This is a genomic window from Actinotalea caeni (assembly GCF_009733795.1).
GTDB classification, from domain to species: domain Bacteria; phylum Actinomycetota; class Actinomycetes; order Actinomycetales; family Beutenbergiaceae; genus Pseudactinotalea; species Pseudactinotalea caeni.
Genome location: NZ_WNXX01000007.1, coordinates 57,134 through 113,718 on the forward strand (window position 1 = coordinate 57,134; position 56,585 = coordinate 113,718).

52 protein-coding genes (2 of these 52 running past the window's edge) are annotated in these 56,585 nt (G+C 73.8%); 27 read left to right on the plus strand and 25 right to left on the minus strand.

All coding sequences use genetic code 11. The features are described from left to right. The 4 genes from ppdK to GPA02_RS08145 form a co-directional block, all read right to left on the minus strand. Positions 1–638 carry the 5' portion of a pyruvate, phosphate dikinase gene (ppdK, locus tag GPA02_RS08130; RefSeq protein WP_156199420.1) on the minus strand. The gene continues 2,014 nt to the left of window position 1, outside the view, so 638 of the gene's 2,652 nt are visible here — the first part of the coding sequence; the start codon lies at positions 636–638; the stop codon falls past the left edge of the window. A gap of 134 nt (positions 639–772) precedes the next feature. Further along, positions 773–1,600 (minus strand): pyruvate, water dikinase regulatory protein, encoded by an 828-nt coding sequence (locus GPA02_RS08135; RefSeq protein WP_156199421.1) that lies wholly within the window; start codon positions 1,598–1,600, stop codon positions 773–775. Then, complete coding sequence (locus GPA02_RS08140; RefSeq protein ID WP_156199422.1) at positions 1,588–2,694, minus strand: LacI family DNA-binding transcriptional regulator; 1,107 nt, start codon at positions 2,692–2,694, stop codon at positions 1,588–1,590. Before GPA02_RS08140 ends, GPA02_RS08135 begins: the two co-directional genes overlap by 13 nt. Positions 2,695–2,823: 129 nt before the next feature. Next, positions 2,824–3,882 carry a LacI family DNA-binding transcriptional regulator gene (locus GPA02_RS08145; RefSeq protein ID WP_156199423.1) on the minus strand — a complete coding sequence of 353 codons (1,059 nt, stop codon included), beginning with the start codon at positions 3,880–3,882 and terminating at the stop codon, positions 2,824–2,826. Between the two features lie 195 nt (positions 3,883–4,077). Between GPA02_RS08145 and rhaI the strand changes: the two genes are divergently transcribed. The 8 genes from rhaI (at position 4,078) to GPA02_RS08185 (ending at position 14,637) form a co-directional block, all read left to right on the plus strand. Beyond that, on the plus strand, positions 4,078–5,247 hold the full coding sequence (gene rhaI / locus GPA02_RS08150) for an L-rhamnose isomerase (RefSeq protein ID WP_156199424.1): 1,170 nt from the start codon (positions 4,078–4,080) through the stop codon (positions 5,245–5,247). 58 nt (positions 5,248–5,305) lie between these two features. Next, positions 5,306–7,342, plus strand: coding sequence for a bifunctional aldolase/short-chain dehydrogenase (locus GPA02_RS08155; RefSeq protein ID WP_156199425.1), 2,037 nt, complete (start codon positions 5,306–5,308; stop codon positions 7,340–7,342). Positions 7,343–7,344: 2 nt separating this feature from the next. After that, on the plus strand, positions 7,345–8,868 hold the full coding sequence (locus GPA02_RS08160) for a rhamnulokinase (RefSeq protein ID WP_156199426.1): 1,524 nt from the start codon (positions 7,345–7,347) through the stop codon (positions 8,866–8,868). Between the two features lie 491 nt (positions 8,869–9,359). Next, a complete protein-coding gene (locus tag GPA02_RS08165) occupies positions 9,360–10,667 on the plus strand; it encodes an extracellular solute-binding protein (RefSeq protein WP_156199427.1) in 1,308 nt (435 codons plus the stop codon). Positions 10,668–10,810: 143 nt separating this feature from the next. Further along, the gene (locus GPA02_RS08170; protein WP_156199512.1) at positions 10,811–11,686 is read left to right on the plus strand and encodes a carbohydrate ABC transporter permease; all 876 of its coding nucleotides are present in this window, start codon (positions 10,811–10,813) and stop codon (positions 11,684–11,686) included. Beyond that, a complete protein-coding gene (locus GPA02_RS08175; RefSeq protein ID WP_156199428.1) occupies positions 11,683–12,606 on the plus strand; it encodes a carbohydrate ABC transporter permease in 924 nt (307 codons plus the stop codon). The genes GPA02_RS08170 and GPA02_RS08175 overlap by 4 nt, the downstream gene beginning before the upstream one ends. Before the next feature lie 2 nt (positions 12,607–12,608). Next, a complete protein-coding gene (locus GPA02_RS08180) occupies positions 12,609–13,226 on the plus strand; it encodes a hypothetical protein (RefSeq protein ID WP_156199429.1) in 618 nt (205 codons plus the stop codon). Between the two features lie 94 nt (positions 13,227–13,320). Continuing rightward, complete coding sequence (locus GPA02_RS08185; protein ID WP_156199430.1) at positions 13,321–14,637, plus strand: Gfo/Idh/MocA family protein; 1,317 nt, start codon at positions 13,321–13,323, stop codon at positions 14,635–14,637. Here GPA02_RS08185 and GPA02_RS08190 read toward each other — a convergent pair. After that, positions 14,634–15,416 (minus strand): sugar phosphate isomerase/epimerase family protein, encoded by a 783-nt coding sequence (locus tag GPA02_RS08190; protein ID WP_156199431.1) that lies wholly within the window; start codon positions 15,414–15,416, stop codon positions 14,634–14,636. The genes GPA02_RS08185 and GPA02_RS08190 overlap by 4 nt on opposite strands. A gap of 74 nt (positions 15,417–15,490) precedes the next feature. On the opposite strand from GPA02_RS08190, the gene GPA02_RS08195 reads away from it, so the two are divergent. Next, complete coding sequence (locus tag GPA02_RS08195; protein WP_240133950.1) at positions 15,491–15,844, plus strand: L-rhamnose mutarotase; 354 nt, start codon at positions 15,491–15,493, stop codon at positions 15,842–15,844. Between the two features lie 74 nt (positions 15,845–15,918). On the opposite strand, the gene GPA02_RS08200 is transcribed toward GPA02_RS08195, so the two are convergent. After that, on the minus strand, positions 15,919–16,344 hold the full coding sequence (locus GPA02_RS08200) for a hypothetical protein (protein WP_156199433.1): 426 nt from the start codon (positions 16,342–16,344) through the stop codon (positions 15,919–15,921). A 253-nt stretch (positions 16,345–16,597) separates the two neighbouring features. Between GPA02_RS08200 and GPA02_RS08205 the strand changes: the two genes are divergently transcribed. The 5 genes from GPA02_RS08205 to GPA02_RS08225 all read left to right on the plus strand — a co-directional run bounded on the left by GPA02_RS08205 (position 16,598) and on the right by GPA02_RS08225 (position 22,479). Next, positions 16,598–17,887: an ABC transporter substrate-binding protein gene (locus tag GPA02_RS08205; protein ID WP_156199434.1), complete on the plus strand. Its 1,290-nt coding sequence runs from the start codon at positions 16,598–16,600 to the stop codon at positions 17,885–17,887. Between the two features lie 65 nt (positions 17,888–17,952). Beyond that, on the plus strand, positions 17,953–18,876 hold the full coding sequence (locus tag GPA02_RS08210; protein WP_156199435.1) for a carbohydrate ABC transporter permease: 924 nt from the start codon (positions 17,953–17,955) through the stop codon (positions 18,874–18,876). After that, entirely contained in the window at positions 18,873–19,694 is an 822-nt protein-coding gene (locus GPA02_RS08215; RefSeq protein ID WP_156199436.1) for a carbohydrate ABC transporter permease, read from the plus strand. Before GPA02_RS08210 ends, GPA02_RS08215 begins: the two co-directional genes overlap by 4 nt. Then, on the plus strand, positions 19,694–21,349 hold the full coding sequence (locus tag GPA02_RS08220) for a hypothetical protein (protein WP_156199437.1): 1,656 nt from the start codon (positions 19,694–19,696) through the stop codon (positions 21,347–21,349). The genes GPA02_RS08215 and GPA02_RS08220 overlap by 1 nt, the downstream gene beginning before the upstream one ends. A gap of 260 nt (positions 21,350–21,609) precedes the next feature. Beyond that, positions 21,610–22,479: a TrmH family RNA methyltransferase gene (locus GPA02_RS08225; RefSeq protein ID WP_156199438.1), complete on the plus strand. Its 870-nt coding sequence runs from the start codon at positions 21,610–21,612 to the stop codon at positions 22,477–22,479. On the opposite strand, the gene GPA02_RS08230 is transcribed toward GPA02_RS08225, so the two are convergent. Next, positions 22,467–23,063 (minus strand): TetR/AcrR family transcriptional regulator, encoded by a 597-nt coding sequence (locus tag GPA02_RS08230; protein WP_156199439.1) that lies wholly within the window; start codon positions 23,061–23,063, stop codon positions 22,467–22,469. The two genes, GPA02_RS08225 and GPA02_RS08230, sit on opposite strands and share 13 nt — an antisense overlap. A 74-nt stretch (positions 23,064–23,137) precedes the next feature. Between GPA02_RS08230 and GPA02_RS08235 the strand changes: the two genes are divergently transcribed. The 3 genes from GPA02_RS08235 to GPA02_RS08245 all read left to right on the plus strand — a co-directional run bounded on the left by GPA02_RS08235 (position 23,138) and on the right by GPA02_RS08245 (position 26,094). Beyond that, positions 23,138–24,526: a DHA2 family efflux MFS transporter permease subunit gene (locus tag GPA02_RS08235; protein ID WP_156199440.1), complete on the plus strand. Its 1,389-nt coding sequence runs from the start codon at positions 23,138–23,140 to the stop codon at positions 24,524–24,526. A gap of 102 nt (positions 24,527–24,628) precedes the next feature. Then, positions 24,629–25,471 carry an alpha/beta fold hydrolase gene (locus GPA02_RS08240; RefSeq protein ID WP_156199441.1) on the plus strand — a complete coding sequence of 281 codons (843 nt, stop codon included), beginning with the start codon at positions 24,629–24,631 and terminating at the stop codon, positions 25,469–25,471. 68 nt (positions 25,472–25,539) lie between these two features. After that, the gene (locus GPA02_RS08245) at positions 25,540–26,094 is read left to right on the plus strand and encodes a TetR/AcrR family transcriptional regulator (protein ID WP_156199513.1); all 555 of its coding nucleotides are present in this window, start codon (positions 25,540–25,542) and stop codon (positions 26,092–26,094) included. Positions 26,095–26,155: 61 nt separating this feature from the next. On the opposite strand, the gene GPA02_RS08250 is transcribed toward GPA02_RS08245, so the two are convergent. The 7 genes from GPA02_RS08250 to iolC are packed head-to-tail and all read right to left on the minus strand — an operon-like array spanning position 26,156 to position 34,254. Then, the gene (locus GPA02_RS08250) at positions 26,156–27,016 is read right to left on the minus strand and encodes a TIM barrel protein (RefSeq protein ID WP_156199442.1); all 861 of its coding nucleotides are present in this window, start codon (positions 27,014–27,016) and stop codon (positions 26,156–26,158) included. Positions 27,017–27,074: 58 nt separating this feature from the next. After that, positions 27,075–28,082 carry an inositol 2-dehydrogenase gene (gene iolG / locus GPA02_RS08255; protein WP_156199443.1) on the minus strand — a complete coding sequence of 336 codons (1,008 nt, stop codon included), beginning with the start codon at positions 28,080–28,082 and terminating at the stop codon, positions 27,075–27,077. Positions 28,083–28,087: 5 nt separating this feature from the next. Further along, positions 28,088–29,617 carry a CoA-acylating methylmalonate-semialdehyde dehydrogenase gene (locus GPA02_RS08260; protein WP_156199444.1) on the minus strand — a complete coding sequence of 510 codons (1,530 nt, stop codon included), beginning with the start codon at positions 29,615–29,617 and terminating at the stop codon, positions 28,088–28,090. Further along, the gene (gene iolD, locus GPA02_RS08265) at positions 29,614–31,530 is read right to left on the minus strand and encodes a 3D-(3,5/4)-trihydroxycyclohexane-1,2-dione acylhydrolase (decyclizing) (RefSeq protein WP_156199445.1); all 1,917 of its coding nucleotides are present in this window, start codon (positions 31,528–31,530) and stop codon (positions 29,614–29,616) included. The genes GPA02_RS08260 and iolD overlap by 4 nt, the downstream gene beginning before the upstream one ends. Further along, the gene (gene iolB / locus GPA02_RS08270) at positions 31,527–32,426 is read right to left on the minus strand and encodes a 5-deoxy-glucuronate isomerase (protein WP_156199446.1); all 900 of its coding nucleotides are present in this window, start codon (positions 32,424–32,426) and stop codon (positions 31,527–31,529) included. Before iolB ends, iolD begins: the two co-directional genes overlap by 4 nt. Next, on the minus strand, positions 32,423–33,292 hold the full coding sequence (locus GPA02_RS08275; protein WP_156199447.1) for a Cgl0159 family (beta/alpha)8-fold protein: 870 nt from the start codon (positions 33,290–33,292) through the stop codon (positions 32,423–32,425). Before GPA02_RS08275 ends, iolB begins: the two co-directional genes overlap by 4 nt. After that, a complete protein-coding gene (gene iolC, locus GPA02_RS08280; RefSeq protein WP_156199448.1) occupies positions 33,289–34,254 on the minus strand; it encodes a 5-dehydro-2-deoxygluconokinase in 966 nt (321 codons plus the stop codon). Before iolC ends, GPA02_RS08275 begins: the two co-directional genes overlap by 4 nt. A 158-nt stretch (positions 34,255–34,412) precedes the next feature. Here iolC and GPA02_RS08285 point away from each other — a divergent pair, with 158 nt between their 5' ends. Then, positions 34,413–35,156: a GntR family transcriptional regulator gene (locus GPA02_RS08285; RefSeq protein WP_156199449.1), complete on the plus strand. Its 744-nt coding sequence runs from the start codon at positions 34,413–34,415 to the stop codon at positions 35,154–35,156. Between the two features lie 31 nt (positions 35,157–35,187). Here the strand turns inward: GPA02_RS08285 and GPA02_RS08290 are convergent, their stop codons facing one another. Continuing rightward, on the minus strand, positions 35,188–35,637 hold the full coding sequence (locus tag GPA02_RS08290; RefSeq protein WP_156199450.1) for an anthrone oxygenase family protein: 450 nt from the start codon (positions 35,635–35,637) through the stop codon (positions 35,188–35,190). An 80-nt stretch (positions 35,638–35,717) separates the two neighbouring features. On the opposite strand from GPA02_RS08290, the gene GPA02_RS08295 reads away from it, so the two are divergent. Further along, the gene (locus GPA02_RS08295) at positions 35,718–36,269 is read left to right on the plus strand and encodes a TetR/AcrR family transcriptional regulator (protein ID WP_156199451.1); all 552 of its coding nucleotides are present in this window, start codon (positions 35,718–35,720) and stop codon (positions 36,267–36,269) included. 18 nt (positions 36,270–36,287) lie between these two features. On the opposite strand, the gene GPA02_RS08300 is transcribed toward GPA02_RS08295, so the two are convergent. Genes GPA02_RS08300 through GPA02_RS08310 form a run of 3 tightly spaced genes read right to left on the minus strand, consistent with a single transcriptional unit; the run spans position 36,288 to position 39,371 of the window. Further along, complete coding sequence (locus tag GPA02_RS08300) at positions 36,288–37,217, minus strand: ABC transporter permease (protein ID WP_156199452.1); 930 nt, start codon at positions 37,215–37,217, stop codon at positions 36,288–36,290. Further along, the gene (locus GPA02_RS08305) at positions 37,204–38,193 is read right to left on the minus strand and encodes an ABC transporter ATP-binding protein (protein WP_156199453.1); all 990 of its coding nucleotides are present in this window, start codon (positions 38,191–38,193) and stop codon (positions 37,204–37,206) included. Before GPA02_RS08305 ends, GPA02_RS08300 begins: the two co-directional genes overlap by 14 nt. Continuing rightward, complete coding sequence (locus GPA02_RS08310) at positions 38,190–39,371, minus strand: LolA family protein (RefSeq protein ID WP_156199454.1); 1,182 nt, start codon at positions 39,369–39,371, stop codon at positions 38,190–38,192. Before GPA02_RS08310 ends, GPA02_RS08305 begins: the two co-directional genes overlap by 4 nt. An 82-nt stretch (positions 39,372–39,453) precedes the next feature. On the opposite strand from GPA02_RS08310, the gene GPA02_RS08315 reads away from it, so the two are divergent. From GPA02_RS08315 to GPA02_RS08340, 6 genes are all read left to right on the plus strand, one after another. Further along, on the plus strand, positions 39,454–40,110 hold the full coding sequence (locus GPA02_RS08315; RefSeq protein WP_156199455.1) for a response regulator transcription factor: 657 nt from the start codon (positions 39,454–39,456) through the stop codon (positions 40,108–40,110). Continuing rightward, entirely contained in the window at positions 40,107–41,528 is a 1,422-nt protein-coding gene (locus GPA02_RS08320) for a HAMP domain-containing sensor histidine kinase (protein WP_156199456.1), read from the plus strand. The genes GPA02_RS08315 and GPA02_RS08320 overlap by 4 nt, the downstream gene beginning before the upstream one ends. A gap of 37 nt (positions 41,529–41,565) precedes the next feature. Then, entirely contained in the window at positions 41,566–42,549 is a 984-nt protein-coding gene (locus GPA02_RS08325) for an ABC transporter ATP-binding protein (protein WP_162457729.1), read from the plus strand. Next, positions 42,546–43,358, plus strand: coding sequence for an ABC transporter permease subunit (locus tag GPA02_RS08330; RefSeq protein WP_156199458.1), 813 nt, complete (start codon positions 42,546–42,548; stop codon positions 43,356–43,358). The genes GPA02_RS08325 and GPA02_RS08330 overlap by 4 nt, the downstream gene beginning before the upstream one ends. A gap of 107 nt (positions 43,359–43,465) precedes the next feature. Further along, positions 43,466–44,248 carry a 3-ketoacyl-ACP reductase gene (locus GPA02_RS08335; protein ID WP_156199459.1) on the plus strand — a complete coding sequence of 261 codons (783 nt, stop codon included), beginning with the start codon at positions 43,466–43,468 and terminating at the stop codon, positions 44,246–44,248. Between the two features lie 49 nt (positions 44,249–44,297). Continuing rightward, entirely contained in the window at positions 44,298–46,472 is a 2,175-nt protein-coding gene (locus tag GPA02_RS08340) for an FAD-binding protein (RefSeq protein ID WP_240133951.1), read from the plus strand. A gap of 6 nt (positions 46,473–46,478) precedes the next feature. On the opposite strand, the gene GPA02_RS08345 is transcribed toward GPA02_RS08340, so the two are convergent. From GPA02_RS08345 to GPA02_RS08370, 6 genes are all read right to left on the minus strand, one after another. Then, on the minus strand, positions 46,479–47,738 hold the full coding sequence (locus GPA02_RS08345; protein ID WP_156199460.1) for an outer membrane protein assembly factor BamB family protein: 1,260 nt from the start codon (positions 47,736–47,738) through the stop codon (positions 46,479–46,481). Positions 47,739–47,812: 74 nt separating this feature from the next. After that, on the minus strand, positions 47,813–49,072 hold the full coding sequence (locus GPA02_RS08350) for an outer membrane protein assembly factor BamB family protein (protein WP_156199461.1): 1,260 nt from the start codon (positions 49,070–49,072) through the stop codon (positions 47,813–47,815). Between the two features lie 89 nt (positions 49,073–49,161). Continuing rightward, on the minus strand, positions 49,162–50,451 hold the full coding sequence (locus tag GPA02_RS08355; RefSeq protein ID WP_162457730.1) for a PQQ-binding-like beta-propeller repeat protein: 1,290 nt from the start codon (positions 50,449–50,451) through the stop codon (positions 49,162–49,164). Beyond that, the gene (locus GPA02_RS08360) at positions 50,448–51,548 is read right to left on the minus strand and encodes a PQQ-binding-like beta-propeller repeat protein (RefSeq protein ID WP_156199463.1); all 1,101 of its coding nucleotides are present in this window, start codon (positions 51,546–51,548) and stop codon (positions 50,448–50,450) included. Before GPA02_RS08360 ends, GPA02_RS08355 begins: the two co-directional genes overlap by 4 nt. 58 nt (positions 51,549–51,606) lie before the next feature. Beyond that, positions 51,607–52,872, minus strand: coding sequence for an alanine racemase (locus GPA02_RS08365; RefSeq protein WP_156199464.1), 1,266 nt, complete (start codon positions 52,870–52,872; stop codon positions 51,607–51,609). Further along, a complete protein-coding gene (locus GPA02_RS08370) occupies positions 52,869–53,678 on the minus strand; it encodes an IclR family transcriptional regulator (RefSeq protein ID WP_162457731.1) in 810 nt (269 codons plus the stop codon). Before GPA02_RS08370 ends, GPA02_RS08365 begins: the two co-directional genes overlap by 4 nt. Positions 53,679–53,869: 191 nt before the next feature. Between GPA02_RS08370 and GPA02_RS08375 the strand changes: the two genes are divergently transcribed. Together GPA02_RS08375 and GPA02_RS08380 are read left to right on the plus strand one after the other, a co-directional pair. Further along, positions 53,870–54,646: an SDR family NAD(P)-dependent oxidoreductase gene (locus tag GPA02_RS08375; protein WP_204986538.1), complete on the plus strand. Its 777-nt coding sequence runs from the start codon at positions 53,870–53,872 to the stop codon at positions 54,644–54,646. Further along, a complete protein-coding gene (locus GPA02_RS08380) occupies positions 54,643–55,614 on the plus strand; it encodes a lactonase family protein (RefSeq protein WP_156199466.1) in 972 nt (323 codons plus the stop codon). Before GPA02_RS08375 ends, GPA02_RS08380 begins: the two co-directional genes overlap by 4 nt. 10 nt (positions 55,615–55,624) lie before the next feature. Here GPA02_RS08380 and GPA02_RS08385 read toward each other — a convergent pair whose 3' ends face one another. Beyond that, positions 55,625–56,585, minus strand: the 3' portion of a protein-coding gene (locus tag GPA02_RS08385; protein WP_156199467.1) for an outer membrane protein assembly factor BamB family protein. 302 nt of this gene lie beyond the right edge of the window; only the last 961 of its 1,263 coding nucleotides appear in the window; the start codon falls outside the window, past its right edge; the stop codon is at positions 55,625–55,627.

Genomic DNA, 56,585 nt, shown 5'->3' on the forward strand with positions numbered 1-56,585 from the left:
AACACCGCGTCGATCGCGCGCCGCAGCGCCTCGCGGGGGTCGCTCGGCAGGTCGTCGCCGATGTGCTGCCGGCTCACCTGCTTGAAGGTGTCGACGAGCTCGCGCAGGTCGTCGGTGCTCAGGTCGGTGTCCTGCGCGGCGCCGCGGGCCTTCTTGAGCGCGGTGAGCGCGTCCTCGTAGACGTGCGCGGGCACGCCCTCGACGACCTCGCCGTACATCTGCACGAAGCGGCGGTAGGAGTCCCACGCGAACCGCGGGTCGCCCGCCTCGCGGCCGAGCGCGTCGACCGTGTCGTCGCCGATGCCGAGGTTGAGGATCGTGTCCATCATGCCGGGCATCGACACGACCGCGCCCGAGCGCACCGAGACCAGCAGCGGCCGCTCGGGGTCGCCCAGGCCACGCCCCGTGCGCTCCTCGAGCCGCGCGAGCGCGGCGAGCGTCTCCTCCCACAGCCCGTCGGGCCACGTGCCGCCCGCCGCCATCGTGTCGACGCAGGCCGCGGTGGTGACGGTGAAGCCGTCCGGCACCGGGACCCCGAGGCGCATCATCTCCGCGACGCCGGCGCCCTTGCCTCCGAGCAGGGCCTTCATCGAGGCGTCGCCCTCGGCCAGGTCGTACAGGTAGTGCTGATCCGTCATCGGGTCTCACTCCATCGGGACAACCGACGGCTGGCCCGTGCGCCAGCGTCAAGCGCACCCTAGCGGCGCCGTGCGGCGGGTGTCCGACGGCGTGGGCGTGCGCGAGACGTCGAATCGATCCAGTGTGAGCGAGGTCACGCGAGCTGGTCGCGGCGGTGCTCGACCAGCTCGATGACGCGCACCGCGGCCTCCTCCATCGCGAGGGCCGTCGTGTCGAGGACGGGGCAGCCGAGCCGCCGCTGCACCGCGCCCACCTCCTCGAGCTCGTCGTAGATCTTGGCGAGCTCGGCGTAGCCGTCGCGGCCTGCCGTCGCGCCCAGGTGCCGGACCCGCCGGTGCCGGATCTCCTGCAGCCGCTCGGGGTCGATCGTCAGGCCGACGATCTTCCAGCGGTCGACCTCGAACAGCGCACGCGGCGCCGGGATCCCGGGGACCAGCGGGATGTTGGTGGTCTTGTAGCCGAGGTAGCCGAGGTACATCGACAGCGGCGTCTTGCCGGTGCGGGAGGCGCCGACGAGCACGATGTCGGCGGCGGAGAGCGGGCTGGTGAGCTTGCCGTCGTCGTTGGCGATCGCGAACTCCATCGCCTGGATCCGCCGGAAGTAGTCCTCGCCCACCCCGATCGGGTGCACCGTCCGCGAGGGGGCCTCGCCGATCGCGCGCTGCAGCGCGTCGACCGCGGGCTCCAGCAGGTCGACGTGCACGAGCCCGGCCTCGGCGCACAGCTGCGCGAGCAGCGCCTTGAGCTCCTCGTCGGCGAGCGTCGAGAACACCACGACCGTGCGTGTGAGCCCGGTGAGCGGGTCGACGACGGCGCGCAGCGCCTCGGGGGAGCCGACCCGAGGGTGCCGGATGATCCGGATCTCCCGGTCGGCGTACTGCGCGCGAGCCGCGCGCGCGACGCGCGCTGCCGTGTCGCCCGTGGAGTCCGCGACGACGTGGATGTGGATCACCTCGGCCACCCGGCGATCCTGCCACCGCGGCGCGTGGCCGCGAGGCCGAACCGCGGCCGGGCCTCAGGCGCGGGGTCGCTGCTGGCGCGCACGACGAGCTCGGGCGTGAACACGACCTGCTCCGGCTCGCCCGCGCCGGAGCGCAGCAGGATGTCGGCGGCGGTCCAGCCGAGGGTGTGCATCGGCTGCCGGACCGAGGTCAGCGGCGTCGTGAGCATCGACGCGAACGACACGTCGTCGTAGCCGACGACGGCCATCTCCTCGGGGACGGGCACACCGTGCTCCCGCAGCGCGCGCAGCACGCCGAGCGCGGTGAGGTCGTTGACGCAGAACACCGCCGTCGGGCGCGGCCCGGGCCGGTCGAGCAGGTCGTCCAGCGCCGCGGCGCCCGCGTCGGCGTTGAGGTTGTCGACGCCGAGCTCGACCAGCGCCTCGGCGGGGTCGAGCCCGTGCTCGGTCAGCGTCTGCACGACGCCGTCGCGGCGGTCGACGCACTGCCGCAACGTCATCGGGCCGTTGACGAACGCGATACGGCGGTGGCCCTGCTCGAGCAGGTGCGTGATCGCCAGGCCCGCGCCCGTGACGTCGTCGACCGCGACCGAGCCGAGCTCCGGCACGGGGGAGACGTGGTCGAGCAGGACGACGGGGATGCCCTTGTCCTGCACCGCCAGCAGCGCGTCGATGCTGCCGTGCGACGGTGTCGCGAGCAGGCCGCGGACGCCGTGCTCGGCGAACAGCCGCAGGTAGCGCGCCTCGCGGTCGGGGTTCTCGTCGGAGCTCGCGAGCATGAGCGTGAGGTCGTCGACCGCGAGCCGGTCCTCGATGCCGCGGGCGATCTCGGTGAAGAACGGGTTGGCGATGTCGAGCAGCACCGCCCCGATCGTCGTGATCTCGCCGCTGCGCAGCTGCCGGGCCGAGGCGTTGCGGACGAAGCCGAGCTCCTCGATCGCGGCGAGCACGCGCTCGCGGGTCGCGCCCGCCACCCGGTCGGGGCGGTTGAGCACGTTCGAGACCGTGCCGACCGACACCCCGGCGAGCCGCGCGACGTCGGTGACGCTCGGTCGCCGCACCCGGCCCGCGCCGGCGTCCGTCTGCGTCGGCATGCTGGCCCCCTCGTTCCTCACGGGCCGTGCGCCCGCCGGGAGTTTATCGATTCAACGCCGCGCCGTCACGCATGCTCGCCGATGCTGCCTCGCCTTCGGCGGGGCCCAGGGGCGCGTCGCGACAGCGGCTCAGCCCGCGTCGCCGGCCGCGCCGCTCGAGGCGCGCACCACGAGCTCGGGGACGAACTCGACGTGCCGCTCTGCGCCCTCGTCGTCGCCGCGCAGGAGGATGTCGGCCGCGGTCCAGCCGAGCTGGCGCTTCGGCTGCCGCACCGAGGTCAGCGGCGTCGTCAGCATCGAGGCGAACATGACGTCGTCGTAGCCGACCACCGCGACGTCGTCCGGCACGGACATGCCGCGCTCGCGCAGCGCGCGCAGCACGCCCAGCGCGACGATGTCGTTGATGCAGAAGATGCCGTCCGGGTGCGGCCCGGGACGGTCGAGCAGCTCGTGCGTGGCGCTCTCGGCGAGCTCGGCGGTCATCGGGGCGGGCAGCGTCACCTCGGTGACCGCCGCCGGGTCGAGCTCACGGGTGAGGAAGGCGCGCTCGACGCCGGCGTGCCGCTCGGCGCACTGCCGCACCGTGTGCGGGCCGTTGAAGAACGCGAGCCGGCTGCGGCCGCCGTCGAGCAGGTGCGCCGCCGCGAGCGCGCCGCCCGCGACGTCGTCGACACCCACGGAGGGGAACTCGCGCGAGTAGGCGTCCAGCAGCACGACGTCGGTGCCGCGGTCGCGGATCTCGCGCAGGTGGTCGAGGTCGGCGCCGGCGGGCGTCACCAGCACGCCACGCACGCCCTGCTGCAGCAGCAGGTCGAGGTAGCGGCGCTCGCGGTCGAGGTTCTCGTCGGAGCTGGCGAGCATGAGGACGTAGCCGTCCTGCGCGAGCCGGTCCTCGATGCCGCGGGCGATCTCGGTGAAGAAGGGGTTCGCGAGGTCGAGCACGACCGCGCCGATCGTCGTGACCTCGCCCGAGCGCAGCCGGCGGGCCGTCGCGTTCGGCACGTACCCGATCCGGCGGATCACCTCCAGCACCCGCTCACGCGTCTCCGGGCTCACCGTCGGGCGGTCGTTGAGGACGTTCGAGACCGTGCCGACGGCGACGCCCGCCAGGCGTGCGACGTCCTTGATCGCCGGCTTCTTGCCCGGCGGGATCCCGAGGTCGTCTGCGGGCTCCTCGCCCGTGGCCATGTCGCTCCCTCACGTCGGCGGTCGTGGGCGACATGGTAGGCGCCTCGCTCCGTGACCCCGACCACACGTCCGCCGTGCAGACGTACCGTCGTCTTGACACCGCGCCGGTGCGGTCACTACCGTTCGAGCAAGCATGAAACGTTTCAACGTCTCGCCGATCCACGCCGTCGTCGATCACCCCCGCAAGGAGCCCCGATGAGCACGCCGTCCGCCGACGTCCGGTCTGCCCTGGAGGCCCAGACCATCGAGCTGCCCTCCTGGGCGTTCGGGAACTCGGGCACCCGGTTCAAGGTGTTCAGCACGCCAGGCGTGCCGCGCGACCCCTACGAGAAGATCGCCGACGCCGCGCAGGTGCACCGCTACACCGGCGCCGCCCCCCGCGTCTCGCTGCACATCCCCTGGGACCTCGTCGACGACTTCGACGACCTCGCCCGCCACGCGCGCGAGCTCGGCGTCAGCATCGGCGCGATCAACTCCAACGTCTTCCAGGACGACGACTACAAGCTCGGCTCGCTCACCAACCCCGACCCGCGGGTACGCGCCAAGGCGGTCAAGCACCACCTCGACTGCATCGATGTCATGCGCGCCACCGGCTCGACCGATCTCAAGATCTGGCTCGCCGACGGTCTCAACTACCCCGGTCAGGACGACCTGCGGTCGCGGCAGGAGCGGCTCGCCGAGGGCCTCGCCGAGATCTACGCCGCCCTCGACCCGCACATGCGGATCCTGCTCGAGTACAAGTTCTTCGAGCCCGCGTTCTACGCCACCGACGTGCCGGACTGGGGCACCTCGCTCGTGCACTGCCTCGCGCTGGGCGAGCAGGCGACCGTCGTGCTCGACACCGGCCACCACGCGCCCGGCACCAACATCGAGTTCATCGTGGCCCAGCTGCTGCGGCTCGGCCGCCTCGGGGCGTTCGACTTCAACTCGCGCTTCTACGCCGACGACGACCTCATGGTCGGCGCCGCCGACCCGTTCCAGCTGTTCCGGATCATGAACGAGATCGTCGCCGCCGACGCGCTCGACCCCTCCTCCGGCGTCAACTTCATGCTCGACCAGTGCCACAACATCGAGCCGAAGATCCAGGCCCAGATCCGCTCGGTCATGAACGTCCAGGAGGCGACCGCCAAGGCGCTCCTGGTCGACCGGGAGGCGCTGGCCACCGCGCAGCGCGAGGGCGACGTGCTCGGCGCCAACGCCGCGCTCATGGACGCCTACAACACCGACGTGCGCCCGCTGCTCGCCGAGATCCGCGAGAGCAAGGGGCTCGACGGCGACCCGGTCGCCGCCTTCGTCGCCTCCGGCTACGCCGAGAAGGTCGCGCAGGAGCGGGTCGGCGGGACCCAGGCGGGCTGGGGCGCCTGAGGCGACCCGCCGCCGTCGGGCGGACGCACACCATCACCACGACAGCACAGGAAGACCGATGACGAACCAGGCAGCAGCCGAGCTGATCGCGCGTTCCAACGCGCTCGGCGCCGACCCGCGCAACACCAACTACGCCGGCGGCAACACCTCCGCCAAGGGCGCCGACACCGACCCGGTCACCGGCGAGCCCGTCGAGCTGCTGTGGGTCAAGGGCTCGGGCGGCGACCTCGGCACGCTGACCGAGGCGGGGCTGGCGGTGCTGCGGCTGGACCGGATGCGCTCGCTCGTCGACGTCTACCCGGGCGTCGAGCGCGAGGACGAGATGGTGGCCGCGTTCGACTACTGCCTGCACGGCAAGGGCGGTGCGGCGCCGTCGATCGACACCGCGATGCACGGCCTGGTCGACGCCGCGCACGTCGACCACCTGCACCCCGACTCCGGCATCGCGATCGCGACCGCCGTCGACGGCGAGGAGCTCACCCGCACGATCTTCGGCGACAAGGTCGTGTGGGTGCCGTGGCGCCGCCCGGGCTTCCAGCTCGGCCTCGACATCGCCGCGATCAAGGAGGCCAACCCGCACGCGATCGGCTGCATCCTCGGCGGGCACGGCATCACCGCGTGGGGCGACACCTCGGCCCAGTGCCAGAAGAACTCGCTGTGGATCATCCGGACCGCGGAGAAGTACATCAAGGCCCACAGCAAGAAGAACCCGTTCGGCGCCCGTGTCAAGAAGTACGAGCCGCTGCCGAGGGCCAGGCGCCGCGCCCGCGCCGCGGAGCTCGCGCCGCTGCTGCGCGGCGTGGCCTCCCACGACCGGCCGATGGTGGGGCACTTCACCGACGACAAGGTCGTGCTCGACTTCCTCGCGTCCCGCAACCACCCGCGGCTGGCCGAGCTCGGCACCAGCTGCCCCGACCACTTCCTGCGCACCAAGGTCAAGCCGATGGTGCTCGACCTCGCGCCGGACGCGCCGTGGGAGAAGGTCGTGGCCCGCGTCGAGGAGCTGCACGAGGCCTACCGCGCCGACTACGCCGCCTACTACGAGCGGCACGCCACCCCGGACAGCCCGCCCATGCGCGGCGCCGATCCGCTGATCATCCTCGTGCCGGGCGTCGGGATGTTCTCCTACGGCAAGGACAAGCAGACCGCGCGCGTGGCGGGCGAGTTCTACATCAACGCGATCAACGTGATGCGCGGCGCCGAGGGCCTGAGCACCTACGCGCCGATCGAGGAGAGCGAGAAGTTCCGCATCGAGTACTGGGCGCTGGAGGAGGCGAAGCTGCAGCGCATGCCGAAGCCGAAGCCGCTCGCCACCCGCGTCGCGCTCGTCACCGGCGCCGGCTCCGGGATCGGCAAGGCGATCGCCGAGCGGTTCGTCGCCGAGGGCGCGTGCGTCGTCGTCGCCGACCTCGACGAGGAGAAGGCGCAGGCCGTGGCGACCGAGCTCGGCGGCCCGGACAAGGCCGTCGCGGTGCGCGCCGACGTCACGAGCGAGGACGACGTCAAGGCGATGATCGCGGCCGCGAACCTCGCGTTCGGCGGCGTCGACCTCGTCGTCAACAACGCCGGGCTGTCGATCAGCAAGCCCCTGCTGGAGACCGAGGTCGCCGACTGGGACCTGCAGCACGACGTGATGGCGCGCGGCTCCTTCCTCGTCTCCCGCGAGGCGGCGCGCGCGATGATCGCCCAGAAGCTCGGCGGCGACATCATCTACATCAGCTCGAAGAACTCGATCTTCGCGGGTCCGAACAACATCGCCTACTCCGCGACCAAGGCCGACCAGGCGCACCAGGTGCGGCTGCTGGCCGCCGAGCTCGGCGGCCACGGCATCCGGGTCAACGGCATCAACCCCGACGGCGTCGTCCGCGGCTCCGGCATCTTCGCCGGCGGCTGGGGTGCCCAGCGGGCGGCCGTCTACGGCGTGCCGGAGTCCGAGCTCGGCGCGTACTACGCGCAGCGCACCCTCCTCAAGAAGGAGGTGCTGCCCGAGCACGTGGCCGCCGCCGCGTTCGCGCTCGCGGCCGGTGACCTGTCGCAGACGACCGGCCTGCACATCCCGGTGGACTCCGGGGTGGCGGCCGCGTTCCTGCGCTGACGATGGCGACCGAGCCCGCAGCGGTCGCGGCGTTCGCGGCCGTCGACCTCGGTGCGTCCAGCGGCCGGGTGATCCGGGGCGAGGTGCGCCGCGCCGACGGCGACGACGGCCCGGTCGTGACGCTCGCCGAGGTCGCCCGGTTCCCGAACGGGGCCGTGCCCGACGCCGACGGCACCCTGCGCTGGGACCTCACCGCGCTGCTCGACGCGATCCTCGACGGCCTCCGGGCCGCGGGCGAGGCGGGGCCGCTGACGGCGATCGGCGTCGACACGTGGGCGGTCGACTACGGCCTGCTCGACGCGGACGGCGCGCTGCTCGCCGAGCCGGTCGCGTACCGCGACGGGCGCACCGAGGCGGCGGTGCCGCGCGTGCACGCCCGGGTCCCGGCGGCGGAGCTCTACCGGGTCACCGGCATGCAGCACCTGCCGTTCAACACCGTGTTCCAGCTCGAGGCCGAGCGCTCCGGGCCGCTGTGGGGCCGCGCGCAGACCCTGCTGCTCATGCCCGACCTCGTCGCCCACCGGCTCACCGGTGCGCGCGTCGCGGAGCTCACCAACGCCTCGACGACCGCCCTGCTCGACGTCGGTACCGGGGAGTGGTCCGACGAGCTCCTCGAGCGGCTGGGGATCCCACGGTCGCTGCTGCCCGACGTCGTGCCGCCCGGCACCGTGATCGGGACGCTCACGCCCGAGGTCGCGGGGCGCACCGGGCTGGGGGAGGTGCCGGTGGTCGCGGTCGGCTCGCACGACACGGCCTCCGCCGTCGTCGGGGTGCCCGCGCGCCGACCCGACTTCGCCTACGTCTCCTGCGGGACGTGGTCGCTCGTGGGTGTCGAGCTCGACGAGCCGATCCGCACCGAGGCGAGCCGCGCGAAGAACTTCACCAACGAGCTGGGCGTCGACGGCACGGTCCGTTACCTGCGCAACGTCATGGGGCTGTGGCTGCTGCAGGAGTCCCAGCGGGTGTGGCAGGAGCGCGGCGAGACCCACGACCTGGCGACGCTGCTCGCCGAGGCCGCGCGGGTACCGGCGTGGCGCACGGTCGTCGACGTCGACCACGCGGACTTCCTGCCGCCCGGGGACATGCCGGCGCGGCTCGCCGCGCACGCGCGGGCCAGCGGGCAGCCGGTGCCGGGCACGCCCGCCGAGGTGACGCGCTGCATCCTCGACTCCCTCGCCGTGGCCTACCGGCGGGCGGTGCGCGACGCCGTCGAGCTCTCCGGCCGCGAGGTGGGGGTCGTGCACGTCGTCGGCGGCGGCGCGCGCAACGCGCTGCTCATGCAGCAGACCGCCGACGCGACCGGGCTGCCGGTGGTCGCCGGCCCCGAGGAGTCGACGGCGCTGGGCAACGTGCTCGTGCAGGCGCGCGCGCTCGGCGTGCTCGACGGCGGTCTCGCCGAGCTGCGCGAGGTCGCCGCCCGTGGGGTGCGGCTGCGCACGTACGAGCCGGCCACCGACGAGGCGGCGCTGCAGGGCTGGCGCGAGGCCGAGCAGCGGGTGCTGCGGAGCCTGCCGACGCACGCCTGACCGACCCGCCCGCCGCCACTTTCACCGCACTTTGGAACACGGCCCACTTTCACCGCACTGTGCAACACCGCGCGGATTGACCGCACTGTGCAACACGCCCCCTCACCGCACTGCGGGACAGGGCCCACCGTCGGCTCACCTGGAACGGCCCACCGTCACCAGCACTGTGGATCGGCCACCCGCACGGCGCTGCGGAGCACGGCGCGGCGCAGGGCCTCGGGTCACCGCATCGGTGTCGCCGCGCAGCTGCTCGTCACGCCGCTCGCCGAGCTGCCGCCGGCACCGGCGAGGCCGCGGTGGGGTCCGGTCGGGGCGGCGACCGACCCGTGAGGCAATGAGTCGATTCATAACGATCTGGCAACGCTGCGCGCCGCACGGTCCGCGGCGGGTATTGTATCGATTCATCCACGAGGCCGGCGCTGACAGCCGCTCGTCGGTACCGAGTCCTGGACCGCCGTCCCCGACGTCCCGAGCAGAGAGGCTCCCAGCCCATGAAGCGCACGACCCTTGCCCTGGCCGCCGCGGGCGCCGCCGCGGCCCTGACCCTGTCCGCGTGCGGTGGCGGTGGTGACACCCCCGGCTCCGACAGCACCGGCGGCACCGTCGACCCCGACGAGGAGATCACCCTCACGATGACGTGGTGGGGCAACGACGACCGCGCCGCCCGCTACACCGAGGCCCTCGAGCTCTTCAACGAGGAGTACCCGAACATCACCGTCCAGCCCACGTTCTCGACGTGGGACGACTACTGGACCGCGCGGGCGACCGAGGCCGCGGGCAACTCGCTCCCCGACGTCATGCAGACCGACCTCGCCTACCTGAGCCAGTTCGGCAACCGCAACCAGTTCCTCGACCTCACCCCGTTCGTCGACAACGGCATCGACGTCTCCGGGATGTCGGACTCGCTGCTCGCCTCCGGACAGGTCGGGGACGCGCTCGTCGGGATCCCGCAGTCGACCAACACGCTCGCGCTCTTCTACAACCCGGCCACGCTGGAGTCCCTCGGCGTCGACGCCCCGGACGCCGAGCAGACCTGGGCCGACTTCGTCGACTGGAGCGTCGCCGCCGCCGAGGCCGGCGCCTCGCTCGACCCGCAGCTGTACGGCACCGGCGACTTCACCGGCGTGTTCTGGCTGTTCGTCCAGCACCTGGTGCAGGAGGGCATCGAGGTCTTCGACGCCGACGGCCAGGTCGCCTTCAGCGAGCAGGACGTCGTCGACTGGCTGCAGCTCGTGGCGCCGCTGCGCGACAACGACCTGTTCATGGCGCCCGAGGCCGTCGCCCAGCTCGAGCCGCTCGGGGGGTTCACCGCGAACCTGTTCGCGACCGAGTTCTCCTGGGACAACTTCCTCGCCGGCTACCTCGCCGACTCCGGCGCCGAGAGCCTCGAGATGCTCCCGCTCCCGGTGGGCTCCACCGGTGAGCACGCGCAGTTCTTCAAGCCCTCGATGCTGCTGTCCGCCTCGGCGAACACCCAGCACCCGGAGGCCGCGGCCGCGCTGATCGACTTCCTCACCAACGACCCGGAGGTCGGCGCGATCTTCGGCACCTCCCGGGGCGTCCCGTCGTCGGAGTCCGCACGCTCGCAGCTGTCGGCCGAGGGGGCCGACGCTCAGGTGATCGCGTTCGAGGAGGAGTGGGCCGACGTCATCACCGAGTCGACCCCGGTGCTGCCCGAGGGCTACGGCTCGATCGAGGCCGAGTGGCTGCGGCTGGCGAGCGAGCTCGCCTACGGCAACATCACGGTCGAGGAGTTCGCCTCGCAGTGGATGTCCGCCGCTCAGTCGACGCTCTCCTGAGCCGATCTCATCCGCGACCCCTGCCCGGCGACCCCGCCGGGCAGGGGCGCTCTGCCCCCGATGACCGACCGGAGCACCCCGTGACCACCACGCACCCTCCGGCGACGCTCACCGCGCCGCGCCCGTCCCAGCGACGGGCGCGGATGCGGGAGACGATCGCCGGCTACGCCTTCCTGCTGCCGTGGCTGCTCGGCTTCTTCCTGCTCACCTTCGGGCCGATGGTGGCCTCGCTGTACCTGTCGTTCACCGACTACGACCTCTTCGAGGCGAACTGGGTGGGGCTGGACAACTACACCGGGCTGTTCTCCGACCCGCGGTACCTGAAGTCGGTCCAGGTCACCGTCACGTACGTGCTCATCAGCACGCCCGTCAAGCTCGTGGCGGCGCTGCTGGTCGCGATGCTGCTCAACGCCAGGCGCCGCGGGCTCGGCTTCTACCGCTCGGCCTTCTACGCGCCGTCGCTGGTCGCCGCGAGCATCTCGATCGCCATCGTCTGGAAGGCGATGTTCGTCGACGACGCCGCCGTCGACAGCTTCCTGCAGATCTTCGGCATCGACACCGGCGGCTGGGTCGGCAACCAGGACCTCACGATGCCGATGTTCGTGCTGCTGGCGCTGTGGAGCTTCGGCGGTCCCATGGTCATCTTCCTCGCCGGCCTCAAGCAGGTGCCGACCGAGCTCTACGAGGCGGCGGAGATGGACGGCGCGGGCGCGTTCCGCCGGTTCCTCACGATCACGGTGCCGATGATGAGCCCGGTCATCTTCTTCAACCTGCTGATGGAGACGATCGGCGCCTTCCAGGTGTTCGGCTCGGCGTTCATCATCTCCGGCGGCACCGGCGCCCCGGCCGACTCCGCGCTGTTCTACACGCTGTACCTCTACATCCGCGGCTTCACCGACTTCCGGATGGGCTACGCCTCGGCGATGGCCTGGGTGCTCGTGGTCGTGGTCGGCGTCATCACCGTGCTGCTGTTCAAGACCTCCAAGGGCTGGGTCCACTACCAGGGAGACTCCCGATGACGACGACGCTCACCGACGCGACGCCGCCCACGTCGTCGCCGGTCACCCAGGAGGACAGCGACCGGCTCCGCCAGCAGGCCCAGGGCCGCTCGCGGCTGGGCAGCGTGGCCTACCACGCGTTCATGGTCGTCGTCAGCCTCGTCGTGCTGTACCCGGCGATCTGGATGGTGTTCAGCTCCACGAAGCCGCACGCCGAGATCCTCGGCAGCGTCAGCCCGTTCTCGCCCAACGCCTCCTTCGACAACTACCTCACCGCCCTGCAGGGCATCGGCGGCGTCTCGTTCTGGACGTTCGTGTGGAACTCGACGTTCGTCGCGGTGGTCTCGGTGGTCGCGACGGTCGCGTCGTCGGCCGTGACGGCGTACGCGTTCGCCCGGATCGACTTCCGCGGGCGAGGGCTGTGGTTCGCGGTGATGCTCGGCACGCTGCTGCTGCCGTTCCACGTGACGATGATCCCGCAGTACATCCTGTTCCAGCGGCTGGGCCTCATCAACACCTTCACCGCGCTGCTCATCGGCAACTTCCTGGCGACGTCGGCCTTCCACGTCTTCCTCATCGTGCAGTTCCTGCGCGGGCTGCCGCGCGAGCTCGACGAGGCCGCACGCATCGACGGCGCGGGTCACCTGCGCGTGTTCACCTCGATCATCCTGCCGCTGCTGCGGCCGGCGCTGATCACGGTCGCGATCTTCGTGTTCATCAGCACCTGGAACGAGTTCATGGGGCCGCTGCTGTACCTCAAGCGCCCGGACCTGTACACGCTGCCGATCGCGCTGCGGCTGTTCGTCGACCAGACGACGACCTCCGACTACGGCGCGCAGGTCGCGATGGCGGTGCTCGCGCTGATCCCGGTCGCGATCTTCTTCTTCGTCTTCCAGCGCTACCTCATCGACGGCGTCGCCACCCAGGGGCTCAAGGGGTGACGGTGACCGAGCGGGACCGGTCGACCGGGCCGGCGGGGCTGCCCCGCCGGGACCGGCCGCCGGGCTTCACGCTGTTCGCGGAGATGCTGCTGGTCGGCGCGATCGTGACCGTGCTGTCGTTGCCGGTCGTCACGTTCCTCGCCGCGCTCGCGGCCGGTGCCGGCCACCTGCGTCGCCACGCCGCGCTGACCGGTGACCCGCTGTCGCGGCTGCTCGCGGAGTTCCGCGAGAACCTGCGCGGCGTGTGGGGCTACGGCGTGGCGCTGCCGCTGCTGCTGGGGGTGCTCGCGTTCAACGTGCTGCTGCTGGCCACCACGCCGCTGCCCGGCGGTGCGGTCGTCCGCTGGGTCAGCATCGGGCTCGGCGTCGCGGTCTGCGTCGTCGCGCTCCGGGCGGTCGGGCGGCGCGCGCGGGACCGCGCGACGACGTGGCGCGAGGCGGTGCGCGGCGCGGGTGCCGAGGCGCGTGGGGACCTCGGCGGCAGCGTGCTGCTCGCCGTCGCGACCGGGCTGTGCGCGCTGCTGGTCTGGATGCTGCCGATCCTCCTGGTGGTCGTGCCGGGCATGCTCACGCTGGCCGTGGTCGCCGTCGAGAACCGCCGCGCGGGGCGCACCGGCTGAGCCGGCGCAACTGGCGGCAAGAGCGCGACTCCTGGGTCGCGCGCGGGGCAGGCTCTGTCCCAGTCGTTCATGCACGTCGAGAGGACACAGTCAGATGAGGTACGCCGTCGCCGGGACCGGCTCGCGGGCAGGGATGTACGTCGGCGCTCTCACGGGCGAGCACGCGGGCGCGGGCGAGCTGGTCGCGTGGTGCGAGCCGAACCCGACGCGCGCCGCCTGGTACGACGGCCGCGTCGGTGCGTCGCTGCCGCGCTACGAGCCCGCCGACCTCGAGCGCATGATCGCCGAGGAGCGTGTCGACCGCCTCGTCGTCACCGCGCCCGACCACGCGCACGCCGACGTCGTCGCGCGCGCGATGCGGGCGGGCGCCGACGTCGTCGTCGAGAAGCCGCTGACGATCTCCGAGCAGGGCTGCCGCACGATCGTCGAGGCGATGCGGGAGACCGGGCGCGACCTCGTCATGACGTTCAACTACCGCTACTCGCCGCGCAACAGCGAGCTGCGCCGGGTCATCGCCGACGGCGAGATCGGCCGGGTGCTCTCGGTGCATTTCGAGTGGGTGCTCGACACTGCCCACGGCGCCGACTACTTCCGCCGCTGGCACCGCGAGAAGGACAAGTCGGGCGGCCTTCTCATCCACAAGTCCTCGCACCACTTCGACCTCGTCAACTGGTGGCTGCAGGACGTGCCGGTGCGGGTCTACGCCACCGGCGGGCTGGCGTTCTACGGCCCCGAGGGCGCCGGTGCCGCGAAGGCCGGCGAGCGCCCCGCGCGCGGCACGGGTGCACCCGCGGACGACCCGTGGTCGCTCGACCTCACCGCCGACGAGCGGCTCAAGGCGCTCTACCACGACGCCGAGCACCACGACGGCTACATCCGTGACCAGGACGTGTTCGCACCGGGCATCACGATCGAGGACGACCTCGGGCTCGTCGTCGACTACGCCGGCGGCGCGTTCATGACCTACAACCTCACCGCGCACGGCCCCTGGGAGGGCTACCGCGTCGTCGTCAACGGCTCCGAGGGCCGCGCCGAGCTCGACGTCGTCGAGCGGTCCTGGGTCGAGGCCTCGGGCGCCGTCGTGGACCCGAGCGCGAACCCGGTCGAGCAGGCCGAGCGCACCCGACCGGTCGGGGAGCGGCTCGTCGTGCAGCGGCACTGGGAGCCGGCGCGCGAGGTCGAGATCCCCGCCGGCAAGGGCGGTCACGGCGGCGGCGACGCATTCCTGCTGCAGGACATCTTCGAGCCCGGCACCCGTGAGGACCCGCTCGGCCAGGCGGCCGGGGTGCTCGACGGCGTTCGGGCGGTGTGCGTCGGCATCGCCGGCAACGCCTCGCTGGTCTCGGGCCAGGCGGTGCGCGTCGCCGACCTCGACCTCGGCGTCGACCCGGCCGCGCGCGAGCTGACCTAGACGCCGGGGTCGGCGGCGCGGACGAAGGCCAGCGCCGCCGGCAGCTCGGCCGCGAGGTCGCCCCAGCGGCACTCGATCGTCAGCGTGCCGTCGTAGCCGGCCTCGCGCACGACGCGCAGCAGCTCGGCGACCGGCCAGTCGCCGGTGCCGGGCGCGCGGCGGCCGGTGTCGGCGAGGTGCACGTGGCCGACGCGGTCCGCGTGCGCCGCGACGTCGGCCAGCGGTTCGCCCGCGGTCATGACGTGGAAGAGGTCGGCGACGACGTCGACGCCCTCGATGCCGTACTCGTCGAGGAACGCGACCGCCTCGCCGATGCCGTTGAGCAGGTTGGTCTCGCCCGCGTGCAGCGGCTCCAGCACCACCCGCAGGTCGTGCACCCGGGCCAGGTCGCGCGCCTGCCGCACCACGTCGGCGAAGCGGACGCGGGCGGCGTCGAGCGGCGCGGCGTCGGGGACCGTGCGCGCGGCCCCGCTGCCGAGCACGACCTTCGCGCCCGGGAGCGCGACCGTGCCGATCGCGGCGAGCGCGGCGCCGAGGTAGTCCGTGACCGGGCCGGGGTCGGCCGTCGGGTCGGACAGCGGCAGGTCGCCGGGCACGAGCACCGCGAAGGAGGGTGCGGCGGGCTGGGTGTAGCCGGGGTCGCGGGCCCAGCGCCCCTGCGCGTCGCGCCGCACGAGGTCGCCGACGACGGTGGGCTCGACGTAGTCGGCGCCCGCGGCCCGTGCGAGCGCGGCCTGCGTGGAGGGGACGATGACACCGACGGCGGTGGGCGCGAGCATCCCGCCAGCGTAGGAACGGCGCCGCCGCCGCAGCAGCGGGTGCCATAGATTGCCGGTGACCGAGAGGAGTCATGGTGCGGTACTGCTTCATCAACCGGGTGCGACCGGACGCGCTCGAGGAGTACACCGAGGCGCACGCGGCCGTGTGGCCACAGATGCTGGAGGCGCTGCGCGACTCCGGCTGGCGCAACTACTCGCTGTACCTGTCGCAGGACGGGCTGCTCGTCGGCCACTTCGAGGCCGACGACTACGCCGCCGCGCAGGAGGCGATGACCCGCACCGAGGTCAACCCGCGGTGGCAGGCCAGCATGGAGCGGTTCTTCGTCGACCCCGGCAACCCCGACGAGGGCTTCGAGCTGCTGCCGGAGATCTTCAACCTCGAGGACCAGCTCCGCGCCGCCGGGCTGCCGACCGAGCCGCAGCACTGACCCCGGGCCGGCGCCGGCCGGCGCCGGGCATCCCAGCTCCCGCACACCCGCCGAGTTCGCACCGTCGCGCTGCGCTACTCGAGGCCGACGACGAGGTAGCGGTCGGTGGTCGCGGGCGGGCAGGACTCGGGCACGACGGCGCCGTCGGGCGGTCGTGCGTGGAAGCCGCCGCCCAGGGAGATCTCCTCGCCGACCGCGGCGGAGGAGGCGTTGACGGTCAGGGTCGTGCCGTCCCACGTCGTCGCGACGACCGGGACGACGGGCACGACCGGATCCTGCATCCCGTCATGGATCGGCAGCACGACGAGGCAGCCGTCCTGGAGCTCGAGGGTGCCCTCGAGCAAGGCGCCGTCCCCACCGGGCTGCGTCTGCGTGTGGTAGGCGAACGGGACGTCGGTCGGGAGCGGCTCCGGCAGCGGTCGGTCGCCCGCACCGCCGCACCCAGCCGCGAGGCAGGCGAGGGCGATCGCCAGGGCGGGGGACGCCGTCGTGCGCCGCATGGACCGAGGCTATCCGTGCCGCACGTCACAGCGCAGGCGGGCCTCCAGCGCATTCACGTGCCTGCGGTCGGCGGGAGGATGAGGACCGACGTCAGGGAGCTCGCTCCCACCACCGTTGAGAGCGTTCGTCCGAATGTCCGGACAAACTGTTGACCGGCCGCATGCGCGCTGCTACGGTCGCCCGGTAACCGCATTCCGGGCACCCAGCGCGCAGCGCGATCGGGCGGACGCATCTCAGAGAAGAGGCACGTAGATGAGCACAGTCTTCAGCCGCCGGCAGGTCCTGCTGGGCGGCCTCACCGGGGCCGCCGTGGTCGGCCTCACCGCGGCCTGCGGCAACGACTCGGGCGGCAGCGGCGACGGCGGCGACGTCGGCACGCTGCAGTTCTTCCTCTCCGGCGACGCCAACCAGGGCGGCGGCTTCGCGCACATGGCCGCGAAGTACAAGGAGGAGACCGGCGTCACCGTCGAGATCGTCGACATCGCCAACGAGGACCTCACCACGCGGCTGAAGAACGCCGCGCAGGCCAACGACCTGCCCGCGCTCGCCCGCGTCGGCGCCGTCGACCCGGTCTGGAAGAACGCCACCATGGACCTCGCCGAGATCATGACCGCGAACAACGTCATGGCGGACCTCGCGGCGCAGGACGAGGACGGCAAGGTCATGTCGCTGCCGACCGACGTCACCGCCGTCGGGCTGTTCCTCAACAAGTCCCTCTTCGACGAGGCCGGCGTGGAGTTCCCGACCGACCCCGAGGGACAGGTGTGGTCCTGGGACGAGTTCGTGGCCGCCGTCACGGAGGTGCAGGCGGCGACCGGCGCCTCCTACGGCATGGCGATGGACCGCAGCTCGCACCGGCTCAAGTCGTTCCTCTACGAGTTCGGCTCGACGATGTGGCAGCCGGACGCCTCCGGCACCTTCACGACCAACGACGCGACGAAGACCGCGCTCGAGTACTTCTACGGCCTCAACGACGACAGCTTCATGCCGCGCTCGGTGTGGCTCAGCGAGGCCGACGGCAACGCGCTGTTCAAGTCCGGCGACGTCGTCTCCTACTACTCGGGCTCCTGGCAGATCGCGGACTTCGCGGTCAACATCGCCGACTTCGAGTGGGTCTCGGTGCCGACGCCGCGCCAGCCGGTCCGGGCGGTGCAGTACGGCAACGCCGCCTCGATCGTCGTCTTCGAGGGCACCGGTCAGGAGCAGGCGGCGTACGACTTCGTGAACTGGCTGTTCACCAAGGAGAACTACGACGAGCTCGCCACCACCTCGGGCTTCCTGCCCGCGGTCGAGGGCGCCGACGTCGACTACGGCGACCAGCAGGTCGCGTTCGACCTCTACAACGCCGAGATCGCGGCGTCCGACCCGATCGTCACGACCATCAAGCAGATGGAGCTCGGGTTCGAGGTCGCCGGGCTCGGCGTGGACGGCGACCCGCTGCGCGACAACGTGATCCGCTACCTCAACGACGAGATCACCGTCGACGAGGCGATCACCATCATCGGCGAGCAGATGACCGAGGCCTTCGGCCAGGCCGGCTGACCGCACGCGGCGGGTCCTGCCCCACCCGGGCAGGGCCCGCCGCGCACTTCTACGCAGGAGGTCCGATGGCGCAGGACGCCGCCGTGACAACCGCGCCGGCCGCACGCCGACGCCGCATCCGCAAGCCGGGGCAGACGATCGCACCGCTGGTGTTCATCTCGGCAGCGGTCGTGCTGTTCGCGCTGTTCTTCCTCGGCCCGGGGATCCTGGGGCTCTACTACTCGTTCACCGACTACACCGGCGTGGGCGAGCCCGAGTTCATCGGGGTCGCGAACTACCTCAAGCTGTTCGACGACCAGCAGTTCTACTCCTCGCTCACCAGGACGCTGCTGTACACCGTGCTCGCGGTGCCGGTGCACTACGTCGTGGCGCTGGGCATCTCGCTGCTGCTGACCTCGGCCGCCACCCGGTTCCGCACCGCCGCGCGCGTCATCTTCTTCCTGCCGTGGCTGATCTCGCCGATCGTCATCGGCGTCATCTGGCGCTGGATGTTCGGGGAGAACTTCGGGCTCGTCAACTACGTGCTGAGCGTGCTCGGCGCCCCCGGGCAGCGGTGGGAGACCGACGGCAGCCTGGCGCTCGCCGTCGTCATCCTCGCCGGCGCGTGGGGTGGCACCGCGTTCACGATGCTGCTGTTCATCGCGGCGCTGCGCAACATCCCGACCTCCTACCTGGAGGCCGCGCAGATCGACGGCGCCTCGGCCGCGCAGCGGTTCTTCAGGATCACGCTGCCGCTGCTGCGTCCGACGTCGTTCATGGTGATCCTGCTCGGCACGCTCGGCGCGATGAAGGAGTTCGCGATGGTTCAGGCGCTCAACGGCGGCGGACCGGGCACCGAGAACATGTTCATGGTCCAGTACATCTACCAGACCGGTTTCCAGCGGGCCCAGATCGGCTACGCCAGCGCCGTCTCGATGGTGCTCATGGTGATCCTCATCGTCATCGCGCTGGTGCAGATGCGCTTCGACCGGCGGGAGGACCTGTCATGAGGATCCGCGGTGTCAACATCTGGCTGACGGCGCTGCTCGTGCTGATCGCCGCGGTCTTCGCGTTCCCGATGCTGTGGTTCCTCCTCAGCTCGTTCAAGCCCGGCAGCGAGCTGTTCAGCCTGCCGCTGTCGCTGCTGCCGGAGACCTGGACGGTCTCGGGCTACCAGACGGCGTGGACGCGGTTCGACTTCTGGCGCTACTTCGCCAACACCGGCATCGTCGCCGTCGTCACGACAGCGCTCACCGTGCTGGTGTCTGCGATGACCGGGTACGCGTTCGCGAAGTACAAGCACTGGTGGCTGCAGGGGTTCTTCATCTGCATCCTCATCACGACGATGCTGCCGACCGAGGTCATCATGCCCTCGACGTTCGCGATCATCCGCGACCTGGGCCTGTACAACAGCCTCGCCGGCATCATCGTGCCGTCGATCGTCACCGCGACCGGTGTGTTCATGTTCCGGCAGTACTTCCGCACCGTGCCGGACGAGCTGCTCGAGGCGGCCCGGATCGACGGCGTCGGGGAGTTCCGCGCGTTCTTCCAGATCATGCTGCCGATCGCCCGACCGATCGCCGTCGTGCTCGCGATCTTCTCGTTCCAGTGGCGCTGGAACGACTACATCTGGCCGCTGATCGTGCTCAACGACCCGAACAAGTACACGCTGCAGATCGCGCTCCGCTCGATCGTGGGGGCGGACAACATCGACTGGTCGGTGCTGCTGTCGGCCTCGGTGATCTCGCTGATCCCCATGGTGATCCTGTTCATCATCTTCCAGCGCCAGATCATGAGTGCTGACATCAACTCGGGGCTGAAGGACTGATGACGTTCCTCGACCGCATGGCCGACCTCGCCGAGTCGTGGTGGGAGGCGACCGCGACCGCGACGCCCCCGACCGCACCGGCGCCGGGGCATCGCGAGCTGATGCGCCAGGTAGCGGCCGCCGTCGCGCTGCGGGTGGTGCGACCCGAGGTCGGCGGCGCCGACCCCTCGCGGCTCGTGGTCGCCGAGGAGGTCGCGGCCCGGCTGGCGGCGCTGCAGGGTGCCGACGGCCTGTTCTCCTCCGACGGCAACCTGCACTCGCCGCCGGACAGCGCGTTCGCGATCAACGACCTCGGCGCCACGATCGCGGTCATCGACGCGGCCGACGACCCCGCGCTCGCGCCGCTGCGCCGTCGGCTCCTCGAGATCGGGGAGCGGGCGCTGCCGGCCCTGCTCGCCGGCGGCGTGCACACGCCCAACCATCGCTGGGAGATCGCCTCGGCGCTCGTGCGGCTGCGGGCCCTCGACGAGCGGGCCGTGCAGCGCGCCGAGCAGTGGCTGGCCGAGGGGGTCGACGTCGACGCCGATGGGCTCTACTCCGAGCGCAGCGCCAACTACGCCGCGTTCGTGAGCAACCCGAGCCTGCTCGTGCTCGCGGAGGCGCTGGTGCGCCCCGACCTCGTCGAGGTGGTGCACCGCAACCTGCACGCCCAGCTGGTGCTCACCGACGCCGACGGCGTCGTCGAGACCGTGTTCTCCCGTCGTCAGGACCAGGACGGCGCGATCCCGCTGTCGGCGTTCCACACCCAGCTGCGACGGTTCGCGCTCGCGGGCTGCGAGACCTGCGCCGCGGGGGCCGAGGTGAGCGAGCCGCGCACGCCCGAGCTCGCGGTGGGCGCCCTGCTCGAGATCGTCCAGGAGCCCACGCTCGGCGCGGAGCTGCCCCCGCTGGAGCGGTGGCCGGAGACGGACGTCGTGCGCCACTTCCCAGGAGTCGGGCTGCTGGTGCACCAGCACGGCGGCGTGCGGACCGTCGTCTACGGCGGCTCCGACGTGCCGCACGTCAACAGGATCGGGTCCGGGCTGGCCGGCAACCCCACGTTCCTGCGGTTCCGCGCCGGCGACGCGGTGATCCGGTCGTTGCGGCTGTCCCGCGTGATGTTCGGCCTCGGCCCGTTCCGGTCCGAGGGCCTCGTCGTCGACGACGGCGTCGCGCACCTGCACGAGCGCGCCGCCGCCCGCTACTACCAGCCCCTGCCGGTCGCCTCGCACCAGCCCGACGGCGGCTACCGGCTCACCGACGACGGCCGGTTCCAGGCCTCGATGGCGTTCGGCGAGCGCGCCCACGACGAGGTCGAGCTCGTCACCGACGTCGCCGTGCGCCCCGGGCCCGACGGTGTCGAGGTCGAGGTGACCGCCGCCGGGGTCGACACCGGCTGGTCGCTCGAGATCGCGCTCGGCGAGGGCACCGTCACAGGGGCCGCGGAGGTCGCGCCGGAGGTCTACCGACCGCTCAGCGGGGTCGTCGAGCTGCGCAAGGGCCGCGACGCCGTCGTCATCGAGACCTCGGTCGGGTCCGGCGCGGACGTCGCCGGCTGGTACGACCCGGGCGAGGCGTACACCTTCCTCGGAGGCACCGACGCGCTCGCCGGCCCCCGGCTCTACCTCACCGGCACCACGCCCGGCACCTGGACCCTCACGCTCCGCCGCGCCTAGGTTTCAACCCACTTCCGCCCCCAGGCGCGCTTTCAACCCACTTCTGCCCCCCCCCCCCCCGCACGTCCCCACCGGTCGGCCCGTCGCCGTCCCGCCGTGCGCAAGCAGGAGAGACGACAGTGTGTTGGAACCGCCTGGAGGGGGCAGAACTGGGTTGAAACCGTCTGAGGGGGCGACAGTGGGTTGAAACCGCCTGTGGGGGCAGGACTGGGTTGAAAGCGCTTGACCCTCACGCAGCGTGAGGCGGGACCGTCTCGGGTGTGGTGGACCTGCTCGAGCGCGAGGCCGACCTGGCGGTGCCGGTCGGCACCGTGGCGCACCCCGCTGCGCGCCGGGTGCGCGACGTGCTGCGCTCGCGCGCGGCCGCGCCGCGATCCTTCGTCGTCGACGACGAGGACAACGTGCGCGAGGCGGTCCGGCAGGGCGTGCGGATCGAGGCGCTCTACGCGACGGCCGCGGCGGCCGACGTCCGCGACGCCGTCGCACGCGACCTCCCGGCGCGGGTCGCCCGGTACGTGCTCGCCGACGACGTCGCGACAGCGCTGTTCGGCACCGAGCGCAGGTCGCGGTTCTTCGCGCTCGCCCGGCGGCCGCGGCTCCCCGGGCTGGACGAGGTGCTCGCGCGACGGGGCGACGTCGTCGTGCTCGACGGCGTGCGGCTCGTCGGCAACATCGGGGCCGTCACACGCAGCGCGGCCGCGTTCGGCGCGGCCGGCGTCGTGCTCGTCGACAGCGGGCTGGTGAGCACGCTCGACCGCCGCCTGGTCCGCGCCAGCCGCGGTCTCGTGCTCGCGCTCCCGGTCGTGCTCGCCGGCCGCCGCGAGACCTCTCGCGCGCTGGCGCGCGCCGGCATCCCGGTGGCGACCCTGAGCCCCGACGCGCCCGCACCGCTGCGCGCGGTGCGCGACGTCCGACGGCGGGTGGCCCTGGTCCTCGGCGGCGAGCGACGCGGCGTCGACCCCGACAGGTGGGGGCGAGGCGGGCTGCGCCTGACGATCCCGATGACCGGCGACGTCGAGTCGCTCAACGTCTCGGTCGCGGCCGCGCTCGCGCTCTACGAGCGCCAGGCCGCGGTCGCCGAGCCGGCGCGCGCACCCGTCGGCGCCGCCCCGGTCGACTACCCCCGATAGCCGACCAGGGGCAGGAAGACGTCGTCGACGATCTGCTCGATCTGCTGGGGCGACGCGGCGGAACGGTGCAGCAGCACGTCGTGGCGCCACAGGTCGAGCGCGACGTCACGAGCCCGTCGGGGCACGTCCGCCGTCGGGATCTCGCCGCGATCCTCGGCGCGGCCGAGGATCGCGGTCATGCGCTCCTCGTTGCGCCTCGCGACGGGTCTCCGGAGATCGGCGAGGCTGACGCCGCCCGTGGAGCCGAGCTGGGCGACCAGCTGCAGGCCGAGCCGTGCCCGGGAGCCGTTGGCCACCGTCAGCAGCTCGAGGACGTCACCGCGCAGGGAACCGGTGTCGGGCGTGGGGACGGGGTGGGAGTCGAGCAGCTGCAGCGCGGCGGCCAGCGCGAGCTCGCGCTTGGTGGGCCAGCGTCGGTAGAGCACCGCGCGACTGGTCTGCGCGCGCTCGGCGACCGCCTCGTAGGTGAGGTCGTCGTACCCGGAGGCCAGGAGCTCAGCGAGTGCGGCGTCGAGGAGCGCGGCCTCGAGCTCGGCGCCTCGGCGGCGGCGCGCGGGTGTGGCAGACGTCTCATTAAGAGGCATTGTGTTCCTTATCGACCAAGCGTACTCTGCTCATCCAAGATACACATTGTCTCTTAGATCTCGGAGGGATCGTGATGGAGACGACACTCGAGAGGGTCGAGCCGAAGGTCTGGCCCGTCGCCTGGTCGACCCTCGTCGGCGGGATGTCGGTGCTCTTCGCGACGACGATCGTCGCCGTCGCCGTCGAGCCCCTCGCCGGTGAGCTCGGTGTGCCGCTGTCGAGCGTGCAGTGGATCAGCACCGGGTACCTGCTGGCGCTCGCCATGGTCATCCCGATCACGCCGTGGGCGCAGCGGCGCGTCGGCGGTCGCCGGCTCTGGCTCTACGCCCTGGCGGGGTTCACGGTCGCCTCGGTGCTCGCGGCGCTCGCCTGGGACGCGCCCTCGCTCATCGCGTTCCGCGTGCTGCAGGGCGCGGCGGGCGGGATCCTCGTGCCCCTGATGTCGACGCTGGTCATCCAGGCCGCGGCGGGCAAGGGGCTGGCACGCGTGATGGCGGTGGTGAGCCTGCCCGCCGTCCTCGGCCCCGTCCTCGGCCCGGTGCTCGGCGGCGTCGTGCTCGACTCGCTCGGCTGGCGCTGGCTCTTCCTGGTCACGCTGCCGCTCGCGGTCGTCGGCATCCCGCTCGCCGCCCGGTACCTGCCGGCGGACGAGCAGCCCGAGCCCGCCACGCTCGACGTCGTCGGGCTGGTCCTGATGGCGGGCGGCATCGCAGGCGTGCTGCTCGGGACGAGCAACGCCAGCCACGACGGCGGCTTCCTGCACCCCGACGTGCTGCTGCCGCTGGTCGCCGGCCTGCTCGCCGTCGCTGTCTTCGCCTGGCGCGCCGTGCGCAGCCCCGAGGACGCGCTGGTCGACCTGCGCCTGCTGCGGCACCGCTCGCTGTCGTCGGCGACGGCCCTGCTGCTGCTGTCGGGGATCGCGCTCTACGGGGCCATGCTGCTGGTGCCGCTGTACTTCCAGCAGCTGCGCGGTGAGAGCGCGATGGTCGCCGGCCTGCTGCTCCTCCCGCAGGGCGTGGGGATGCTGCTGAGCCGCAGCGTCGTCGCCCGGCTGTCGGAGACGCTCGGTGCGCGGGCCGTCGTCGTCGCCGGGTTCGCGGTCGTCGCGCTCGGCACCGTCCCGTTCGTCGCTGCCACCGAGAGCACCGGCATGGGCCTGATCGGTGCGGCCCTGCTGCTGCGCGGCCTCGGGCTCGGCGCGGTCACGGTGCCGCTGATGGCGGTCGCCTACGAGGGGCTCGCGCACGACGAGGTCCCGCACGCGAGCGTCATCAGCCGCGTCGGGCAGCAGCTCGGCGGCTCGTTCGGGACGGCGGTCCTCGCCGTCGTGCTGCAGGGTGCGCTCGCGACGGCGAGTGCCCCGGCTCTCGGCTTCCACGTCGCGTTCGGGTGGGCGACCGCGCTCACCGTCGTGGCCGTGGCGCTGGCGTTCCTGCTCCCCGGCAGGGCGGCTCGGGTGTGACGTGAGTCACATCCGCTTGCGCAGAGAACGACCGTTCTCTACTCTCATGGATGTCGGAGAACGACCGTTCTCCCACCGAACCAGGAAACACGGAGAGAGATCATGGGCTACATCACCGTCGGCACCGAGAACTCGACCGACATCCAGCTGCACTACACCGACCGCGGCGCAGGCCAGCCGGTCGTGCTGATCCACGGCTACCCCCTCAACGGCGCGAGCTGGGAGAAGCAGGAGCGGGCGCTCATCGACGCCGGCTACCGCGTCATCACCTACGACCGCCGCGGCTTCGGCGACTCGTCGAAGGTCGGCACGGGCTACGACTACGACACGTTCGCCGCCGACCTCGACACGGTCCTCGAGACGCTCGACCTGCGCGACGTCATCCTCGTCGGGTTCTCGATGGGGACCGGCGAGCTGGCCCGCTACGTCCGCCGGCACGGCACCGAGCGGGTCGCCAAGCTGGCCTTCCTCGCCTCGCTCGAGCCCTTCCTCGTCCAGCGCGACGACAACCCCGAGGGCGTGCCCCAGGACGTCTTCGACGGCATCATCGAGGCTGCGCGCAACGACCGCTACGCGTGGTTCACGCAGTTCTACAAGGACTTCTACAACCTCGACGAGACGCTCGGGACCCGGATCTCCGAGGAGGTCGTGCGGGCGAGCTGGAACACCGCGGTGGGCAGCGCCCCGGTGGCCGCGTACGCGGTCGTGCCGACCTGGATCGAGGACTTCCGTCCGGACGTCGAGGCGGTCCGCGAGGCCGGTCTGCCGACGCTGATCCTGCACGGCACGAAGGACAACATCCTGCCGATCGACGCGACCGGGCGCCGGTTCCACGAGCTCGTCCCCGACGCGACGTACGTCGAGATCGAGGACGCGCCCCACGGCCTGCTCTGGACGCACGCCGAGGAGGTCAACCAGGCCCTGCTCGACTTCGTCAAGGCCTGAGGAACGACCCGACGGCCGCCGGGAGAACGGAAGTTCTCTCGGCGGCCTACACTGAGGGGGTGGACGCCGTGACGACCGAGGACCGACGCGAGCGGATCGTGGCCGCAGCCGACCGGCTGTTCTACGGCCGCGGCATCGGCCAGGTCGGCATGGACGCGGTGCGCGACGAGTCCGGCGTCTCGCTCAAGTCGATCTACCGCGAGTTCCCCTCCAAGGAGGACCTCGTGCTCGCGGTGCTCGCGCACCGGCACGCCATGTGGACCGACGGCGTCGACCGCGCGGTCGCCCGCACCACGGACCCGAGGGAGCGGCTGCTGGCGGTCTACGACTTCCTCGCCGAGTGGTTCAGCGAGCGGGACTTCCGCGGCTGCGGGTTCATCAACGCCTTCGGCGAGCTCGGCGCCGCGAGCCAGCGGGTCGCCGAGGCGGTCCGCGAGCACAAGGCGTCCTTCCAGCGCCACGTCGACCGGCTGGTCGCCGAGGCCGGCGGGCCCGCGAGCCTCGGCCCGCAGCTGGCGATCCTCGCCGAGGGTGCGCAGACGACGGCGGCCATCTCCGGCAACGCCGAGGCCGCCGAGTCCGCGCGCGAGGCCGCGCGGACCCTCATCGAGTCCGCGCTCTGAGAGCGCGGCGCACGCGCACCAGCGCCCGTCGGGTACCGACCCGGCGGGCGCTGTCGCGCGCCTAGGACGCGAGCGAGCGCAGGTGGGCCAGGCTGCGCCTGACGTCGGCGACCGGGCCCTCGCCGTCGGGCTCGCCGGCAAGGATCGTGTCCTGCTCGAGCACCCACCAGCCGTCGTAGCCGACGCGCGTGAGGACGGCGACGATCGCGGGCAGGTCGACGTCGCCGTCGCCCAGCGGCACGTACATCCCGGCCCGGACGGCGTCGGTGTAGGTGAGCTCGCCGGCCTGCACCTTCGCGGCGAGGTCGGCGCGCACGTCCTTGGCGTGCACGTGCCCGATGCGGTCGGCGTGCGAGCGGACGAGCTCGGCCGGGTCGGTGCCGCCGATCATGAGGTGGCCGGTGTCCAGGCACAGCGGCACCGAGGTGCGGTCGAGCACGCGGGCGACGTCGTCGAACGTCTCGACGAGCGTGCCGACGTGAGGGTGCAGGGTGGGGCGGATGCCGCGGCCGCGTGCGTGCTCGGCGAGCCGGTCCAGGTTGTCGAGCAGCCGCCGCCACTCCTCGTTCGTCAGCTCGGGGCGGGCGTCGTAGCCGTCGCTGCCGGTCGCCGCGGCCATGACGAGCACGTCCCCGCCGGCGGCGTCGAACGCGTCGAGCTCGGCCTCGAGCGCGGGCAGCGGGTCGTGATCGGCGACGTGGCCCACCACCGGCACGAACGCGCCGACGGCGGCCAGCCCGGCGTCGGCGAGCACCCGTGCTCGCTCGGCGGGCGCCTCCGGCAGCCAGCCCTGCGGGCCGAACTCGGTGGCGACCAGGCCGACCTCGCGCATCTCGCGCAGCACGCGCTCCGGCTCGAGCTGGTGGCCCCAGCCCGGCACCTCGCAGACGCCCCAGCTGATCGGTGCCCCGGCGACCCTCATGCGCGGGCCTCGCAGACCTGCGCGGTGGGTCGGGGCAGGCGGGCGGGCTGCGTCGTGCTCATCGGTGGGCCTCCTCGTGGATCGAGATCGTGGTGCCGGTGCGGGCGGACTCGGCGGCCGCCTCGGCGAGGACGAGGGCGGCGCGGCCGTCGGCCAGCGCCGGCCGCTGCGGGGTGCCGGCGAGCGCCGCCTGCACGAACGCGTCCAGCTCGGCCGCGTAGGCGCGCCGGTAGCGCTCGAGGAAGAACGGCAGGAACGGCCCGGACTGCTCGGTGCCGCTCGCGTCGTGCAGCCGCACCGAGCTGGCGCGCTGGTTGGTCACCTCGAGCGTGCCGGTGCTGCCGAACACCTCGATCCGCTGGTCGTAGCCGGCGACGCTGTGCCGGGAGTTGACGACGACGGCGACGGCGCCGCTCGCGCCGGTGAGGGTGAGCGTGGCGGCGTCGTAGGTGTCCTCGACCGCGGGGTCGAGGTGCTGGCCGACGGCGTGCACGGCGACGACCTCGCCCAGCAGGTGCCGCGCCATGTCGAGGTCGTGGATCGTCATGTCCTTGAAGATCCCGCCCGAGACGCGCAGGTACTCCGCAGGCGGCGGCGCCGGGTCGCGGCTGATGATCGTCACCTGCTCGACGGCGCCGACCTCGCCGGCCTGCACGCGCGCGTGCACCTCGGCGACGCTCGGGTCGAACCGGCGGTTGAAGCCGACCATCACGCGGCCCGCCCGCTCGCCCAGGGCGTCGATGCAGGCGTCGACGGCGGCGACCTCGAGCGCGACCGGCTTCTCCATGAGCACCGACTTGCCCGCGCCGACCGCCGCCAGCGTGTGCGGCACGTGCAGCGGCGTGGGGGAGGCGACGACGACGGCGTCGACGTCGTCGCTGGTCAGCGCGGCGTCGGCGTCGGTCGTCGAGGCCGCGCCGTAGGAGCCGGCGAGGCGGGCGGCCGCGTCGGCGTCGGGGTCGGCGACGAGCACGAGCTCGGCGTCGGCGTGGTCGCGGATCGTGCGTGCGTGCACGGCGCCGATACGACCGGCGCCGACGACGGCGATCCTCAGTCGGGTGGTCATGGCGCCTACTTCTCGCCGTCGCCGGAGAAGTGGAACGACGCGGCCACCTTCCGAGCGGGCCAGCGCTGCGTCGTCACCTTCGCACGCGTGCAGAAGCGGACGCCCTCGGGTCCGTAGATCGGGCTGTCGCCGAACATCGAGTCCTTCCAGCCGCCGAAGCTGTGCCACGCGACCGGCACCGGGATCGGCACGTTGACGCCGACCATGCCGACCTGCACGCGACGCCGGAACTCGCGCGCCGCGGCGCCCGAGGAGGTGAAGATCGCGGTGCCGTTGCCGTAGGGGTTGGCGTTGACGACGTCGATCGCCTCGTCGAGGTCGGCGACGCGGACGACGTCGAGGACCGGCCCGAAGACCTCCTCGCGGTACACCTCGTGGTCGGTCGCGACGTGGTCGATGAGCGTCGGGCCGACGAAGAAGCCCTCCTCGTGGCCCTCGACGACCAGGCCGCGGCCGTCGACGACGAGCGAGGCGCCCTCGCGCTCGGCGGAGCCGATGAGGCCCTCGATGCGCTCCTTGGCGGCGGCCGTGATGACCGGGCCCATGTCGGCGTCGGGGTGGTCGCCCGGGGCGACGCGCACCGCGCGCGCCCGCTCGGCGAGCAGCGCGACCAGCTCGTCGGCGACCTCCTCGGCGACGACGGCGACCGACAGCGCCATGCAGCGCTCGCCGGCAGACCCGTACGCGGCGGCGGTCAGGTGGTCGGCGGCGTCGGAGAGGTCGGCGTCGGCGAGCACGACGCCGTGGTTCTTCGCCCCGCCCAGCGCCTGCACGCGCTTGCCGGCCGCGCTCGCGGCCGCGTGCACCTGGCGCGCGATCGGCGTCGAGCCCACGAACGAGACCGCGGCGACGTCCGGGTGCTCGATCAGCGCCGTCACGGTGTCCTTGTCGCCGTGCACGACCGTGAACACGCCGTCGGGCAGCCCGGCCTCCTGCCAGAGGCGGGCGAGCACGTTGGCGGCGGACGGGTCGCGCTCGGACGGCTTGAGGACGAAGGCGTTGCCGGTCGCGATCGCGACCGGGGACATCCATAGCGGCACCATCGCGGGGAAGTTGAACGGCGTGACGCCGGCGACGACGCCCAGCGGCTCGCGCAGCGTGAACACCTCGATGCCGGTGGCGGCCTCGTCGCTCAGCTCGCCCTTGAGCAGCTGCGGCAGCCCGCACGCGTGCTCGACGACCTCCAGGCCGCGCGCCACCTCGCCGCGCGCGTCGGAGAGCACCTTGCCGTGCTCGCGGCTGATGACCCTCGCCAGCTCGTCGGTGTGCGCGGCGAGCAGCTCGCGGAACCGGAACAGCACCGCCGCGCGCTTGGCCAGCGACAGCCCGCCCCACACCCGCTGCGCGGCGACGGCCGAGCGCACGGCGGCGTCGACCTCCTCGGCACCGGCCAGCGCGACACGGCCGACCTGGGCGCCGGTCGCGGGGTTGAAGACGGGCGCGGTACGCGCGGGCTCGGCCTCGATCTGGGCGCCGTCGACCCAGTGACCGACCAGGTAGGTCTCGGTCGTCGGGCTGGGGGCGGTGGTGGTCACAGGTAGTACCTCTGGTTCGTGCGGTCGCGCTCGTAGTCGGCACGAGCGCGCTGGGTGGCGGGGAGCGTGGAGACCTCGCTGACGGGGACGTCCCACCAGGCGGTGCCGGGCGGGTTCGGCCCGGTGAGGTCGGTCTCGACGACGACGACGGTCGTGCGGTCGTTCTCGCGCGCCTTCCGCAGCGCCGTGCGCAGCTCGTCCAGACCGCCGGGGGTGAGGACGTCGGCGCCGAGGCTCGCGGCGTTGGCGGCGAGGTCGACCGGGTCCGGGCCGCCGTCGAGCAGGCCGGTCTCGGGGTTGCGGGTGCGGTAGGCGGTGCCGAACCGCTCGGAGCCGTGCGACTCCGACAGCGACCCGATCGAGGCGAACCCGTGGTTCTGCACGAGCACGACGATCACCTTGATGCCTTCCGACACCAGGGTCGCGAGCTCCTGCGGGGCCATCTGGTAGCCGCCGTCGCCGACGAGCGCGTACACCTCGGCGTCGGGGCGCGCGAGCTTGACGCCCATCGCGGCGGGGATCTCGTACCCCATGCAGGAGTAGCCGTACTCGAGGTGGTACTGGCCCGGTGCGGAGGCGCGGAACAGCTGCTGCAGGTCGCCGGGCGCGGAGCCGGCGGCGTTGATCAGCACGTCGTCGGCGGTCACGGCCTCGTTGAGGACGCCGAGCACCGCGGTCTGCGCGGGCAGCGGCCCGTGCTCGACGCCGTAGCAGGCGTCGACCGTGCGCTGGGCCTCCTCGCGCAGCCGGGTCACCTCGGCCGCGTAGCCCTGCTCGACGGCGTACCCCGCGAGCGCCGCGGTCAGCGCGGTGAGCGCCTCCCGGGCGTCGGCGACGACCATCTCGGCGCCGTGCTTGGCGGCGTCGAAGCCCGCGACGTTGATGTTGACGAAGGTCGCGTCGGGCCCGAACACCGTGCGGCTCGCGGTCGTGAAGTCGGTCCAGCGGGTGCCGACACCGATGACGACGTCGGCCTGCGCGGCGAGCGCGTTGGCGCTGCCGGCGCCGGTCGCGCCGAGCCCGCCGACCGCCGCCGGGTGGTCCCAGCGGATCGCGCCCTTGCCGGCCTGGGTGTCGGCGACGGGGATGCCGGTGGCGTCGGCGAACGCCGTGAGGGCCTCGCTCGCGCCGGAGTAGATCGCGCCGCCGCCGGCGACGAGCAGGGGCCGGCGGGCGTGCCTGATCGCCTCGACGGCGCGCGCCAGCGCGTCGGGCTGGGGGACCGGGCGGCCGATGTGCCAGACCCGGTCGCGGAAGAACTCGACCGGCCAGTCGAAGGCCTCGGCCTGCACGTCCTGCGGGAGCGCGAGCGTCACCGCGCCGGTCTCGGCGGGGTCGGCGAGGACGCGCATCGCCTGCGGGGCGCTGGCGAGCAGCTGCTCGGGCCGCCAGATCCGGTCGAAGTAGCGCGACAGCGGCCGGAACGCGTCGTTGACGGTGATGTCGGGGCCGGTGGGCAGCTCGAGCTGCTGCAGCACCGGGTCCGGCACGCGGTTGGCGAAGACGTCCGAGGGCAGCAGCAGCACCGGGACGTGGTCGATGGTCGCCAGCGCGGCGCCGGTGAGCATGTTGGTCGAGCCGGGGCCGATCGAGGCCGCGCACGCCATCATCCGGGTGCGGTTGGCGGCGCGCGCGTAGCCGACCGCGGCGTGCACCATGCCCTGCTCGTTGCGGGCGAGGTAGTACGGGAGCTCGTCGGGGCCGCGCTCGCCGGCGGGCACGCCCGCCTCGCGGGCCTCGGTGTAGGCCTGCAGCAGGCCCTGCCCGAGACCGGCGACGTTGCCGTGCCCGAAGATCCCGAAGCACCCGGCGAACATCTGCTCGCGCACGCCGTCGCGCTCGGTCCACTGGTGCGCGAGGAACCGGACCAGCGCCTGCCCGGTCGTGAGCCGGACCGTCTCCTGGGTGCTCATGCGTCCTCCTCCGTCGTCGGTCGCGTGTACGGCAGCCGCGGGTCGACCTGCTGGTGCTCCCAGCTCTCGCGCAGCCACGCCCACGCCGGGTCGTCGGTCATCAGCCAGACGCCGTCGGTGGCGGGGCCGGCCATGACGTTGAGGTAGTACAGGTCGACGCCGGGCAGCGTCATCGAGGGGCCGTGGTAGCCGTGCGGGACGAGCGCGACGTCGCCGGTGCGGACCTCGGCGGCGACGTCGATGGGCCGCTCGGGCGTGCCGTAGTTGCGGTGGTAGGCCATGCCGGGGCCGCCCGGCGTGTCGGCCACCTCGAAGTAGTAGATCTCCTCGAGCTCGCGCTCGACGTCGCTGTGGGTGTCGTGCTTGTGCGGCGGGTAGCCGGAGGTGTTGCCGCCCGGCGTGTAGACCTCGCACACCAGCATCCGCTCGACCTCGACGCCGGAGTCGATCGTGTAGTTGTGGACCTGGCGGGAGCATGCGCCCGCGCCGCGCAGCAGCGTCGGCACCTCCTCGGACCGCAGCACCTGCAGCGGCAGCGTCCGCTCGGCCCGGGCGCGCGTCAGCGCCACCCGGGCGCCGGTGCCGCCCGCGACGACCTCGACCGTGCTGCCCAGCGGCAGGTAGGCGAAGTCGACGGGGCCGTGCCAGATCTCGGCGCGGCCGGCGAGGTCGACCGTGGTCCGCTCGCCGGTCGAGGTGGTCGCCGCCAGGCTCACGTCGCCGCGCAGCGGCAGCAGCCCGCCCTCGTCCGCGGTGAGGTCGAACCGCAGCCGGGCACCGGCGTCGAGGTCCTGCACGAGCAGGCCGGACCAGGCCCAGCCGGCGGTCTCGGGCGTGACGTCGGTGACGACGCCGGGCCGACCGGTCGAGCCGGCGCGCACCACGTGCTCGGTCACAGCAGCCCCACCGCCTGGTCGACGGCGGCGGCGACGTCGCCGTCCGGCGGGTACAGCAGCGCGCGACCGACCGCGAGACCGGTCACCGCGGGCAGCGAGGCCGCGGCGCGCCAGGGCTGGGCCTCGGCCGGGTCCGGCCCGACCTCGCCGCCCAGCAGCAGCACCGGCAGCGTGGTGGCGGCCAGCACGCGGTCCATCTCCGGCACCGCGGGCAGCTTCAGCCAGGTGTAGGCGGAGCTGCGCCCGAGGCCCGAGGCGATCGTGACCGACCGGATGACGGCGTCGGGGGAGAGGTCGTTGCGGACCCGCCCGTCGACCCGGGTGCTCCAGAACGGCTCGACGAGCGCGACCAGCCCGCGCTCGGCGAGCTCGTCGACGGCGCGCGCGCACGCCTCCATGGTCGCGACGCTCGCGGGGTCGTCGGGGTCGATCCGCAGCAGCATCTTGCCGCCGTCGAGACCCGACTCGGCGATGCCGCGGGCGTCGTAGCCGGTGAACCGGTCGTCGAGCTCGAACGCCGTGCCGGCCAGCCCGCCGCGGTTCATCGAGCCCAGCACGAGCTTGTGGTCGAGCGCACCGAGCAGCGCCAGCTCCTCGACGAGGTCGGCGGTGCCGAGGAAGCCGTGCACACCGGGCCGCGACAGCGCGACGGCGATGCGCTCGAGGAGGTCCGCGCGGTCGGCCATCGCGCGCGGGTCGTCCGCGACGGCGAGCGAGCCGCGCGCGGGGTGGTCGGCCGCGATGACCAGCAGCTTCTCGCCCGCGGGTGCACCGGGGAAGCGCGGGCGCTCGCGCAGCCGCTCGGCGAGCAGGCCTGGCCGCTCGCGGCGCACCGCGGTGATGTCGGCGCCGGTGGTCGCCGTCATGCCGAGGCCCCTGCGAGCAGGTCCTCGACCTCCGCCGTCGTCGGCATCGCGGTCGAGCACTCCAGACGGGAGGCGACGATCGCACCGGCCGCGCTCGCGAACGCGATCGTGCGGTGCAGGTCCCAGCTGCTGAGCAGGCCGTGGCACAGCGCGCCCCCGAAGCCGTCCCCGGCGCCGAGGCCGTTGACGACCTCGACCCGGCTCGCCTCGACGACGACCTCCTCGTCCGCGGTGCGGGCGAGCACGCCGCGCGGCCCCATCTTGACGATCGCGAGCTCGACGCCGGCCTCCAGCAGCGCGGCCGCGGCGCGGTCGGGTTCGGTCTCGCCGACCGCCATCGCGCACTCCTCGCGGTTGCCGACCGCGACGGTCACGTGGCCGAGCACGTCCCGGACGGCGGCGCTCGCGGTCGCCTCGTCGGCCCACAGCGTCGGCCGGTAGTCGAGGTCGAGCACGGTGTGCGTGCGACGGCCGCGGATCTCCAGCGCGGCGTGGTGCGCGGCGCGGCTGGGCTCGACCGAGAGCCCGGTGACGGTCGTCCACAGCAGCCGCGCGGAGGTGACGGCGTCGGCGTGGGCGCGCAGGTGCTCGGCGGTGATCTGCAGGTCGGGTGCGCTCGGCTCGCGGTAGAACCACAGCGGGAAGTCGTCCGGCGGGTGGATCTCGCAGAAGGTGATCGGGGTGTGCAGGTGGGGGTCGACGACGACGAACCGGTCGTCGACGCCGAGGTCGCGCATCTGGCGGCGCACGTAGATGCCGAACGGGTCGTCGCCGACGCCGGTGACGACCGCCGCGCTGCGCCCGTGCCGGGCGGCCGCGACCGCCACGTTGGTGGGGCTGCCCCCGAGGAACTTGCCGAAGGACGTGACATCCTCCAGGCCGACACCGATCTGCAGCGGGTACAGGTCGACGCCGCTGCGCCCCATCGTGAGGACGTCGAAGCCGGGCTCGTCCTGGGTCATGGAAGGTCCCCCTGGTGGTGCTCGTGCGGTCGGTCGGTGACGCGCTCGGTACCGAGCCTGCCCGCTCCGGCGACGATCCGCAAGTCTTTGTCAGGACATTCTTTCAAACGATCGTCCGCAGTAGTGTGTCCACCATCCACCGACGGAGAGGGGGAGTGGTGACGGAGTCGACGCCGCTGCGGCTGGACCTGGACCGCTCGAGCCCGGTGCCGCTGTACCACCAGCTCGCCTCGGCCATCGAGGCCGCGATCGCGGACGGCCAGCTCGCGCCCGGCACGAGTCTCGAGAACGAGATCGCGCTCGCGGCCCGTCTCGGGATCTCGCGCCCCACGGCGCGGCAGGCGCTGAAGTCGCTCGTCGACCGGGGCCTGCTGGTGCGCCGCCGTGGTGTCGGCACCCAGGTCGCGCCGGCGCAGATCCACCGGTCCGTCGGGCTGACAAGCCTCTACGACGACCTCGCGGGCGCCGGCCGCCGGCCCGCGACCGAGCTGCTGGAGTGGCAGCCCGTCGAGGCGTCCGCCGAGGTCGCCGCGGAGCTCGAGGTCGAGCCCGGTGCGCCCGTGGTCATGGTCCGGCGGCTGCGGACCGCCGACGGCGAGCCGATCGCGCTGCTCACCAACTACCTGCCCGAGCACCTCGCGCCGCCGGCCGAGGACCTGGAGCGCACCGGGCTGTACGAGTGCCTGCGCGCACGCGGCACGCAGCCCGCGGTGGCGCGGCAGCGGATCGGCGCCCGTGTCGCGACCGCGGCCGAGGCGCGTGCGCTCGGCGAGGGGGCGCGCAGCGCGGTGCTCACCGCCGTCCGCGTGGCCTTCGACGACGCCGGTCGCGCCATCGAGTCCGGCCACCACGTCTACCGCGCCTCGGTGTACGCCTTCGAGACGACGATGTTCGCGCGCTGAGGGCGCGCCCGGTCCCGGCGCGGCACCGCGTCTACAGCAGCGCCGCCGTCGTGGCCACGAGCGCGAACGCCCCGACGATCAGCGCCACCCGCGCGAGGTGGAAGCCGTCCCAGCGGCGGCGCTGCTCGCGCCAGTCGTCGGGGTGGGAGTCGGCCGTCCAGGTCGAGGTGCGGTTGTTGATCGGGACCAGCACCGCGACCGACAGCACCACGCTCACGGCCAGCAGCGCAGCGGCCGTGAGCGACAGCGCGCCGCCGGCGCCGCCCGTGGCCGCCGCGAGGCCCGCCGTCAGCGCGAGCGAGGTGATGTACCAGACGGGCATGAGCCGCCCGAGCATGCGTGCGCCGTGGGCGCCGGCCTCGAGCGACGGCCCGACGGCGAGCCCGTGGATGATCGGGTTGAGCACGGCGGCGACCGCGAGCTCGACGCCGACCATGAGGCCGACGACGGTGACGGTGAGCGCTGCGAGGGCGACGGTCATGGGATCCTTTGGGTTAGCGGCGCTAGCGAGGTTAGCAGTGCTAACCTAAGGCTGCGACCGACGATGGTCGAGGAGGGGTCGTGACGGACGAGGCTGGACGCAGGCGGGACGACGAGCGCCGTCGGCGGATCCTCGAGCTCGCGCGCGAGCGAGCGGACGCCGAGGGCTGGGGCGCCGTGACGACGCGCCACCTCGCCACCGCCATCGGCTACACCCAGCCCGTGCTCTACCGGCACTTCCCGGGCGGCAAGGCCGAGATCATGCTCGCGGTCGCGCTCGAGGGCTTCGCGGAGCTGACGCGGCGGTGCCGGGCTGCGGTGGCGGGCAGGCGCGGCCGCCCCGCGATCGAGACCGCCGCACGGGCCTACCTCGACTTCGCGCGCGAGCACCCGGCGGTCTACGAGGCGATGTTCGAGCAGGTGATCGGCGCCCGCTTCGCCAGCGCGGACACGCCCCAGGTGCTGCGCGAGGGGTTCGAGACCCTCGCCGCCGTGCTCGGCGACGACGGGGAGACGACGACCGAGGTGTTCTGGGCCGCGCTGCACGGCATGAGCGAGCTGGAGCGCGCCGGCCGCATGCGGGCCGAGCACCGCGACGCCCGCGTGGCCGAGCTGGCGGCCCGCTTCGGCTGACCGGGCGGGCCCGCTCGCTCAGGAGGTGATGTCCGCCGTCGTGAACCGCGCCCACGCGAGCGAGCCGAAGACGGCGACCCAGGCCAGCTGCACGAGCAGCCCCTGGCCGAGCAGCGACCACGACACCTCGGCGCGGAGGAACTCGGCGAAGTCGAACCAGTGGTGCGACAGCAGGAACGGGTGGATCGCCTCCACCTGCGGCAGCGAGTCCAGCACGTTGGACAGGATCGAGACGACGACGGTCGCCGCGATGACGCCGATCGGCACCTCGGTCAGCGTCGAGAAGAACAGCCCGACGGCGAGCAGACCGGTCAGCGACAGCGCCACGTAGCCGGCCACGCCCAGCATCCGGGCGAACCCGGCAGCCGCGCTGACGCTCTGGCCCGAGAGCAGATCGAGGTCGCCGTAGCCGAAGTACACCCACCCGGTCACGAGCGCGGCCGCCGTCACCAGCGCGATCGCGACGACGACGAGCGTCAGCGCCGCGATCGCCTTGGCCGCGAGCAGCCGGCCGCGGCCCACGGGCACGACCAGCAGGTAGCGCAGCGTGCCGGCCGACGCCTCGCCCGCGACGGCGTCGGCGGCGGCGATGCTCACGCCGAGCGGCAGCAGCAGCGGCAGGCACAGGAACAGCGCGGTGACGACCAGGAACAGCCCGTTGCCGCTCACCCGCTCGATGAACCCCGGGCCCTGGCCGCTGAAGGCGCTGTCGACCGTGGCGCGCACGATCGTGCCGACCAGCACCGGCACCAGCGCGAGCAGCAGCACGAGCAGCTGCGTGCGGCGGCGGCCGAGCACGAGCCGCAGCTCGCTGCGCAGCAGCCGGCCGAAGGCGCCGCGGGTCGCGCGCACCTCGGCGTCCTCCCGCGCCGCGGCCGCGGGGGTCGTCGCAGCCGCGGCCGGTGCGACCGTGGCCGGCCCGGTCTCCAGCGCCTCACCCCGAGACATCGAAACCCTGCCCGGTCAGCTCCACGAAGAGGTCCTCCAGCGTCGGACGGCGGATCTCCAGACCCAGCACCGGCACCCCGGCGGCGACGAGCGCGGGCGCGACGTCGGCGAGCGCCACCGCGCCCAGCCGCGCCGCCACCACCTCGCCGTCGACGGCGGTCTCCTCGAGCCCGAGACGAGCGAACGTCTCGCGGGCCTGCGCGAGCGAGCCCGGCTCGGTCGTCACGACGACCTGGGCGGCGTCGGCCGTGCCCAGCGCGTCGCGCGGGCCCTGCACGAGCAGCCGACCCTGGCGCATGACGCCGACGTGCGTGCACACCTGGTCGATCTCCGACAGCAGGTGCGAGGACACGAGGATCGTCGCGCCCTCGCCCGCGAGCTCGCGCACGAGGTGCCGCACCTCGCGGGTGCCCTGCGGGTCGAGACCGTTGGTGGGCTCGTCGAGCACGAGCAGCTCGCGCGGGCGCAGCAGCGCGGCGGCGAGGCCGAGCCGCTGCTTCATGCCGAGCGAGTACTGCCGGTAGGGCTTGCGCGCGGCCGCCGCGAGCCCGACCCGCTCCAGCGCGTCGCCGATCCGGCGGGCCGAGGTGCGGCGCGGCGCGCTGGCGTCGACGGCGTCGAGCCGCTCGAGGTTCGCACGGCCCGACAGGTACGGCTGGAACGCCGGCCCCTCGACGAGGGCACCGACGCGTGGCAGCACCCGGGCCCCGCCGTCGGGCATCGGCTCACCGAGCAGCCAGGCACGCCCGGCGGTGGCCTGCACCAGCCCGAGCAGCATCCGGATCGTCGTCGTCTTGCCGGAGCCGTTGGGGCCGAGGAAGCCGTACACGGCGCCGCGGGGCACCTCCAGGTCGATGCCGTCGACGGCGACCTGGCCGTTGCGGAACCGCTTCGTCAGGCCCTCGCTGCGCACCACCGGCGCGCCGACGGCGCCCCCGTCGAGGGCGCCGTCGGGCCGAGTCGCGGTCGGGGTCACGCGAGGCCGGCAGCCTCGAGCAGCGTCTCGCCGGGCACCGCCCCGACGAGGATGCGGCCGTCGTCGGTGACGAGGACCGACAGCAGCGTCGAGGAGAGCAGCCGGCCGCCGTCGACCGGGGTCGTCAGCTGCTCGTAGAGCGCGGCGCGGTCGAGCTCGGTGCCGCCGCCCATGTCGCCGAACAGCTCCTCACCGGGCCCGCCCCCGAGCGGGTGGTCGAGCTCGTCGGCCACGGCCGCGGGGTCACCGGTCAGCAGCGCCTCCAGGTCGCCCCCGGAGCGCTCGACGACGGTGGCGAAGCCCTCGCCGCTGACGGTCACGCCGTCGGGGACGTCGCCGGTGTGCTCGGGCGCGGCGTCGAGGTCGCCGAGCTCGACGACCTTCTCGGTCACCTCGGCGCCCGACGGCGTCGAGAACGTGAGCGCGGCGTCGCTCGGCGCGGAGAAGCTCACGTCGGTGTAGGCGAGCTCGAGCGCCGGGGCGTTGGTGGCCTCGGTGCTCCACACCTGCACCGACAGCGGCACGAGGGTCTCGCCGTCGACGGCCACGACCACGCGGTCGACGAGGGTGCCGTCGTCGGTCGGCGTCACGACGACCTGGTAGGCGGCCCGCCCGGCGACGACCACCGCGTCACCGACGGTGACGTCGGCGTGCTCCTCGGCGCGCTCGAGCAGCTGCTGGGCGAGGTCCTGCGGCGTCGGCAGCGTGCCGGCGGCCTCGGCCGCGGCGTGCTCGGCCTCGGCGTCGGCGAGGTGCTCCTGGGCGTCCGGCCCGAGCGTCAGGTGCACGACCTGGTGGCTGGAGGACGCGTAGGTCCAGGCCTCCGGGCCGTCGGTCACCACCGAGTACTCCGAGGTGGTGCCGAGCAGCGAGACGCGCGAGCGACCCTCGGCGTCGGTCCACATCCGGATCGTGCTCGAGCCCGACAGCAGGTTGAGCGGGTCGGCGCCACCGGTCATCTGGGCGGGGATCTCCGGCAGCCCCAGCCGCGCGGTGTAGACCGCGGAGCCGGACATCGGCACCGGCTCCGCCTCGACGACGGCGGCGGCCAGCTCCTCGGGCGTGCGGTCGGGGAGCTCGGGGGAGTCCGCGGAGGCGAGGGTCGGGATCGTGGCGGCTGCCACGACCGCGACCGCGGCGGCTGCCGGGACGGTCCAGCGCAGGAGCGTGCGGTTCATGCCCTCGAGTATCCGACGGCGTCCCTGAGAGGCCGCTGAGAGCGTCCGCCCGCGCGCGGCGGGCGTGCGCGATGCTGGACCCATGCGGATCCTCGTGGTCGACGACGAGCGCACGCTCGCGCGGTCGGTCGCGCGCGGGCTGCAGGCCGAGGGGTTCGCCGTCGACCTCGCCCACGACGGCGTCAGCGGGCTGGAGATGGCGCGGTTCGGCGAGTACGACGCGATCGTCCTCGACATCATGCTGCCGGGCCGCAACGGCTACGACGTCGTCACGCAGCTGCGTCGCGACGGGGTGTGGACGCCGGTGCTGCTGCTCTCGGCGAAGGACGGCGACCACGACGTCGCCGACGGGCTCGACGTCGGTGCCGACGACTACCTCACGAAGCCGTTCTCGTTCGTGGTGCTGCTGGCGCGGCTGCGGGCCCTCACGCGACGCCCGGCCGCGCCGCGCCCGGCGGCGGTGACCGTCGGCCCGGTCACGCTCGACCCGGCGACCCACGAGGTGACCCGCGGCGGCGAGCCGATCGAGCTGACCACGCGGGAGTTCGCCCTGCTCGAGTACCTCATGCGGCACCCCGACCGGGTGGTCGGCAAGCTCGAGCTGCTCGACCACGTCTGGGACGGCGACGACGTCAACGTCGTCGAGCAGTACGTCGGCTACCTGCGCCGCAAGCTCGGGCGCGACCTCATCGTCACCGTCCGCGGCGCCGGGTACCGCCTCGCCGCCCAGCCGTCGTGACCGCGCCGCGGCGGCGGACGCTGCGCCGCCGGCTGACGCTGCTGACGGCCGGCGCGCTCGCGGTGGCGCTCGCGGCCGGCGGGGTGCTGCTCGTGCAGGTCGTCACCGCGCAGCGCGTCGACGCCCTCGACGAGGCGGTCGTCTCGCGCGCGGTCACCGTCGCCGACCTCGTGCGCACCGACCGGCTGCCCGACAGCCTCCCGGTCGTCGCGCCAGGGGAGGTCGTGCAGATCCTCGACCCCGCCGGGCGGGTGGTGGCGACGTCCGGCACCGCCTCGCAGACGCTGCCGGTCGTCACGCCCGAGGTGGCGGCGCGTGGCGAGGCCGCCGACGGCACCCGCCCGCTGGTCGTCACCGCGGCGAGCCCGTACGCGGGGCAGGCGCGGGTGGCGATGCTGACGGTGCCCGCCGCCGAGGTGCCGGCGCGGCTGGCCGACGTCGCGGGCGACCGGGGGCTGCTGGTCGTCGCCGCCACCTCGCTCGGCGACGTGCACGCCACCGCCCGCACGCTCGGGTGGTTGCTCGCGGGCGTGGTGCCGGTGCTCGTGCTGGGGCTCGGGCTCGCCGTCTGGCTCGTCCTCGGTCGCGCGCTGCGACCCGTCGAGGACCTGCGCGCGGCGGCCGAGGAGGTCGCCGACTCCGGCGGGCCCGGCTCGCTGCCGGTGCCCGCGACCGGCGAGCTGGCGGCGCTCGCGACCACGCTCAACACGATGCTGGACCGGCTGGACGCCGCCGCGTCGGCCGAGCGGGCCGCCGCCAGCAGCGCGCGGGCCGCGGCGCAGCGGCAGCAGGCGTTCGTCGCGGACGCCGCGCACGAGCTGCGCTCGCCGCTGGCGTCGCTGCGCACGGCGCTCGAGGTCGCCGCGCGGCACCCCGAGGTCTACCCGCGCACCGAGCTGGTCGCCGACCTCGGCGCCGACGTCGCCCGCATCTCCGCGCTCGTGGAGGACCTGCTGCTGCTCGCACGCGTCGGCAGCCGGCCGCTGCGGGCGGAGCCGCTCGACCTCGCCGCCGTCGCCGCGCGCGTCGCCGCCGAGACGGCGGAGGCGCCGGCCCGAGCGGTCGCCGTCGAGGTCGTCGGCGAGGGTGGCGCGACCGGCGACGCGGCCGCCGTCGAGCGCGTGCTGCGCAACCTGGTCGCCAACGCCCGGCGGCACGCCCGCACCCGGGTGCGGGTGACCGTCGCACCGGGCGAGGTCGCCGTCGAGGACGACGGCCACGGCGTCCCCGAGGCCGAGCGGGAGCGGGTGTTCGCCCGGTTCGTGCGTCTGGAGGAGGCACGCGAGCGCGACGCCGGCGGCTCCGGGCTGGGGCTGGCGATCGCCCGGGAGCTCGCCCGCGAGCAGGGCGGCGACGTGACCCTGCACGACTCCTCGCTGGGCGGGCTGTCGGCCCGGCTGGAGCTGCCCGTGCCGTGACGTCGACCGGGTGCGTGCAGGCCCTACATTGACGCGCGTGACCACCGCACCCGCGCGCTCGACGGACCCCGTCGTCAGCGCCTCAGGGCTGACCAGGCGCTTCGGCGACCGCGTCGCCGTCGCCGACCTCGACCTCGCGATCACGGCCGGCCACGCCTTCGGGCTGCTCGGCCCGAACGGCGCCGGGAAGACGACCACCGTCCGCCTCCTCAACGGGCTGCTGCCGCCGACCTCCGGCAGCGTGACGCTGTTCGGGGAGCCGCTGACGCCGGCGTCGGCGGACCGGCTGCGGGCCCGCGTCGGCGTGCAGACCGACACCAACCTCTACGAGTCGCTCTCGGTGGCCGAGAACCTGCGCACGTGGGGCCGGCTGTACGGCCTGCGCGGCGCGGCGCTGGACCGGCGCATCGACGACGTCCTCGACCTGCTGCGGCTGACCGACCGGACCCGCTCGCTGGTCGGCGAGCTCAGCAAGGGCATGCGGCAGAAGCTCTCGGTGGGTCGCGCGATCCTCCACGACCCCGCGCTGCTCTACCTCGACGAGCCGACCGCAGGGCTGGACCCGGAGGCCGCCGTCGAGCTCCTCGACCACGTGCGCGAGATGATGCGCACCTCCGGCACCACCGTGGTCATCTGCACCCATCAGCTCTACGGGCTGGAGACCCTGTGCGACGACGTCGGCATCATCGCCGGCGGTCGCATGGCCGTCAGCGGGCCGGTGGCGGCGCTGATCGCGCAGCGGTGGCCGCAGCCGGAGCTGACGATCGACGTCGTCTCCGAGGGCGAGCGGGCGGCCGCGGTCGTCGCCGGCGAGACCGGCACGACGCCCGAGCGGACGGGCGGCCGGCTGCGGCTGACGCTGCCGGCGGGTGGGCAGCCGAGCGCGGTCGTCGCCGCCCTGGTGCGTGCGGGCGTCGACGTCGCCGCCGTGGTGCCGACGCAGCGGACCGTGCAGGACCTGTACTTCGCCACGATCGACGCCGGCCAGGCGCGCGAGGACACGACGGAGGTGGCGCGATGATCGACCGCGACCGGGTGCGCACGGTGATGCGCAAGGACTGGCTGGAGGTCGTGCGCAGCCCGCAGTCGCTCGCCGCGCTGCTCGTGGTGCCGGCGGTGTTCGTCGTCGTGCTCCCCACCGTGGTGCTGCTGCTCGCCCGGCAGCCGGGGTTCGTCGAGAGCGCCGACGACGTGCGCCCGCTGCTCGACGTCATCCCGGCCGGGCTGCTGCCGGAGGGGCTCGACGAGGTGCAGCAGCTCGTCTACGTCGTCGTCGTGTTCCTGCTGGCGCCGTTCTTCCTGCTCATCCCGGTGATGGTCGCGTCGGTCACCGCGAGCTCCAGCGTGGTGGGAGAGAAGGAGCGGCGCACGATCGAGGGGCTGCTGTACACCCCGCTGACCGACCGCGAGCTCGTGCTCGCGAAGATCCTCGGCTCCGTCCTGCCGGCGGTCGCGATCACGTGGCTGTCGTTCCTGGTCTACACCGTGCTCGTCAACGTGCTCGGCTGGCCGCTGCTCGGTCGGCTGTACTTCCCGACCTGGACGTGGGCCGTGATCATGCTCCTGGTGGTGCCCGCGATCGCGTTCCTCGGCACCAGCCTGGTCGTCGCGGTCTCCGGTCGCGCCACGACCGTCCAGGGTGCGCAGGGCGTCGCGGTGCTGGTCGTGCTCCCCGTGGTCGGCCTCGTCGTCGGCCAGGCGGCCGGGGTCGCGCTCCTCGACGTGCCGGTCGCGCTGGTCGCCGCCGGCGTCATCGTCGTCCTCGACGTCGTGCTGTTCCGGTTCGCGGTCGGCCGGTTCCAGCGCGAACGGGTGCTCACGCAGCTCTGAGGCCGGGGGCGCACGTCGCGCGAGCATCGACGCGGAAAGCGCTTGCCGTTCCGGGCGCGCTGGGGCAGACTGAGGGCGGTCCCGTCCGTCGTCCCAGGAGCTCCATCGTGCCCAGCCAGCAACCCGTCGCGCTCGTCACCGGGGGCAACCGAGGCATCGGTCTCGGCATCACCGAGGCGTTGCTCGCCGAGGGGTACGCCGTCGCGATCCTCGCCACCCGCGAGGAGCCGACCGAGCTGATCGCGCGGCTGCGCGAGCAGGGCGACGTCATCTACGTCCGCGGCTCGGTCGCCGAGCTCGACGACCACGCGCGCTACGTCGACGCCGCGCTGCAGCGGTGGGGCCGGATCGACCTGCTGGTCAACAACGCCGGGGTCGCACCGAGCGTGCGCGCCGACATCCTGGAGGCCGAGCCGGAGAGCTTCGACCGCGTGCTCGGCATCAACCTGCGCGGCCCGTACTTCCTCACCCAGCGGGTCGCGAACGCGATGATCGAGCTGCGCGGCCCGGTCGACGGTCTTCCCGCGGAGCCCGTCGGCACGATCCTCAACGTCTCGTCGGTCTCGGCGACGACCGTGAGCACCAACCGCGGCGAGTACTGCATCTCCAAGGCCGGCGTCGGGATGGCGACGCAGCTGTGGGCGGTGCGGCTCGCGCCCGAGGGCATCCTCGTCTACGAGGTCCGCCCCGGCGTCATCGCGACCGACATGACGGCCGGTGTGCAGGCGAGGTACGACGAGCAGTTCGCCAACGGGCTCGCCCCGATCGCGCGGTGGGGCACCCCGGCCGACGTCGCGGGCGCCGTCGTCCAGCTCGCCGCGAAGCGGATGCCCTACTCGACCGGCGACGTCATCACCGTCGGCGGCGGCATGCAGATCCCGACGCTCTAGCGCCGGCCGCGCCCGCCACCCGCGACCGCACCGAGGGAGACCCGCCACCGTGACCACGCCGCTCGACCACGACACCAACCCCGGGCTGGAGCCCGCCCACCTGGAGTCCGCCGACACCGTCGTGCTCGGCGACCCCGACGCCGCGCCCACCGTGCGGCTCGCCGGCCACGACATCCCGGTCGTGGTGGCGAACACGGTCGTCGTCGGCACCGGGTCCGCCGGCTACTGCGCCGCGGACCGGCTCTGGGAGTTCGGCCAGACCGACGTCGTCATGGTCGCCGACAAGATCAACGCCGGCTCCTCGCGCAACGCGGGCAGCGACAAGCAGACCTACTACAAGCTCACGCTGTCGGGCGGCGACGGCGACTCGGTCCACGAGATGGCGCAGACGCTGTTCTCCGGTGGCGCGATGGACGGCGACAACGCGCTCGCCGAGGCCGCGCTGTCCGCGCGCGGCTTCCTGCGGCTGTGCGACCTCGGCGTCCCGTTCCCGCAGAACCGCTACGGCGAGTTCATCGGGTACAAGACCGACCACGACCCGCGCCGCCGGGCGACGTCGGTCGGCCCCTACACGTCGCGCTCGATGGTCGCCCAGCTCGAGAAGAAGGTCGCGCGCAACGGAACTCCTGTGTACGACGAGTGCCGTGTGGTCGACCTCATCCGGGGCGCGGACGGCCAGATCGCCGGCCTGCTGGTGTTCCGCACCGACGTCAAGCCCGGCTCCGGCCGCAGCCCGTACCTGCTGTTCCGGTGCACCAACGTCGTCTACGCGACCGGTGGCCCCGCCGGCATCTACGCGACCCGGGTGTTCCCCAACGGCCAGTGGGGTGCGAGCGGCGCGGCGTACCGCGCGGGCGTGCACGGCAAGAACCTCACCGAGTGGCAGTTCGGGCTCGCCTCGATCAAGCCGCGCTGGAACGTCTCGGGCACCTACATGCAGGTGATCCCGCGGTTCGTCTCCACCGACGCCGACGGCAACGACGAGCGCGAGTTCCTCACCGAGGTCATCGAGGACTACGGCCGCCTCATGACGCTGGTGTTCCTCAAGGGTTACCAGTGGCCCTTCGACATCCGGAAGGCGCGCGACGGCTCGAGCCTCATCGACCTGCTCGTGTACCGCGAGACCGTGCTGCGCGGGCGCCGGGTGTTCCTCGACTTCCGCTCCAACCCGGTGCAGGAGACGTTCGACCCGAGCGCGCTCGCCCCGGAGGCGTACGAGTACCTGGAGCGGGCCGGCGTGCTGTTCGGCACCCCCATCGAGCGGCTGCGCCGCATGAACGAGCCCGCCTACCAGTTCTACCTGGGCAAGAACCCCTACGTGGACCTCGAGAAGGAGATGCTCGAGGTCGACGTGTGCGCCCAGCACAACAACGGCGGGCTGCTCGTCGACGCGTGGTGGCAGTCGAACGTGCCCGGGTTCTTCCCGGTGGGCGAGGCCGGCGGTGCGCACGGCGTCTACCGGCCCGGTGGTGCCGCGCTCAACTCCGGTCAGGTCGGCGCGACCCGGGCGGCGCGCTACGTCTCGGCGGTCCGCACCGAGGACCCGATCGACGAGGCCGCGTTCGCGGCCGCGGCGGAGCCGGTGGTGAGCGACGCCGTCGGGCTGGTCGCGCGGGCGACCGAGCGGGCGGCGTCGGGCACCCCGGACAACACCGGCGAGCTGCTGCGCGAGGTGCAGGTGCTCATGAGCGCCAAGGCCGGGCCGGTGCGCAGCGCCGCCTCGATCGACGAGGCGCTGGCGCAGGTCCACGACTGGCTCTCGCGCTACGACGACCTCGTGAGCGCCGACGCCTCCTCGCGCCGTTCGATCAACCGCACCTTCCTCGTGCGCGACATCCTCGTCACCGCCTACGTCTACCTGAGCGCGATGAAGGACTACGTCGAGCACGGCGGCCGCTCGCGCGGCTCGGTGCTCTACACCGACCCCGACGGCGAGCTGCCGCGGGTCGGCTACGGCGACCGCGCGCAGGAGCCGCTCGACCTGCCGGAGCTGTTCCGGTTCCGGCTCGACGGCGGCGCGCTCGACGGCGAGGTGCAGGAGGCGGCCTACGTCACCGACGGCGACCTGCCGGGCGAGGAGTGGCACGCGCCGGTCGAGCGCGACCAGGGCGACCCGGCCGGGCTGCCGCTGTTCCGCTGGCGGCCGGTGCGGCCGATCCCCGCCGACGACGACTTCTTCGAGAACGTGTGGCGCGAGTTCCGCGAGCACGGGAACGTGCGCTGAGGGCGTTCAGTCCCAGACCAGCCGCGTCGTCGAGGTGCCGTCGCTGACCACCAGCCCACCCGCGCCGTCGGCGACCACGACGAAGACACCGGTCTCGCTCGGGACGCGCCAGCGCACGTCGCCCGTGCGCGGGTCGACCGCGAGGACGCCCTCGCCGCCGTAGCCGGCGAGCACGAGCGTGTCGCGCGAGGCGGTGACCGGACGGTACGTGCCCTCCAGGTGCCAGACCTCCGCACCGGTCGCCTCCTCGACGGCGACCAGGCCGACGCCGTCCCCGTCCGGCGGCCAGCAGGCGAGGACCACCCGGTGCTGCAGACGCACGTCCGGCGAGCAGCCCTCGCGGCGCCACACCTCCTCACCGGTCGAGCGGAGCCGGGCGACGGCGCCGCCGTCGGGGTGCTGGCCCAGCACCAGGCCTGCGCCCAGCGAGTCGTCGATCGAGAGCAGCACCTCGTCCTGCGCGAGCGTCGCGGACCCCTCGCCGACGTGCACGACCATCCGGCCCTCGACGAGCTCGGCCCACATCTGCTCGCCGACGACGAGCGACCCCGTGCCGACCGGCTCACCCGTCGCGAGGTCCAGGCGGGTGCCCGAGAGCGGGATCAGGACCCGGTCGTCGACGACCGCGACGGAGGCGAGAGGCGGCTCCGAGTCGTCGGCGGCGCTGGCCTGGACGCGCCAGCGCTCGCCGCCGTCGGCGGCGAGCCGCACGACGTCGTCGAGACCGGGCCCGTGCCGCTCGACCACCACCAGGTCGGCGCCGGCGGCGGTCGCTGCGACCGCGGCCGGGTGCTCGCGTCGCTCGACGTCACCCGTGCTCGGGTCGATCGTCACCACCTGGGCGTCGTCCTCGCCCGGGGCCTCGACGCAGACGACGGGCGAGACCCCGTGGCAGGTGCGGTCCGGGTCCGCGAAGCGCCATCGTTCGGCGCCGGAGGCGAGGTCCAGCCCGGTGACGTATCGGGCGGGCTCGCCCTCCAGGGTGACGACGAGCGACGTGCCCTCGTGACCTCGCGGCACGGCGTAGGCGAGGTCCACGACCCACGCGGGGCGAGGCGCCGCGGCGAGCGAGGTGCCGACCACCCCGAGCATGATCTCGGGCCCGTCGGACGCCAGCTCCGGCACGGGCTCGGCGGTGGCCGCGCCGATCAGCACGAGCCCCGTCGCAGCCGCGACCCACGGCAGCGCGCGGGCACGACCACGCCGCCGTCGCCGCCGGGCCGTCCCGCGGTCGGCCGCGAGCTCGAACTCGTCGACGTCGACCATGCGTCCTTCCTACCCGGTCACGCCGGCGAGCGGCCAGGGTCGGCCGCTGAGGGCCGACGACGGACGGGCTCGGATCAGTCCCACACGAGCCGGGTCAGACCCGACTCGTCGCTGACGAGCAGCCCGCCGGCGTCGTCGAGCGTCGCCGTGAAGGCGGGGCCCTGCGTCTCGACGGCCCATCGGACGTCGCCGCTCGTCGGGTCGACGCCGAGCACACCCGACGCGTCGTCGACGACCACCAGTGTGTCCCCTGTCGCGGCGACCACCCAGTAGACGGAGTCGACTCGCCACACGGCGTCGCCGCTGACCTCGTCGATGCCGACCGTCTCGGCGCCGTCGGGCGACCAGCAACCGACGACGACCCGCCCGCGCAGGCGCACCTGCGGGAAGCAGCTGCCGTCCAGCTGCCACAGCTGCTCGCCGGTGCCGCGCACCTGCGCCGAGAGACCGCCGTCGGGGCGCTGGACCAGCGCCGCTCCGGCCCCGACGGAGTCGTCGATCATCAGCGGGAGCTCGTCCGGCTCCAGCGTCGCGGACCGGCCGTCGACATGGATGACGACGCGGTCGTCGACCATCTCGACCATGGCGCCACCGATGACCGAGGAGGACGCGTCCCTGGCCTCGCCGCTGCTCAGGTCGAGCCCGACACCTTCGAACCCGAGCCGCACGGTGCCCTCGCCGAGGGACAGCGGTGCCCACGGCGGGTCCGACTCGTCGGCGGCGTCGGCCTGCACGCGCCAGCGCTCGGCGCCGTCGGGCTCGACGAGCACGACGTCCTCGGGGACGGACCCGGTCGTCTCGACCACGACGAGGCCGTCGTCCGTGGCGACCGCGCCGACGGCGCCGGGGTGCGCTCTCTCGGTGACCTCGCCGGTCGCCGCGTCGATCGTCACGACCTGGGCGTCGGGGCTCCCCGGGTCGACGACACAGGTCACCACCGTGGTCGGGTGGCACCGCTGGTGGGGGTCCGGGTGCCGCCAGCGCTCGGCGCCGGTCTCGAGGTCGAGCCCGAGCACGTGCTGGGAGCTCGGCGAGGTCGCGGTGGCCAGCCCGACGACGACGGTCGAGCCGATCAGCCCCATCGGTGCCGGGGAGTCGAGCTCGGTGGTCCAGACCATCGCGGGCTCGGCCGCGGCCGGCACGTCGGACACGCCGACCACCAGCCCGGGCGGCCCCGTCAGCAGCACCGGCTCCGCACAGACGGAACCGACGAGGACGAGCGCGGCTGCGGTCGTCACCCACGGCCAGGCGTGGGCGCGGCGTCGCGAGCCCGGGGGCGGGGTGGGAGCAAGGTCGCGGTCGGGCGCGAGCTCGAACTCGTCGACGTCGACCATGCCTCCTTCCTACCCGGTCACGTCGCGCGCGGCCAGCACCGCCGGCCGCCGCAGATCCGGGGCTGCCCCCGCCGAGGGTGGGTGGTGCGTTACCAGGACAGCCGGACGAGGCCCGCGTCGTCGTAGAGCACGATCCCGTCCGGCAGCACGGCGACGGAGTCGACCGACACCCGCGAGCCGTGCACCCACAGCTCCTCACCGGTGAGGACGTCGATGCCGTGCAGCGCGCCGTCGACCCAGTCCTGGACGACGAGCGTGCTGCCGCCGGCGACCACCGGTGTCGCGGGAGCCCGCACGTCCCACAGGGCGCGGCCCGTCTCGGGGTCGTGCCCGACGAGCCGGGGTACCGCGCCCGCCTGCTCGGCGAGCACCAGCACGCCGGCGAGGCGGGCGACGGCGCTGCGGGACGGCTCCTGCCACAGCACGGTGCCGTCGCTCGTGACGCTGACGCCGTCCCCGTGCCTGACGCCGAGCACGCTCGTGGGGTCGTCGTCCACCAGGGCCGCCAGATGCTCGACGCGCGTGACGCCGTCGGCGTCGACCAGGCTGGCGTCGAGGACGCCGTCCTCACCCTGGGAGACGACGACCCGGCCCGCCCCGGTCACGAGCGTCCAGAGCACGTCGGTGGCCACCTCGGTGCCGTCCCGGAGGTCGAGCGCGACGGACTCGCCGGCGGCGAGGTGGAGGACGTCGCCGAGCACGGCCATCGAAGCCCACACCCAGTCCTCCCGGTCGGCAGCCCCGACGGCGAGCGCCGTGGTCCAGACGGTGCCGCCGTCGGGTGCCACGCGACGCGCCACGACGCCGTCGTCGTCGACGGCCAGCACGACGACGTCGTCCTCGACCGCCGCGGCCTGCACCGCGCCGGGGACCTGCGTCCGTGTCGTCGCGCCGTCGGGCCCGACGCGCGCGACCTCCGCGGTGTCCGCACCCGGCTGGTCGACGCACACCACCGCCTGCTGCACCGTGCACGGTCCGGGGCCGGTCTCGAGCCGCCACCGGGTCGCACCGGTCGTGGGGTCGAGGCCCTGGACGCCGTCACCGACCGTCACGAGCGTGGAGCCCAGCAGCACGACCTGCCGGGAGCCGCCCTGCCGGTCGAGGTCGACGCGCCACCGCTCGACCGGCGGTGCCGCGAGGTCCAGCGCGAGCACCCCGACCTTGTCCCGTGGGACCGCGCCCAGCGAGACGCCACCGGGCGGCGCGACGACGGCGCCCACGAGCACGAGCGCGACCGCGAGCGCCACCCAGCCCGTCGGGCGGCGCGCTCGACGGCCACGAAAGGACGGCTCCGTCGCGTCGGGCGACGGGTCCGCGACGTCGAACTCCTCGACGGCGGTCCTGGCGGTCGTCCTGCCGCCGTGCGGCGGGTTCCTCACCAGCTCCACCGCACGAGCCGGCCGTCGGTCACCCCGACGAGGTCGCCGTCGACGACGGTGCTCGCCGACATCGTCGCCGGGACGGTCCAGAGCACCTCGCCGGTGGCGACGTCCACCGCCGCGGTACCGGTCCCGTGGCCGTCGTCGCCGAGCACCAGCGGCCAGGGCGCGCCCGGCAGCCGCCCGCCCTCGGCGTGCGTCACACGCACGGCGGCGACGTCCTCGCCCGGGCGCAGCCGTTCGCCGTCCGGCAGCACGACCGTCGCGGCACCCTCGCCGTCGACGACCTCGACGGCGCCCTCCGCGCCCGGCTGCACGCGGGCCGGCCGCGCGACGACCGCGCCCGTGCCGACGTCGAGGACGGCCGGCGCGGTGCCTCCGAGGTAGAGCGAGTCGCCCGCGCTCAGCAGCGTGTCGGTGCCGAGCCGGCCGGGCAGCAGCGTGCGCCACCGCTCGCCGCCACGGGCGTCGAGGACGGTCACCCAGGTGCCCGACCCGTCGGCGCCCAGGACGGCCGCGGTGCCGGCGGCCGCGACCAGCTCCTCGCCGCCCGGCCGGTCGACGGCGACCGCGTGACCTGCCCCGGGCACCTCGAGCACGGTGCGCTCACCGGTGACGACGTCGACCAGCGACACCGACGCACGCCACTTGCCCACCGCGTGCACACAGGTGACCGCGGTCGTGACCTCGCAGAACGTGCCGCTGATCTCGTGCTCCCACAGCAGCGCACCGGTCGCGGCGTCGAGGCCCGCCACGCCGACCAGCCCGGCGGCGACGACCACCCGGGGCTCGCCCGTGCTCACCCGCAGCGTCCCGGTGAACGCCGGGCCGCCCTGCCACCTGGCGACGTCGTCGGCGAGGGAGGCCGGCAGCGCCACCGACCAGACCTCCTCGGGCGGCCGGCGCAGGTCGCCCTGCAGCACCCCGGTGCTCAGCGGCGGGAGCGGTCGAGGCGTCGCGAGCAGCGCGACGAGCACGAGCGAGATCCCGACGCCCACCCAGGTCCAGGCGTCGTGCGACGGTCGCGGCGCGTGCGTCGCCGACCCACGGGGCTCGACCGACGCCGTCGTGAGATCGAACTCGTCGACCTCGACCATGCTCCATTCTGCGCCCGCGACGCCGCGCGCGACAGGGGCTCGGGAGGAGGCGGAGCGGTCAGAAGCACGTGCGTACGAGCCCGACGGCGACCGACCCGGGTGCGAGCGGGCCGGCCACCTCGACGATGTCGCGCCACTTGTCGAACGTGGTGCACGGGTGCGAGATGCCGAGGACCACACGGTCGCCGACCTCGGGAACTGCGGCGAACGACCCGGCGGCGAGGAAGCCGTGCTGGTCGTTCATCCGGACCACCGCTGCGTCCGCGGTGGCTGTGCCGACGACATCGTCACCGCGCCACAGCTCGAACGGGGTCGGCAGGCCCGCGTCCTGGCCGACGTCACGACGCCCGCAGTCGAGCAGCGCCGTGCCGCCGTCGTGCACGGAGATCACCGTGGCGACCAGACGCAGCGCCGCACGGAACCGCGGCACCGGGCCGGGCGCGGTCTCCTGCTCGTGGCGGTAGTGGCCGTCGTCGTGCGTGATGCTCACACCCGACCGGACGACGACACGCCCGTCGTCGGCGGACAGTCCGGCGAGCCCGTCGGCCACCTCGCCCAGCCGGTCGCTGCCGCCGATGCTCAGCAGCGCGGTGGCACCCGTGCGGGGCAGCACGACGTCGCGGTGCACCGCCAGCACATGGGCGGCGAACGCGGCGATGTCGGCGCGGCCAGGGGTCCCGCCGATCGCACCCTCGTACGCGGCGGTCCCGGCGAGTCGCACGCCGGGCGTCGCGAGCACCTTCTCGACGACGGCGCGCGCCTCGTCGAGGTCGCGCACGCCGGTCCGGCCGCCGGGACGGCCGACGTCGAGCAGCACGGGGAGCTCGGGGCCCTCGGTGTCGCCGAGCGCCTCGACCGCGGCGACGCCGTCGACCCACGACACCACCTCGTGCCCTGGGCGGTCAGCGAGCAGGGCACGCACGCGCGCGGCGGCCGCCGGCGTCGCCAGGGGGTTCGCGAGCAGCACCCGCCGGACCCCGCACGCGAGCGCGACCCGGATCTGCGCGAGCGTCGCCACCGTGATGCCCCAGGCGCCCGCGGCCAGCTGGCGCGACCACAGCTGGGGGGCCATCGTCGTCTTGCCGTGCGGCGCCAGCAGGTAGCCCCGCTCGTCGCACCAGCGCTGCAGCGCGGTGACGTTGTGCTCCACCGCGTCGGCGTCGATCGTGAGGTACGGCGTCGCGAGCTCCGCCACCGGTGGTGTCGTGCGCGCGAGCTCCCCGCGCGGGATCCCGTCGAAGCCGTCGCCGAGGATCTTGCCGAGCGGATCCGGAGGCAGCGCCGCGAAGGCCGAGAGGTCGAGGGCGTCAGGGGTGCGGCTCATGCGTGCGGCTCCGGGTCGGACGGGTGGGTGGAGGGCGAGAGGCCCCAGGCGCTCTCGAGCTCGTCGGCGGCGCGCCGCAGCGAGCGGGCGATGCCGTCGATGCGGTCCTCGGTCACGCGGTAGCTGGGGCCGGAGACCGAGATCGCGTAGGTGGGGTGGCCGGCACCGTCCCGGACGGCGACGCCCACGCAGCGCAGCCCGAGCTCGCTCTCCTCGTCGTCGAGGGCGAACCCACGTCGCCGCGTCGTCTCGAGGTCGCGTCGCACGGCTGCCGGCTCGGTGAGGGAGCGCTCGGTCAGCGCGGACAGGTCGAGGGAGCGCAGCAGCCGCTCGGCGCGCTCGGGCGGCAGCGCCGCGAGCAGCGACTTGCCGACCGCCGTGGTGTGCCACGGCTCCTCGTCGCCCACCCGGACCGCCCTGCTGATGCCGTGCGTGCCCTGCCGCGCGTCGAGCACGACGAGGCGATCACCAGCCTCGACGCCGACCAGCTCGGCGGTCTCGCCGTGCTCCTCGACGAGGCCCTCGAGCAGCGGGGCGGCGGCCTCGACCGGGTCGTAGGCACCCGCGGCCGCGGCACCCCACTCCTGGAGGCGCACGCCGAGGCCGTACAGACCGGTCGCGGGGTCGCGCCGGACGACGCGGTGGTCACGCAGCGCCGTGAGGTAGCGCAGGGTGGTGGGCTCCGTCAGGCCCGCTGCCCGGGCGACCTGCGCCAGGGAGGCCGGCTGCGTCGCCCGGACGCCGTCGACGACGGCGACCAGTCGCTCGACCGCCTGGAAGCCGGCGCGAGCCCGGTCACCGCTCACGCGTGCTCCTCGGCGCTGCGGGAGAGCGGTGCGGCGTGCGACTCGACCGGGGACTCCTCGACGTGAGCATCCGCGTCCATCCCTCCGCACGGCCGTGCCCGGTGTCTGTCGTTGTGCGGAAGACCGTATCATCCAGTGACAGGCGGCCTGCGAGCGGGTGGGACGCCGCCGCACCGACGGAGGGACGAGGCGTGGGGCGACGGTTCGAGGGGCGGGTCGTGCTGGTCACGGGCGCCGGGTCGGGGATCGGGGCCCGGCTCGCCGAGCGGTTCGCGGGCGAGGGTGCTCGGCTCGCGGTTCTGGACGTCGACGAGGAGCGCGCACGCGCGGTCGCGCAGGCGCTCCCGGACGCCGTCGCCATCGGTGCCGACGTGAGCTCGCGCGAGCAGGTCAAGGACGCGCTCGCGGTGGTCCGGGAGCGCTGGGACCGGCTCGACGTCGTCGTCAACAACGCCGCGACCTGCGCGGACGTGCCCTTCGAGGCCGTCAGCGACGAGGAGTGGGAGCGCGACCTCGCGGTCGACCTGTCGGGGCCGTACCGGCTCGTGCAGGAGGCGCTGCCCGACCTGCTGGCGGCGCGCGGAGTCGTGCTGAGCATCGCCAGCGTCAACGGGCTGACGCACCTCGGCAACGATGCGTACTCGGCGGCCAAGGCGGGGCTGATGGCGCTCACGCGCGGGCTCGCCGTCAGCTACGGGTCGCAGGGCCTGCGCGCCAACGCGATCGCGCCGGGCACGATCGTCACCCCGATCTGGGACGAGCGGCTGGCCCGCGACCCGCACGTGCTCGACACCGCCACGCGCTGGTACCCGCTCGGTCGGCTGGGCCGGCCCGACGACGTCGCGAACGCCGCCCTGTTCCTGTGCTCGGAGGAGGCCTCCTGGATCACGGGCACGACGCTGGTGGTCGACGGCGGCCTGCTGGCGGGCAACGCCGTGATGATGCACGACATCACGGCGCAGTCATGAGCGTCCTGATCGTGTCCCGGTCGCCCGAGGGCGGGCTGTGGCGCTGGGACGGTTCCGGGGCGACCGCCGAGATGGTGGTGCAGGCGCCCGACACCGCGTTCGCGCTGCCGCTGCCCGACGGTCGCGTGCTCACGCTCGGCGGCGCCGAGGAGGGCCGCCTCCGGCTGCTCGCCCGGACTGCGGCCGGGTACGCCGTCACCGCCGAGGTCGCCACCCAGGGCGGCGAGCCCTGTCATGCGGCGGTGCTCCCTGGCGGCCGGCACGTCGTCGTCGTCAACTACCACCTCGAGGGGTCGGTGCTCGTGCTCGCCCTCGACCCCGAGCCGCGGGTCGTGCAGCGTCTCGTGCTCGGGGACCCGGGCGCCGGGGTCGTGGTCGACCGGCAGGAGGCCGCGCACCCTCACTTCGCGCTCGTCGTCGACGAGAGCACGGTGCTGGTGTCCGACCTCGGCTGCGACCGGATCCGTCGGTTCGCGTGGCGCGACGAGCGCCTCGAGGAGGTCGGCAGCTGCGCCACACCGGCGGGCTCCGGCCCGCGGCACCTCGCGCGGCACGGCGGTGCGGTGGTCGTCAGTGCCGAGCTGTCCGACGAGGTGCTCGCGGCCCCGCTGGCCGATGTCCTCGCCGGCGACGCCGGCTGGCAGGTCGCGCAGGCGAGCTCGAGGTCTCTGGCCTCCGCGCGTGACGGCGGTGAGCGGCTGACCCACCCGGGCGAGATCGTCGTCGCACCCGACGGTCGCGTCCACGTCGCGAACCGAGGTGCCGGCACCATCGGGCAGCTCGTGGTGGACGGCGAGACGGCCCGGCTCACCTGGCTGGGCGAGATCGACGCGGCCGGCGTCTGGCCGCAGCACCTGCTGCTCATGAACGATGACCTGCTGATCGCCGCGCACGACGCCGACCTCGTCGTCGGGCCGCGCGGGCAGGTACGCGTGCCGACGCCGGTGTGGCTGGCGCGCGGGGCCTGACGGCCCGCCGTCACCAGCGGTACAGCAGCACCCGGTCGGTGCCGGCGACGACGACGCCGCCCGGGACCAGGTCGACGACGTGCGTGGCGGGCGGGAACGCGAGCTGCCACTGCGGCCGGCCGGTGTGCACGTCGATCGCGGTGAGCCCGGCCGGCACGGTCGTGGAGGAGCTGACCAGGAGCGTGCCGCCCGAGCCCAGGCACGGGCAGCTCATGAGCTCGCTCTCCCACAGCTGCGCCCCGGTGGCGAGGTCGATCCCGTGGGTGCTCGCCTGGTACGGGGTGGCGGTGACGAGCACGCCGTCGAGCCGCGCCAGCGGGCTCTCACCGCCCGCGCCCGCCCAGTGCGGCTCGGCCGGGCCGTCGCGCAGCACGGTGATGCCGGTGGCGTGGGAGACGAGCACCGAGGTGCGGGCGTCGAGGTCGTCGTCGACCGCGAGCCGAGCGGCCCCCTCCGCGAGGGTGACCTGCTCGCCCGACCAGAGGTGCCACCAGGTCTCGTTGAAGCCGAGGCCGAAGATGCCGGCCTCGTCGTAGCGCAGCTGCAGCGGGCGCGCGAGCGTGATCCCGGTGGCGACGTCGAGCACGGCGGGCCCGGCGGTCCCGACGTAGAGGCGGTCGTCGATCCGCGCGAACGGGTAGCCGCGCGCCGCGCCGCCGATCCCCGGCTGGTAGGGCACCTCGGTGGCCCACACGACGTCGTCGCCGGACATCCGCACCACAGTCTGGGTGCGCCGGGAGTAGAGCAGCGCGAGGACGTCGCCGTCGAGGCGCAGCGCCCACGCCGCGCTGGGCAGCGCGACCACGTCGACCGCGCCGCTGCGCGGGTCGAGGGTGACGACCTCGGCCGACCAGCCCCGGCCCGTCACGCACACCACCTGCTCCTGGTAGGTGCAGCGGGGCCGGTCGAGCAGCACCTCCCAGCGCAGCGCCCCGGTGGCGGCGTCGAACCCCGTCACCCCGGCGTCGGTC

Bases quoted from the DNA above. Each gene is read 5' to 3' on its own strand.
- GPA02_RS08140 (WP_156199422.1), bottom strand. From the start codon at position 2,694: ATGCCGACGCAGACGGACGCCGGCGCGGGCCGGGTGCGGCGACCGAGC.
- GPA02_RS08145 (WP_156199423.1), bottom strand. From the start codon at position 3,882: ATGGCCACGGGCGAGGAGCCCGCAGACGACCTCGGGATCCCGCCGGGC.
- rhaI (WP_156199424.1), top strand. From the start codon at position 4,078: ATGAGCACGCCGTCCGCCGACGTCCGGTCTGCCCTGGAGGCCCAGACC.
- GPA02_RS08155 (WP_156199425.1), top strand. From the start codon at position 5,306: ATGACGAACCAGGCAGCAGCCGAGCTGATCGCGCGTTCCAACGCGCTC.
- GPA02_RS08160 (WP_156199426.1), top strand. From the start codon at position 7,345: ATGGCGACCGAGCCCGCAGCGGTCGCGGCGTTCGCGGCCGTCGACCTC.
- GPA02_RS08165 (WP_156199427.1), top strand. From the start codon at position 9,360: ATGAAGCGCACGACCCTTGCCCTGGCCGCCGCGGGCGCCGCCGCGGCC.
- GPA02_RS08170 (WP_156199512.1), top strand. From the start codon at position 10,811: ATGCGGGAGACGATCGCCGGCTACGCCTTCCTGCTGCCGTGGCTGCTC.
- GPA02_RS08175 (WP_156199428.1), top strand. From the start codon at position 11,683: ATGACGACGACGCTCACCGACGCGACGCCGCCCACGTCGTCGCCGGTC.
- GPA02_RS08185 (WP_156199430.1), top strand. From the start codon at position 13,321: ATGAGGTACGCCGTCGCCGGGACCGGCTCGCGGGCAGGGATGTACGTC.
- GPA02_RS08190 (WP_156199431.1), bottom strand. From the start codon at position 15,416: ATGCTCGCGCCCACCGCCGTCGGTGTCATCGTCCCCTCCACGCAGGCC.
- GPA02_RS08200 (WP_156199433.1), bottom strand. From the start codon at position 16,344: ATGCGGCGCACGACGGCGTCCCCCGCCCTGGCGATCGCCCTCGCCTGC.
- GPA02_RS08205 (WP_156199434.1), top strand. From the start codon at position 16,598: ATGAGCACAGTCTTCAGCCGCCGGCAGGTCCTGCTGGGCGGCCTCACC.
- GPA02_RS08210 (WP_156199435.1), top strand. From the start codon at position 17,953: ATGGCGCAGGACGCCGCCGTGACAACCGCGCCGGCCGCACGCCGACGC.
- GPA02_RS08215 (WP_156199436.1), top strand. From the start codon at position 18,873: ATGAGGATCCGCGGTGTCAACATCTGGCTGACGGCGCTGCTCGTGCTG.
- GPA02_RS08220 (WP_156199437.1), top strand. From the start codon at position 19,694: ATGACGTTCCTCGACCGCATGGCCGACCTCGCCGAGTCGTGGTGGGAG.
- GPA02_RS08230 (WP_156199439.1), bottom strand. From the start codon at position 23,063: ATGCCTCTTAATGAGACGTCTGCCACACCCGCGCGCCGCCGCCGAGGC.
- GPA02_RS08235 (WP_156199440.1), top strand. From the start codon at position 23,138: ATGGAGACGACACTCGAGAGGGTCGAGCCGAAGGTCTGGCCCGTCGCC.
- GPA02_RS08240 (WP_156199441.1), top strand. From the start codon at position 24,629: ATGGGCTACATCACCGTCGGCACCGAGAACTCGACCGACATCCAGCTG.
- GPA02_RS08250 (WP_156199442.1), bottom strand. From the start codon at position 27,016: ATGAGGGTCGCCGGGGCACCGATCAGCTGGGGCGTCTGCGAGGTGCCG.
- iolG (WP_156199443.1), bottom strand. From the start codon at position 28,082: ATGACCACCCGACTGAGGATCGCCGTCGTCGGCGCCGGTCGTATCGGC.
- iolD (WP_156199445.1), bottom strand. From the start codon at position 31,530: ATGAGCACCCAGGAGACGGTCCGGCTCACGACCGGGCAGGCGCTGGTC.
- GPA02_RS08275 (WP_156199447.1), bottom strand. From the start codon at position 33,292: ATGACGGCGACCACCGGCGCCGACATCACCGCGGTGCGCCGCGAGCGG.
- iolC (WP_156199448.1), bottom strand. From the start codon at position 34,254: ATGACCCAGGACGAGCCCGGCTTCGACGTCCTCACGATGGGGCGCAGC.
- GPA02_RS08290 (WP_156199450.1), bottom strand. From the start codon at position 35,637: ATGACCGTCGCCCTCGCAGCGCTCACCGTCACCGTCGTCGGCCTCATG.
- GPA02_RS08300 (WP_156199452.1), bottom strand. From the start codon at position 37,217: ATGTCTCGGGGTGAGGCGCTGGAGACCGGGCCGGCCACGGTCGCACCG.
- GPA02_RS08310 (WP_156199454.1), bottom strand. From the start codon at position 39,371: ATGAACCGCACGCTCCTGCGCTGGACCGTCCCGGCAGCCGCCGCGGTC.
- GPA02_RS08315 (WP_156199455.1), top strand. From the start codon at position 39,454: ATGCGGATCCTCGTGGTCGACGACGAGCGCACGCTCGCGCGGTCGGTC.
- GPA02_RS08330 (WP_156199458.1), top strand. From the start codon at position 42,546: ATGATCGACCGCGACCGGGTGCGCACGGTGATGCGCAAGGACTGGCTG.
- GPA02_RS08345 (WP_156199460.1), bottom strand. From the start codon at position 47,738: ATGGTCGACGTCGACGAGTTCGAGCTCGCGGCCGACCGCGGGACGGCC.
- GPA02_RS08350 (WP_156199461.1), bottom strand. From the start codon at position 49,072: ATGGTCGACGTCGACGAGTTCGAGCTCGCGCCCGACCGCGACCTTGCT.
- GPA02_RS08360 (WP_156199463.1), bottom strand. From the start codon at position 51,548: ATGGTCGAGGTCGACGAGTTCGATCTCACGACGGCGTCGGTCGAGCCC.
- GPA02_RS08365 (WP_156199464.1), bottom strand. From the start codon at position 52,872: ATGAGCCGCACCCCTGACGCCCTCGACCTCTCGGCCTTCGCGGCGCTG.
- GPA02_RS08380 (WP_156199466.1), top strand. From the start codon at position 54,643: ATGAGCGTCCTGATCGTGTCCCGGTCGCCCGAGGGCGGGCTGTGGCGC.